At 68.6% G+C, this 48,641-nt stretch carries 51 protein-coding genes and 7 pseudogenes; 30 read left to right on the forward strand and 28 right to left on the reverse strand.

Annotation, left to right across the window (positions count from 1 at the left end; genetic code table 11):
- Positions 1-119: 119 nt before the first annotated feature.
- Positions 120-1,112: pseudogene (locus QMK24_RS30170) on the reverse strand (IS256 family transposase); the annotation flags it as partial.
- A 73-nt stretch (positions 1,113-1,185) separates the two neighbouring features.
- Complete coding sequence (locus QMK24_RS30175) at positions 1,186-2,094, reverse strand: aldo/keto reductase (RefSeq protein WP_283470001.1); 909 nt, start codon at positions 2,092-2,094, stop codon at positions 1,186-1,188.
- A 69-nt stretch (positions 2,095-2,163) separates the two neighbouring features.
- Between QMK24_RS30175 and QMK24_RS30180 the strand changes: the two genes are divergently transcribed.
- Positions 2,164-3,153 carry an ArsR/SmtB family transcription factor gene (locus QMK24_RS30180; RefSeq protein WP_283470047.1) on the forward strand — a complete coding sequence of 330 codons (990 nt, stop codon included), beginning with the start codon at positions 2,164-2,166 and terminating at the stop codon, positions 3,151-3,153.
- A 439-nt stretch (positions 3,154-3,592) separates the two neighbouring features.
- On the opposite strand, the gene QMK24_RS30185 is transcribed toward QMK24_RS30180, so the two are convergent.
- Positions 3,593-4,027 carry a nucleoside deaminase gene (locus tag QMK24_RS30185; protein ID WP_283470002.1) on the reverse strand — a complete coding sequence of 145 codons (435 nt, stop codon included), beginning with the start codon at positions 4,025-4,027 and terminating at the stop codon, positions 3,593-3,595.
- Positions 4,024-4,842, reverse strand: a complete 819-nt coding sequence (locus QMK24_RS30190) for an LLM class flavin-dependent oxidoreductase (protein ID WP_283470003.1) — start codon at positions 4,840-4,842, stop codon at positions 4,024-4,026. The genes QMK24_RS30185 and QMK24_RS30190 overlap by 4 nt, the downstream gene beginning before the upstream one ends.
- A 93-nt stretch (positions 4,843-4,935) precedes the next feature.
- Here QMK24_RS30190 and QMK24_RS30195 point away from each other — a divergent pair, with 93 nt between their 5' ends.
- The 5 genes and pseudogenes from QMK24_RS30195 to QMK24_RS30215 all read left to right on the forward strand — a co-directional run bounded on the left by QMK24_RS30195 (position 4,936) and on the right by QMK24_RS30215 (position 9,120).
- Positions 4,936-5,382: an Lrp/AsnC family transcriptional regulator gene (locus QMK24_RS30195; protein ID WP_283470004.1), complete on the forward strand. Its 447-nt coding sequence runs from the start codon at positions 4,936-4,938 to the stop codon at positions 5,380-5,382.
- Between the two features lie 354 nt (positions 5,383-5,736).
- A pseudogene (locus tag QMK24_RS30200) lies at positions 5,737-5,924 on the forward strand (VOC family protein); the annotation flags it as partial.
- Positions 5,925-6,061: 137 nt separating this feature from the next.
- On the forward strand, positions 6,062-6,418 hold the full coding sequence (locus QMK24_RS30205) for a VOC family protein (protein WP_283470005.1): 357 nt from the start codon (positions 6,062-6,064) through the stop codon (positions 6,416-6,418).
- 5 nt (positions 6,419-6,423) lie between these two features.
- Positions 6,424-6,576 (forward strand): annotated as a pseudogene (locus QMK24_RS30210) (pyridoxamine 5'-phosphate oxidase family protein); the annotation flags it as partial.
- A gap of 159 nt (positions 6,577-6,735) precedes the next feature.
- Positions 6,736-9,120 carry an ATP-binding cassette domain-containing protein gene (locus QMK24_RS30215; protein ID WP_283470006.1) on the forward strand — a complete coding sequence of 795 codons (2,385 nt, stop codon included), beginning with the start codon at positions 6,736-6,738 and terminating at the stop codon, positions 9,118-9,120.
- A 145-nt stretch (positions 9,121-9,265) separates the two neighbouring features.
- Here QMK24_RS30215 and QMK24_RS30220 read toward each other — a convergent pair whose 3' ends face one another.
- On the reverse strand, positions 9,266-9,580 hold the full coding sequence (locus QMK24_RS30220) for a transposase (RefSeq protein ID WP_283470048.1): 315 nt from the start codon (positions 9,578-9,580) through the stop codon (positions 9,266-9,268).
- Between the two features lie 204 nt (positions 9,581-9,784).
- Positions 9,785-9,904: pseudogene (locus QMK24_RS30225) on the reverse strand (CBS domain-containing protein); the annotation flags it as partial.
- Between the two features lie 277 nt (positions 9,905-10,181).
- On the opposite strand from QMK24_RS30225, the gene QMK24_RS30230 reads away from it, so the two are divergent.
- Positions 10,182-10,829: a hypothetical protein gene (locus tag QMK24_RS30230; protein WP_283470007.1), complete on the forward strand. Its 648-nt coding sequence runs from the start codon at positions 10,182-10,184 to the stop codon at positions 10,827-10,829.
- 227 nt (positions 10,830-11,056) lie between these two features.
- On the opposite strand, the gene QMK24_RS30235 is transcribed toward QMK24_RS30230, so the two are convergent.
- Positions 11,057-12,169, reverse strand: coding sequence for a PucR family transcriptional regulator (locus QMK24_RS30235; RefSeq protein ID WP_283470008.1), 1,113 nt, complete (start codon positions 12,167-12,169; stop codon positions 11,057-11,059).
- 578 nt (positions 12,170-12,747) lie between these two features.
- On the opposite strand from QMK24_RS30235, the gene QMK24_RS30240 reads away from it, so the two are divergent.
- From QMK24_RS30240 to QMK24_RS30260, 5 genes are all read left to right on the forward strand, one after another.
- A complete protein-coding gene (locus tag QMK24_RS30240) occupies positions 12,748-14,004 on the forward strand; it encodes a YncE family protein (RefSeq protein ID WP_502962674.1) in 1,257 nt (418 codons plus the stop codon).
- A gap of 703 nt (positions 14,005-14,707) precedes the next feature.
- Entirely contained in the window at positions 14,708-15,289 is a 582-nt protein-coding gene (locus tag QMK24_RS30245; RefSeq protein WP_283470009.1) for a hypothetical protein, read from the forward strand.
- A 205-nt stretch (positions 15,290-15,494) separates the two neighbouring features.
- Positions 15,495-15,692, forward strand: a complete 198-nt coding sequence (locus tag QMK24_RS41565; protein WP_349307937.1) for a response regulator transcription factor — start codon at positions 15,495-15,497, stop codon at positions 15,690-15,692.
- A gap of 72 nt (positions 15,693-15,764) precedes the next feature.
- Entirely contained in the window at positions 15,765-16,877 is a 1,113-nt protein-coding gene (locus QMK24_RS30255; protein WP_283470010.1) for an FAD-dependent oxidoreductase, read from the forward strand.
- Between the two features lie 203 nt (positions 16,878-17,080).
- Positions 17,081-18,367, forward strand: a complete 1,287-nt coding sequence (locus QMK24_RS30260) for a serine hydrolase domain-containing protein (protein WP_283470011.1) — start codon at positions 17,081-17,083, stop codon at positions 18,365-18,367.
- A gap of 201 nt (positions 18,368-18,568) precedes the next feature.
- On the opposite strand, the gene QMK24_RS30265 is transcribed toward QMK24_RS30260, so the two are convergent.
- The gene (locus QMK24_RS30265; RefSeq protein ID WP_283470012.1) at positions 18,569-18,979 is read right to left on the reverse strand and encodes a Fur family transcriptional regulator; all 411 of its coding nucleotides are present in this window, start codon (positions 18,977-18,979) and stop codon (positions 18,569-18,571) included.
- Between the two features lie 216 nt (positions 18,980-19,195).
- Between QMK24_RS30265 and QMK24_RS30270 the strand changes: the two are divergent.
- From QMK24_RS30270 to QMK24_RS30280, 3 genes and pseudogenes are all read left to right on the forward strand, one after another.
- Positions 19,196-19,540: pseudogene (locus QMK24_RS30270) on the forward strand (Fur family transcriptional regulator).
- Between the two features lie 33 nt (positions 19,541-19,573).
- Positions 19,574-21,805, forward strand: coding sequence for a catalase/peroxidase HPI (katG, locus tag QMK24_RS30275; RefSeq protein ID WP_283470013.1), 2,232 nt, complete (start codon positions 19,574-19,576; stop codon positions 21,803-21,805).
- A 656-nt stretch (positions 21,806-22,461) separates the two neighbouring features.
- Positions 22,462-22,716, forward strand: coding sequence for a DUF6296 family protein (locus QMK24_RS30280; protein ID WP_283470014.1), 255 nt, complete (start codon positions 22,462-22,464; stop codon positions 22,714-22,716).
- Positions 22,717-22,795: 79 nt separating this feature from the next.
- Here the strand turns inward: QMK24_RS30280 and QMK24_RS30285 are convergent, their stop codons facing one another.
- Positions 22,796-23,788 (reverse strand): GlxA family transcriptional regulator, encoded by a 993-nt coding sequence (locus tag QMK24_RS30285; protein ID WP_283470015.1) that lies wholly within the window; start codon positions 23,786-23,788, stop codon positions 22,796-22,798.
- Between the two features lie 152 nt (positions 23,789-23,940).
- Here QMK24_RS30285 and QMK24_RS30290 point away from each other — a divergent pair, with 152 nt between their 5' ends.
- On the forward strand, positions 23,941-24,573 hold the full coding sequence (locus tag QMK24_RS30290) for a cysteine hydrolase family protein (protein ID WP_283470016.1): 633 nt from the start codon (positions 23,941-23,943) through the stop codon (positions 24,571-24,573).
- Between the two features lie 25 nt (positions 24,574-24,598).
- On the opposite strand, the gene QMK24_RS30295 is transcribed toward QMK24_RS30290, so the two are convergent.
- From QMK24_RS30295 to QMK24_RS30305, 3 genes and pseudogenes are all read right to left on the reverse strand, one after another.
- Positions 24,599-26,191, reverse strand: coding sequence for an LCP family protein (locus QMK24_RS30295; RefSeq protein WP_283470017.1), 1,593 nt, complete (start codon positions 26,189-26,191; stop codon positions 24,599-24,601).
- 75 nt (positions 26,192-26,266) lie between these two features.
- Entirely contained in the window at positions 26,267-27,352 is a 1,086-nt protein-coding gene (locus tag QMK24_RS30300; protein WP_283470019.1) for a GDSL-type esterase/lipase family protein, read from the reverse strand.
- Positions 27,349-27,687, reverse strand: a pseudogene (locus QMK24_RS30305) (glycoside hydrolase family 95-like protein); the annotation flags it as partial. The gene QMK24_RS30300 and the pseudogene QMK24_RS30305, both read right to left, overlap by 4 nt.
- Before the next feature lie 493 nt (positions 27,688-28,180).
- Here QMK24_RS30305 and QMK24_RS30310 point away from each other — a divergent pair.
- Positions 28,181-28,825, forward strand: coding sequence for a GntR family transcriptional regulator (locus QMK24_RS30310; protein ID WP_283470020.1), 645 nt, complete (start codon positions 28,181-28,183; stop codon positions 28,823-28,825).
- Positions 28,826-29,095: 270 nt separating this feature from the next.
- On the opposite strand, the gene QMK24_RS30315 is transcribed toward QMK24_RS30310, so the two are convergent.
- The 3 genes from QMK24_RS30315 to QMK24_RS30325 are packed head-to-tail and all read right to left on the reverse strand — an operon-like array spanning position 29,096 to position 29,957.
- Complete coding sequence (locus tag QMK24_RS30315) at positions 29,096-29,320, reverse strand: hypothetical protein (RefSeq protein ID WP_283470021.1); 225 nt, start codon at positions 29,318-29,320, stop codon at positions 29,096-29,098.
- Positions 29,320-29,496, reverse strand: coding sequence for a hypothetical protein (locus tag QMK24_RS30320; RefSeq protein WP_283470022.1), 177 nt, complete (start codon positions 29,494-29,496; stop codon positions 29,320-29,322). The genes QMK24_RS30315 and QMK24_RS30320 overlap by 1 nt, the downstream gene beginning before the upstream one ends.
- Positions 29,493-29,957: a recombinase family protein gene (locus QMK24_RS30325; RefSeq protein WP_283470023.1), complete on the reverse strand. Its 465-nt coding sequence runs from the start codon at positions 29,955-29,957 to the stop codon at positions 29,493-29,495. Before QMK24_RS30325 ends, QMK24_RS30320 begins: the two co-directional genes overlap by 4 nt.
- Positions 29,958-30,049: 92 nt before the next feature.
- Here QMK24_RS30325 and QMK24_RS30330 point away from each other — a divergent pair, with 92 nt between their 5' ends.
- From QMK24_RS30330 to QMK24_RS30340, 3 genes are all read left to right on the forward strand, one after another.
- Positions 30,050-31,294, forward strand: coding sequence for an NsdA family TPR-like regulatory protein (locus QMK24_RS30330; RefSeq protein WP_283470024.1), 1,245 nt, complete (start codon positions 30,050-30,052; stop codon positions 31,292-31,294).
- A gap of 1 nt (position 31,295) precedes the next feature.
- Positions 31,296-31,595, forward strand: a complete 300-nt coding sequence (locus QMK24_RS30335; RefSeq protein WP_283470025.1) for a 4a-hydroxytetrahydrobiopterin dehydratase — start codon at positions 31,296-31,298, stop codon at positions 31,593-31,595.
- A 67-nt stretch (positions 31,596-31,662) separates the two neighbouring features.
- A complete protein-coding gene (locus QMK24_RS30340) occupies positions 31,663-31,839 on the forward strand; it encodes a hypothetical protein (protein ID WP_283470026.1) in 177 nt (58 codons plus the stop codon).
- A gap of 14 nt (positions 31,840-31,853) precedes the next feature.
- Here QMK24_RS30340 and QMK24_RS30345 read toward each other — a convergent pair whose 3' ends face one another.
- Genes QMK24_RS30345 through QMK24_RS30355 form a run of 3 tightly spaced genes read right to left on the reverse strand, consistent with a single transcriptional unit; the run spans position 31,854 to position 32,601 of the window.
- Positions 31,854-32,156, reverse strand: a complete 303-nt coding sequence (locus QMK24_RS30345) for a hypothetical protein (protein WP_283470027.1) — start codon at positions 32,154-32,156, stop codon at positions 31,854-31,856.
- The gene (locus tag QMK24_RS30350; protein ID WP_283470028.1) at positions 32,153-32,335 is read right to left on the reverse strand and encodes a hypothetical protein; all 183 of its coding nucleotides are present in this window, start codon (positions 32,333-32,335) and stop codon (positions 32,153-32,155) included. Before QMK24_RS30350 ends, QMK24_RS30345 begins: the two co-directional genes overlap by 4 nt.
- A complete protein-coding gene (locus tag QMK24_RS30355) occupies positions 32,332-32,601 on the reverse strand; it encodes a ribbon-helix-helix domain-containing protein (protein WP_283470029.1) in 270 nt (89 codons plus the stop codon). The genes QMK24_RS30350 and QMK24_RS30355 overlap by 4 nt, the downstream gene beginning before the upstream one ends.
- Positions 32,602-33,079: 478 nt before the next feature.
- On the opposite strand from QMK24_RS30355, the gene QMK24_RS30360 reads away from it, so the two are divergent.
- The 5 genes from QMK24_RS30360 (at position 33,080) to QMK24_RS30380 (ending at position 35,099) form a co-directional block, all read left to right on the forward strand.
- Entirely contained in the window at positions 33,080-33,388 is a 309-nt protein-coding gene (locus QMK24_RS30360; RefSeq protein WP_283470030.1) for a hypothetical protein, read from the forward strand.
- Between the two features lie 158 nt (positions 33,389-33,546).
- Positions 33,547-33,882 (forward strand): DUF6011 domain-containing protein, encoded by a 336-nt coding sequence (locus QMK24_RS30365; RefSeq protein ID WP_283470031.1) that lies wholly within the window; start codon positions 33,547-33,549, stop codon positions 33,880-33,882.
- 37 nt (positions 33,883-33,919) lie between these two features.
- A complete protein-coding gene (locus tag QMK24_RS30370) occupies positions 33,920-34,201 on the forward strand; it encodes a hypothetical protein (RefSeq protein ID WP_283470032.1) in 282 nt (93 codons plus the stop codon).
- A gap of 140 nt (positions 34,202-34,341) precedes the next feature.
- Positions 34,342-34,707 (forward strand): DUF6221 family protein, encoded by a 366-nt coding sequence (locus QMK24_RS30375; RefSeq protein ID WP_283470033.1) that lies wholly within the window; start codon positions 34,342-34,344, stop codon positions 34,705-34,707.
- Positions 34,708-34,796: 89 nt separating this feature from the next.
- Positions 34,797-35,099 (forward strand): hypothetical protein, encoded by a 303-nt coding sequence (locus QMK24_RS30380; protein WP_283470034.1) that lies wholly within the window; start codon positions 34,797-34,799, stop codon positions 35,097-35,099.
- Positions 35,100-35,375: 276 nt separating this feature from the next.
- On the opposite strand, the gene QMK24_RS41980 is transcribed toward QMK24_RS30380, so the two are convergent.
- The 3 genes from QMK24_RS41980 to QMK24_RS41985 form a co-directional block, all read right to left on the reverse strand.
- Positions 35,376-35,888, reverse strand: a complete 513-nt coding sequence (locus QMK24_RS41980) for an HNH endonuclease (RefSeq protein ID WP_502962675.1) — start codon at positions 35,886-35,888, stop codon at positions 35,376-35,378.
- Between the two features lie 151 nt (positions 35,889-36,039).
- Entirely contained in the window at positions 36,040-37,158 is a 1,119-nt protein-coding gene (locus QMK24_RS30390; RefSeq protein ID WP_283470036.1) for a glycoside hydrolase family protein, read from the reverse strand.
- 37 nt (positions 37,159-37,195) lie between these two features.
- Positions 37,196-37,417, reverse strand: coding sequence for a phospholipase D-like domain-containing protein (locus QMK24_RS41985; RefSeq protein WP_502989167.1), 222 nt, complete (start codon positions 37,415-37,417; stop codon positions 37,196-37,198).
- Between the two features lie 75 nt (positions 37,418-37,492).
- Here QMK24_RS41985 and QMK24_RS30400 point away from each other — a divergent pair.
- A pseudogene (locus tag QMK24_RS30400) lies at positions 37,493-37,860 on the forward strand (DUF5829 family protein); the annotation flags it as partial.
- 136 nt (positions 37,861-37,996) lie between these two features.
- On the opposite strand, the gene QMK24_RS30405 reads toward QMK24_RS30400, so the two are convergent.
- A complete protein-coding gene (locus tag QMK24_RS30405) occupies positions 37,997-38,548 on the reverse strand; it encodes a transposase (protein WP_349362005.1) in 552 nt (183 codons plus the stop codon).
- Entirely contained in the window at positions 38,521-39,078 is a 558-nt protein-coding gene (locus tag QMK24_RS30410; protein WP_283470038.1) for a helix-turn-helix domain-containing protein, read from the reverse strand. Before QMK24_RS30410 ends, QMK24_RS30405 begins: the two co-directional genes overlap by 28 nt.
- Positions 39,079-39,240: 162 nt before the next feature.
- Between QMK24_RS30410 and QMK24_RS30415 the strand changes: the two genes are divergently transcribed.
- Positions 39,241-39,687 (forward strand): hypothetical protein, encoded by a 447-nt coding sequence (locus tag QMK24_RS30415; protein WP_283470039.1) that lies wholly within the window; start codon positions 39,241-39,243, stop codon positions 39,685-39,687.
- 27 nt (positions 39,688-39,714) lie between these two features.
- On the opposite strand, the gene QMK24_RS30420 is transcribed toward QMK24_RS30415, so the two are convergent.
- Positions 39,715-39,840 carry a hypothetical protein gene (locus tag QMK24_RS30420; RefSeq protein ID WP_283470040.1) on the reverse strand — a complete coding sequence of 42 codons (126 nt, stop codon included), beginning with the start codon at positions 39,838-39,840 and terminating at the stop codon, positions 39,715-39,717.
- The gene (locus tag QMK24_RS30425; RefSeq protein ID WP_283470041.1) at positions 39,837-40,412 is read right to left on the reverse strand and encodes a hypothetical protein; all 576 of its coding nucleotides are present in this window, start codon (positions 40,410-40,412) and stop codon (positions 39,837-39,839) included. The genes QMK24_RS30420 and QMK24_RS30425 overlap by 4 nt, the downstream gene beginning before the upstream one ends.
- Positions 40,413-40,718: 306 nt before the next feature.
- On the opposite strand from QMK24_RS30425, the gene QMK24_RS30430 reads away from it, so the two are divergent.
- Positions 40,719-42,029: a serine/threonine-protein kinase gene (locus tag QMK24_RS30430; RefSeq protein ID WP_283470042.1), complete on the forward strand. Its 1,311-nt coding sequence runs from the start codon at positions 40,719-40,721 to the stop codon at positions 42,027-42,029.
- A gap of 98 nt (positions 42,030-42,127) precedes the next feature.
- Here QMK24_RS30430 and QMK24_RS30435 read toward each other — a convergent pair whose 3' ends face one another.
- Positions 42,128-43,378, reverse strand: a complete 1,251-nt coding sequence (locus QMK24_RS30435; RefSeq protein ID WP_283470043.1) for a cytochrome P450 family protein — start codon at positions 43,376-43,378, stop codon at positions 42,128-42,130.
- 309 nt (positions 43,379-43,687) lie between these two features.
- Positions 43,688-44,719, reverse strand: coding sequence for an NmrA family NAD(P)-binding protein (locus QMK24_RS30440; RefSeq protein ID WP_349307938.1), 1,032 nt, complete (start codon positions 44,717-44,719; stop codon positions 43,688-43,690).
- Between QMK24_RS30440 and QMK24_RS30445 the strand changes: the two genes are divergently transcribed.
- Positions 44,618-45,274 (forward strand): TetR/AcrR family transcriptional regulator, encoded by a 657-nt coding sequence (locus QMK24_RS30445; protein ID WP_283470051.1) that lies wholly within the window; start codon positions 44,618-44,620, stop codon positions 45,272-45,274. The two genes, QMK24_RS30440 and QMK24_RS30445, sit on opposite strands and share 102 nt — an antisense overlap.
- 406 nt (positions 45,275-45,680) lie before the next feature.
- Here QMK24_RS30445 and QMK24_RS30450 read toward each other — a convergent pair whose 3' ends face one another.
- Positions 45,681-47,900: an SEL1-like repeat protein gene (locus tag QMK24_RS30450; protein ID WP_283470045.1), complete on the reverse strand. Its 2,220-nt coding sequence runs from the start codon at positions 47,898-47,900 to the stop codon at positions 45,681-45,683.
- Positions 47,901-48,114: 214 nt separating this feature from the next.
- Here QMK24_RS30450 and QMK24_RS30455 point away from each other — a divergent pair, with 214 nt between their 5' ends.
- Positions 48,115-48,309 carry a hypothetical protein gene (locus QMK24_RS30455; RefSeq protein WP_283470046.1) on the forward strand — a complete coding sequence of 65 codons (195 nt, stop codon included), beginning with the start codon at positions 48,115-48,117 and terminating at the stop codon, positions 48,307-48,309.
- The last annotated feature ends 332 nt before the right edge of the window (positions 48,310-48,641 follow it).

Genomic DNA, 48,641 nt, shown 5'->3' on the forward strand with positions numbered 1-48,641 from the left:
CTGGTGCATCACCTGGAACCCCCAGACCGAGGACTACTGGCACAACCGCGTCGCCACGTCCTCCCACCTCAAGCGCACAAACCCCAACTACGAAACAGGACAGGCAGTATGAACCCGACTTCCCACAGCCGCACGACCGCCGGGTACTTCTTGCCCCAGGTTTCACTGAACTCCATGAAGCGTTCCAGGGCTGCGTCCTCGGTGGGTGCGGTGTAGACGGGCTTGAGCGCCTTCGCGATCTTGTCCCAGTCCTGGCGCGCCGCATATCGGAAGCTGTTGCGCAGCAGGTGAACCACACAGGTTTGGACGATTGTTGCAGGCCAGACCGTGTTCACCGCGTCGGGCAGTCCGGTCAGGCCGTCGCAGACCAGCATCAGCACGTCGTCCGCGCCGCGGTTCTTGATCTCGGTGAGGACCTGCAGCCAGTACTTCGCGCCCTCGCCGCCGTCGCCGACCCACAGGCCGAGGATGTCGCGGTGGCCCTCGGCGGTTACCGCCAGGGCCATATAGACGGGCCGGTTGGCGACCTGCCCGTCCCTGACCTTCACGTTCACGCAGTCGATGAAGACGACCGGGTAGACGCGGTCCAGCGGCCGGTTCTGCCATTCGGCCATGCCGGCCATCACACTGTCGGTGATCGTGGAGATCGTGCTCTTGGAGACCTCGGTGCCGTAGACCTCGGCCAGGTGCGCGGAGATCTCCCCGTGCGTGAGGCCCTTCGCGGACAGCGACAGGACCATCTCGTCCACCCCGCCCAGCCTCCGCTGGCGCTTCTTGACCAGCTGCGGCTCGAACGTGCCTGCCCGATCTCGCGGGACCGCGATCTGAACGGGCCCGGCCTCGGTGGTCACCGTCTTGGACCGGTGGCCGTTGCGGTAGTTCTCCCGCCCGCCCTCGGCCCGCTCGCCGGGCTCGTGCCCCAGATGGCCGGTGAGCTCGCCCTCCAGCGCCGACTCCAGCACCCGCCGGGTCAGCTCGGCCAGCAGCCCGCCCTCCCCGGTCAGCTTCACCCCGTCGGCCTGGGCCCGGGCCACCAGCTCGGCAACCAGACCGTCATCCACAGCATCCACGGCGGCCTCCCCGGCCTCGATGTCACTCATCACGTCAGCCATCAACTGTCGCTTCCAGCTCGGGAGTTACACCGTTAACCGTACAGACCCCGACCAAGTAGTCGGATGCTTTCGCTCATGCTCCGCTCTGGTGGAGGGAGTCCAGGATGGCCAGTTCGTCCTCGGAGAGGCGCAGCGCGCCAGCGGCCACGTTGGCGGCCAGGTGATCCGGGTTGCCGGTACCGGGGATGGCCAGCACGTGCGCCCCGCGGTGCAGTGTCCACGCGATCTGGACCTGCGCCGCGCTCGCCCTGTGCGCGCGCGCGACGGCAAGCACCTCGTCACTGTCGGCGCCGCTCGCGCCCGCTTCGCGCCCGGAGCCGGCGATCGAATAGAACGGCACGAACGCAACACCCCGCTCACCGCAGGTACGCAGGAGCTCCTGCTGCTCGGGCCGGGTACCGAGGCCGTACATGTTCTGGACGCAGACCACCGGCGCGATGGCCTGAGCCTCGGAAAGGTGTTTGGGGCACACGTTGGCGAGGCCCAGGTGGCGGATGAGTCCCGCGTCGCGCAGGTCGGCCAGGGCGCCGAAGCGTTCGGCGATCGAATCGGTGCCGACGATGCGCAGGTTCACCACGTCGAGATGATCACGGCCGAGTTGGCGCAGGTTCTCCTCCACCTGGCCGCGCAGCTGCTGGGGAGTGGCATGGGGCAGCCACTCGCCCGACGGATCCCGGCCCGGCCCGACCTTGGTGGTGATGACGAGATCATCCGGGTAGGGGGCCAGTGCCTGGTTGATCAGCTCGTTGGCGGAGCGCAGCGCCGAGAAATAGTACGCGGCGGTGTCGATGTGGTTCACCCCGAGCTCAACCGCGCGGCGCAGCACACTGATCGCCCGGCCGCGATCGCTCGGGACGGCATCGGCCGCGAACGCCTCGCCGTTCTGTGTCAGGCGCATCGCGCCGAACCCGATCCGGTTGACCACCAAGTCGCCAAGTGTCCAGGTGCCTGATGCTGCTGCGGTGATCGTCTTCGAGGTCATGGCGGAATGATCTCCACCCGGTAGGCTGGGCGCCATTGATTAAGGCACGCCTGAATCCTTGAGGTGGTCATTCTGGCGGAGCTGGTGTTTTCGGCGGCCGATCTGGCGCAGATGCGGTTTGCCGTCTCGCCGATGTGGGAGGTCGCGCCCAGCTTCCGGCTGTTGACATCCGGTTCTGCGCATCCGGTGCACCGGTCGTGGGTCGAGCAGGTGCGGCCACGGATGGCGGCCGCAGGGCTGGACCGGGGCTGGCTGGCCGAGCTGATCCCACCCTCGGGTTACGTCCCCGACTTCCTCAACCCGGCGCCCTCCGGGCCGGGGCCCACGCTGGCGGTGGAGCTGGCCGGGATTCTGTCCGCTCCCGTGGACCGGGTACGCCGGGATCTCGACCACCTGAGGCGCCATCAGGGGCGTCTCGGCCGCCGGCTGCGGTCCCTGTACGCCGAGCCGCAGGCCCGCCTGGTCCAGGTCGCGGAGGAGATCGAGGCGTACTGGGAGCTGGCGCTCGCCCCCTACTGGGCGCGGATCCGGGCGGTGCTCGACGCCGATGTCTTCTACCGGGCCCGGCAGGTCGCGGAGCATGGCGCGGGCCACCTCTTCAACGATCTGCACACCTCGGTGAGCTGGGACGACAACGCGCTGCAACTGGTCCGCCGAAAGCAACCCCTGTCCAGGATGACGGCGGGCGCAGGGCTGCTGCTTGTTCCCTCGGCTTTCACCGGACCGGGCTTGCGCACCCGGGTGACGCCGCCGGACCCGCCGCAGCTCGCCTATCCAGCGCGCGGCGTCGGCTCCCTGTGGGAAGCCCGGCCCACCACCAGGACCGACGCCATCGCCGGCGTACTCGGCCGCTCGCGGACCCTGCTGCTGACCGAACTGGAGACTCCGGCCTCCACCACCGAACTGGCTCACCGCACCGGCATCTCCGCACCCGGGGTCTCCCAGCATCTGACCGCGCTGCGCGCCGCAGGCCTGGTCAGCGCCCACCGAGCCGGCCGCTCCGTGCTCTACGCCCGCACCTCCGTTGCCGACTCCGTCCTCGCCGCCGTCTCCCCATAGGATTCAGCCGGTTGCGGCCGCTTGAGCTCGGGATGTGGCTGTAGAGGGTGCCGACGGAGACGCCAAGGATCTTGGCGATGGTGGTCACGCTGTTGGTCCGGGTTGGGCAGCATCTCGCGGGCGGCGCCGACGTGGTCCTCGTTGACGACGGTGGGGCGCCCGCCCGTACGGCCGCGGGCTCTGGCGGCGGCCAGGCCCTCGTGGGTGCGGCGCCGAAGCCGTCCTCAAACTCAGGGCCCTGATCAGCAACGGCGACTTCGTCACCTACTTCGCCCGGCACCTCAAGCAGGAACACCAGCGCACCCACCAGGCCAGCTACCAGGACAAGCACAGCCTCCCAGCCTGAATCCAAGCTGACTCACTCCGGCCAGATTGCCCGGGGGAGCCGGCCCTGGCGGCGGCGTGGTCGCGTGTGCGGTGTGGGCGCGCGCTGACGGAGTTATGGCCGGTAGTAGTCGTCGATGGGGGCGCGCGCCTCGTCGAACAGGGCCGGGCCGTCCTGCGCTACCGTCGGCCAGGCGCCTGACTTCGGGTTGAGTTCGATGAGTTGCTCGGTGGAGAGCGCATAGACGACACGGCCGAGTCCGGAGCGGACGATGCCGCCGGCGCACATGGCGCATGGCTGGCAGCTGGTGTACATGGTGGTGCGTGCGGCCGTGTGGTGATCGAGTTCGCGGGCCGCCCAACGGGCCAGTTTCAGTTCCGGGTGGGCGCTGATGTCATTGTCGCGCCGCACCGTGTTGTGGGCTTCGGCGAGGATCGCGCCGTCCGGGCCGGCCAGCAGGGAGCCGTACGGCGCATCGCCCAGGGTGGTGGCGCGGGCCGCGATGCCGATCGCGCGCCGCAGGAGATCCTCGTCGGCAGTGGTGATCACGATGGTGCCTTCCAGTGTGTGGCCACGGTGGTGAGCGCCTGCCAGGCCGCTTGGGGCCGGCGGATGTCCTCCGGATCTCCGTGGTAGGTGTCGAGTAGGACGGTGTCGGCGCCGAGCCGGTGAAGCTGGTCGAGATCGTCGAGGATCTGCTCGATGGTGCCGGTGCCGGCGAGCCGCTCGGGGTCGTTGATCGGTGTGGTGGTCAGTCGCAGGGCGATGCGCGGCGCGAACGCCGGCAGCGAGTGGTTCGTCAGGGCCGAGCGCAGCCACGGAAGGGTGACCCGCAGTGGGTGCCAGGCGTCACCGAACCTGATGGCGCGTCGGATCGCCGCCTCGCTGTTGCCGCCGACCCAGATGGGTACCGAGGTGGCGTGGTCGCCGGCCTCCGCGCGCCAGGCTTTCCGCAGGGTGACCAGGTGCTCGTCGGTGAGCCTGCCGCGCGCGGTGAACGGCACGCCGAGCGCGTCGAACTCCTGGCGTGCCCAGCCGACGCCCACCCCGAGCACGAGCCGGCCGCCGCTGAGCTGGTTGAGGTTGGCGGCCATGCGTGCCACCAGCAGCGGATGCCGGTAGGGCAGGACGAGCACCGTCGTACCCAGCCGCAGCCTGGTGGTGATGCCGGCCAGCCAGGACAGTGTGGTGAACGGCTCGTAGAACGGCGCCGGGTACCGCTCGGCCACGTCCGGGGTGACGGCCACGTGATCCGACACCATGAGGAGATCGAAGCCGAGCCCCTCCACGATCCGCGCCCACTCGCGCAGCACGCCAGGATCGGTTCCAGGCCCGAAGTTCGGTACGTTGACGCCAAGATGCATGATCGTAGGCTATCCCGGCGATCAAGGAATGTGGAAGCATCTTCTCCCGGCCATCTACGTATCTTCTCGTTAATTTGCCGGTAGGATCGCGATATGGCAGTGAATCTTGACGACGTCGACTGGGCGATCATCGACCAGTTTCAACAGGAGGCGCGCATCTCCCTCAGCGAGTTGGGGCGGCGCGTCAGCCTCAGCTCGTCGGCGACCACGGAACGGGTGCGGCAACTGGAGGCGATGGGCGTCATCACCGGCTACCACGCCGTGGTCGACCTGGCCAAGGTCGGCTACCCCGTGCTGGCCATCGTCCGGTTGAAGTACCCAGGCAACCACCACCAACCGTTGCGCCGGCTGCTCGCCGAGCGACGGGAGATCCTGGAGTGCCTGCGCACCACCGGCGACGACTGTTACACCCTGAAGATGGCCGCGACCTCCATGGAGCATCTGGAGACACTCATGGACGAGCTGGCCGGCTTCGGCAGCACGACCACCAGCGTCGTCTACAGCCAGACGCTGCCTTATCGCGGACCCAGCCGACCCTGACCAACAGCTGACCAGCCGCCGCATTCCCGCACGTCGGTGGTGGAGCGCAGTCGCGCTCTGGGTGCACCTTCCTCATCAGGCCCCCCAGGTCGCTTCCGCCGCTACGTTCCGGGCTTTCGGTGCACGGTGAGGGATCCCCCACCGGGTGGGTGCGTCGAGCGAGGTCAGGGAGGCGGCATTGCCGCCCAGAGCTGCCTCACAGCGGATCACTTCGTCGGTTCGGAAGCGATCCGCGATCAGGTTCGAGCACCGAGCCGAGGGCCTGGCTCGGCCGCCCTGCGGCGTGGAGGGCCGGCCGAAAGTGAGCAGTTTTGGAGAAGCGCCGGTCACCGAGCCGCACATAGCATGACCGTCATGGACATCACGATTCACCAGACCTTCCTCCCGCACGACGACCCGGACGCCTCCCTGGCCTTCTAGCGCGACACCACCGGCTTCGAGGTCCGCAACGAGGTCGCATACGACGGGATGCGCTGGATCATGGTGGCCCCGCCGACCAGCCCGGCACGTCGATCGTCCTGGAGCCGCCGGCCGCCGACCCCGTGGGGTGCAGATCCGCCGGCCGCCGACCTCGTGGGGTGCAGACTTTTGGTGCCGACTGCCGATTTTGCGCCTCGCCGTTCGTGTTGACACGACCGTACACACCGGGTCGATGTGACCCACGCCTCCAGGAGTGACCATGACCGGCTCTTCCACCCAGGGAATCAAGACCGTACTGCATCCCGTGTCCGACCTGGCGACGGCCAAGGCGGTGTACGCCGCCCTGCTCGGCGTACCGCCGCAGACCGACGAGTCCTACTACGTCGGCTTCGAGGCCGCGGGCCAGCACATCGGCCTGGTACCAGGCGGTGGACCGCAGGGCATGACCTCACCGGTGACCTACTGGCACGTGCCGGACCTCGAGGCGAAGCTGGCCGAGGTGACCGCCGCCGGTGCCACTGTGAAGGAGCCCGCGCACGACGTCGGTGGCGGCCGCCTGGTGGCCACCGTCACCGACCCCGATGGCAATGTCCTCGGGCTGCTTCAGGACCGATGACTGCCGACCCCGCTCCCGCGCGCACCGGCTTCGATCCGCGTGCGCCGACCACGCCGTACCGCTGGTTCCGTATCTCGCCGCGCCGTATCCAGGCTTGGCGCGAGGTGAACGAGATGCCCGACCGCGAGCTGATGCGCGACGGCCGCTGGTTGGTCTGACGCCTCGGCCGGGCGCGCCGCGTGGCCAGGGCCCAGAGGCTCCACGGGCCGACGCGAAGGAGAACCGGACGTACTGCTCGAAGCTGGTCGGATCGAGTCAGGCGACGCCGACGGAGACCGCGAAGGCGGCCCCGCCCAACAGATGGAGACACGAAGAGCATGACCACGAGGACGAAGACGCAGTCTCCTGTGCTGCACGTTGCCGACAGCCACGATCTGATCCGCGTGCACGGCGCGCGCGTGAACAACCTCAAGGACGTCAGCGTCGAGCTCCCGAAGCGCCGGCTGACGGTGTTCACCGGCGTCTCCGGCTCGGGCAAGAGCTCTCTGGTGTTCGGCACGATCGCCGCGGATTCGCAGCGGATGATCAACGAGACCTACAGCGCCTTCGTGCAGGGCTTCATGCCGACGCTGGCGCGGCCCGAAGTCGACGTACTCGACGGGCTGACGACCGCGATCATCGTCGGCCAGGAGCGGATGGGTGGCGACGCCCGCTCCACGGTCGGCACCGCCACCGACGCCAACGCGATGCTGCGCATCCTCTTCAGCCGACTCGGGAAGCCGCACATCGGCTCGCCCAAAGCGTTCTCCTTCAACGTCGCCTCGATCAGTGGAGCGGGTGCGGTCACCCTGGAGCGCGCCGGACGGACCGTGAAGGAGCGTCGCGCCTTCAGCATCACCGGCGGCATGTGTCCGCGCTGCGAGGGCCGGGGCTCGGTCACCGACTTCGACCTGTCTGCGCTGTACGACGACAGCAAGTCGCTCAACGAGGGTGCGCTCACGATCCCCGGCTACAGCAGCGACGGCTGGTTCGGCCGCATCTTCAGCGGCTGCGGCTTCTTCGACCCGGACAAGCCGATCCGCAAGTTCACCAAGAAGGAGCTCCACGACCTCCTCCACAAGGAGCCGACCAAGATCAAGGTCGACAACATCAACCTGACGTACGAGGGCCTGATCCCGAAGATCCAGAAGTCGATGCTGTCCAAGGACGTCGACTCACTGCAGCCGCACGTGCGCGCCTTCGTGGAGCGGGCGGTGACGTTCACCGCCTGCCCCGAGTGCGGTGGCACCCGGCTCAGCGAGGCGGCTCGGTCGTCGAAGATCAAGAAGATCAACATCGCCGACGCCTGCGCGATGCAGATCAGCGACCTCGCCGGGTGGGTGCGCGGTCTGGACGAACCATCTGTTGCGCCGCTGCTTGCGTCGTTGGGGGAGACCCTCGACTCGTTCGTCGAGATCGGGCTCGGCTACCTCAGCCTCGACCGCCCGTCGGGCACGCTCTCGGGCGGCGAGGCGCAGCGGACCAAGATGATCCGCCACCTCGGCTCCTCGCTCACCGACGTCACCTACGTCTTCGACGAGCCGACGATCGGGCTGCACCCCCACGACATCCAGCGGATGAACGAGCTGCTGCTGCGGCTGCGCGACAAGGGCAACACCGTGCTGGTCGTGGAGCACAAGCCGGAGGCGATCGCGATCGCCGACCACGTTGTCGACCTCGGCCCGCGCGCCGGCACCGAGGGCGGCGAGGTGATGTTCGAGGGCACCGTCGAGGGGCTGCGGGCCAGTGGCACGATCACCGGGCGGCACCTGGACGACCGCGCCTCCCTGAAGCCATCGGTGCGGACGCCGTCGGGGGCGCTGAAGGTGCGCGGCGCCGGCACCAACAATCTGCAGGACGTCGACGTCGACATCCCGCTCGGCGTGCTGGTCGCCATCACCGGGGTGGCGGGCTCGGGCAAGAGCTCACTGATCCACGGCTCGGTGTCCGGGCAGGACGGGGTGGTGTCGGTTGGCCAGGCCGCGATCCGCGGCTCGCGACGGAGCAACCCGGCGACGTACACCGGACTGCTCGACCCGATCCGCAAGGCGTTCGCGAAGGCCAACGGCGTGAAGCCGGCGCTGTTCAGCGCCAACTCGGAGGGCGCCTGCCCCAACTGCAACGGCGCCGGCGTCATCTACACCGACCTGGCGATGATGGCCGGCGTCGCCACCACCTGCGAGGAGTGCGAGGGGAAGCGGTTCGAGGCATCGGTGCTGGACCACCACCTCGGCGGCCGCGACATCAGCGAGGTGCTCGCGATGTCGGTGACCGCGGCCGAGGAGTTCTTCGGCGCCGGCGACGCGCGCACGCCGACCGCGCACAAGGTCCTGCAGCGGCTGGCCGACGTCGGGCTCGGCTACCTCAGCCTCGGCCAGCCGCTCACCACGCTGTCCGGCGGCGAGCGGCAGCGGCTCAAGCTGGCCACACACATGGGCGAGAAGGGCGGCGTCTACGTCCTCGACGAGCCGACCGCCGGTCTCCACCTCGCCGACGTCGAGCAGCTACTCGGCCTGCTCGACCGGCTCGTCGACTCCGGCAAGTCGGTCATCGTCATCGAGCATCACCAGGCGGTCATGGCGCACGCCGACTGGATCATCGACCTCGGCCCCGGCGCCGGCCACGACGGCGGCCGGATCGTCTTCGAGGGCACACCCGCCGACCTCGTCGCCGCCCGCCCCACCCTCACCGGCGAGCACCTCGCGGCCTACGTCGGCACCTGACCGAGGCCCTCGCGGACAGCGTGAGACGAGTTCTCTCATCTGCTTCGACTCGTCCCACTCGGCTGGCAGGGACGGGAGTTGACGAGGCGGGAGTAGCCGGGCAGGGAACGGCCCGTATCGCGGCTGAACGAGCGTTGACGGCTCTTCAAAGTTGAGCGGAGCGGACTTGTCCGCGGGCTCGGCGGGTGGTGACGCAGCGTGTGCGCAGGCGCTGGTTGGCGGGGTTGCGGAACCCGTGGGCGGCTCGGACGACGAGCTTGATGACGCGGTTGATGCCCTCGCTCTCGGCGTTGCTGTGGCCGGTGGCGATGAACGCTTCGATCTCGGGCCACCAGCGGTCCACGGCGGCGGCGAGTTGCCGGACTTCGAGGATGTCGGAGTCCGCACACCAGGTCAGGAACTTCCAGCGCAGGTGGCCGGCGCGGTCTCGGTCTGCACTGGTGCGGGCGGTCGCGAGCAGGTCCCGCCGCCGCTTTCGCGATCCAGGCGGTCAGGAGCGTCATCCCGATCGGGCACGCGTCGATGAGTGCGTTCCACATGGGGTGAACTGCCTGTCGGTGAGGTCTTCGCGGTTGCGCAGGAGTCGGCGTCTGGCCAGCCAGGCCAGCACGGCGGATGGGGGCCGGGCTTCAGCAGCTTGAATGAAGCACGGCCGTATATCTGCCTCTGGGTCGGGCAGGACTCGGGCGATGTCGGCCAGAGCGACGATGCCGATCAGGCGGTGGCCGTCGATGACCGGCAGCCGGCGGACCTTGTGCGCGGCCATGGTCCGCAGGATGTGGTCTCAGCTCGGCGGTAGCGTGGGGCCATGGCGCAGAGGAGGTACAGCGCGGCGGATCTCCAGGTGGTGGGCATCGACGAGCAGCTGCGCGAGGGGCCTGGGATGTACCGGTGGGTGCGTAGAGCTGCGCGCCCTGGGACGGCTGCCGCGCGGCGGCCCTCGCCTCGCGGTCGGGCGGGGCGACAGGGACCGGCCAGGGCAACCCTAGGGTTGCCCCTACCGGAACGTCGGGGGTCATCCCGATGGTGCTGGCAACTCGTGACCTTGCAACATAAGCGACATGACGAAGGAACAGCCGATCAAGCAGCGCACCAACCGGCGTCGCGGCCTGCGGGCCGCAGCAGCCTGCGCGGTCATCACGATCAGCACCCTGACCGCCGTTCTTCCCGCAGAGGCGGCCGCGGCACCCGCGCCGGCCGCCTACCCGGCCCAGCTGAGCCTGGCCGCCCCGACTGGCAGGTACCAGGTCGGCGAGGTGGCGAAGGCGGGGCAGAGCTTCAAGATCGGGGAGCCGGCGCAGATACCGTTCAGCTCCGGCAGCACCCAGGGCACGATCGCTCTCACCGTCACTTCGATCGAACAGGGCCAGGCCGCCGACCTGAACTCATTCCATCTCGGCGACCAGGTGAAGGGAAAGGTGCCCTACTACATCCACTACTCGGTCAGGAACAGCGGTTCCACCGATCTGTCCTTCGCCTCGGTGGGACACCTCAAGGGGCTGCTCGCGGATGGCAGCGAAGCCCAGGACCTCCTGACCATCGGTCAGTTCGAAAGGTGTCCGAACGCCATCCTGCCCAGGGGCTTCACCAACGGCCATACGCAATCCGGCTGCGCGGTCGCCTTGGCACCGTCGGCCTCGGCTGAGGTCACCTCGGCCGAGTACTGGGCCGCTCCCTTCACCCTGGGCAAGGGCATCACCTGGAAGTAGGAACATCTCCTGGAGAGGCAGCCACCCGCTCTCAGCTCTGCCCGCCCGGCGAGCGCAGGACGAAGAGGTCCCCGGATCCTCCGCCTGAAGGCTTGGGGCTGTGCGGCGAGCGGGTACTCGATGGTGTCTCCTGCCGCGTGGGCGGGTACCCGCTGAACCCCTGGCACCGGGGCGAGTCGTACTCGGACAACCGGCCACAGCCCACGGGGGCAAATGGTGATTGCAGGTCAGCGCCGCTCGAGCCAGGTCCGCAGCGCCCACCACCAGTGCAGCGTGTCCATGACGGCAGTCCGGCTCTCCACGGTGACGACCTCCAGCGAGCTTCCGACCATCTCCTCGAAGCGGGTGAGCCGGTAGCGGATGGTGTTCGGGTGGACGTGCAGGGCTGTCGCAGTACGGTCGAACCGCTGCCCGTGATCGAGATAGGCGAGCACGGTGGCCGCGAGTTGCCGGTGGAAGTTCTCCGACGGGTCGAGTGCGCCGAGGAGGGTCCGGCTCAGCAAGTCCGCCATGGCGGGCTGGGCGGCGAGTGCGCTCTGCCCGGCAAGGTCGGTGACGTGGTGCAGACCGCGCAACCCCAACTCATCCGCGGTGCCAAGAGCGTTCAAACTCAGTGCGTACAGGGGGCGGATCCGGTGCAATGGGGCCTGGGGCGCGACCACCACCAGCGCCTGGGCGTCGAGAAGTCCGGACGTGGGGAGCCGGGTGGCGATCCCGGTCAGCTTGCCGTCGACCAGGCCGAATATGCCGGGGGTGGTGGCGAGCTGCCGCTCCAGTGCTCGGGCTCGCAGTGGGTCGGTTACGTCCGACAGCACACAGTGGTACTGCCCCTTCGCTAGCAGCCCGGTCTCGGCCAGTTCGTCGGCTGACAGAGTGCAGGCGTCGCTGAGCAGCAGCCGGCGCAGCAATTGCGTGCGGGCGTCGCGGGCCGTGCGTGCCAGTTCCAACTCGGCGTCGTGATAGCCGGTGATGACGTGTCGTTCCAGTGCACCGGTGTAGCGGTCCGACTCCAGCAGGACCTCCAGCATGACCTCTGCCGGCACGCCCGCCGCGCGGGCACGCTCCATGGCGATCTGCACCGCGCGGATCCGGCCCGCCTGGACGCCGCGCAGCAGGGCGGTGAGCGGCACGCCCTGCGCGGCCCGGTCGGCACCCAGCAGGGCGGCCGCCTCGAAGTCCGGTTCGCTCGGTTCTCCCGGCCGTACGAATGCTGCCAGCCCGGCAGCGAGCATCACCTCGACGTGCCGCCGGTTCTCCGCGGGCGGAAGCTTGGCCACCTCCACGGAGTCGGCACGCGCCGCCGCGACGACCTCCTCGACCACGGCAGGGTCGAGAGCCATGGCCTGGAATACCGCGGTGAGGGCCCCGCGACCCGGTTCAGCCACCACGCTCTACAGCCTCCGCCCGGTATCCAGGGACGCTTGGGGACCATCCACAACCAAGTGTCATGTCATTGGCGACCGGTGCCTATCGGTGGTGAGAGCCCCGTTGGTTTCCTTTGGACTACCGGAAAGTAACACCAGTGTGCCGCGACGGGGAGGCCGTCCCTCTCGCAGCGCCGGCCCCCCACCTGGAACCCCCGTCTCGTCAAAGGTGTGCATCCGTGAAGAGCTCCAGGCATAGCGCCCCCCTGGCGACGGTGGCTGTCGTCATCATGACAGTCACGGCGCCCGGATCCGCCACAGCCCGCAGTGAACTTCCGGTCGCTCACCACTCGTTCGACGCCTTCACGGCATCGATGGCCGACTCGTCGGAGCGCGTGCACCCCCTGATCGGGCTGTCCCCGGACAACCACGAACGACCATGTACGGCGTCTCCCAGGTTGCGAGCTACCTGCCATGACGGTTGAGCGTCCCACCATGCCGGTGCCGCCCGGCCAGTGCGGCGGCAGCCCCCACCAATGCCACCCGGAGTTTCCATGACCGTATTCAAGCGCCCGAGGACCTCTCTCGTGCTGCTCGCCGCAACCCTGGCCCTCGCCGGCATGTGCACCGCCCCGGCCGGCGCCGGCACCAGTCCCTCGGATCCCCTCAAGGAGGTGCTGTTCGTCGGCAACAACTGGGACGGCACCGCCGATGTGGTCCGCTCCACCGGCACATTCGCGAAGATCGGGCACCTCAATGTGATCCCCGACAAGAACCTGCGGCTCGCCGAGATCTACCTGAACCCGGTGCGGCTCGCCGTCTACCTCGCCATCCAGCAGGGCCCCGGTGAGGGCCACGATCAGTACGTCGACGACATGTACACAACGCCGGACGGAAAGGCCGTGGTGGTCTCCCGCCCCAGCTTCGGAGACGTGGTCTCGCTCGACCTTGCCACAGGGAGGGTCAACTGGCGCTACGAGGTGGCCGGCTACCGCGCCGATCACATGGCGCTCTCCCCCGACGGCCGGCGCGTCGTGGTCTCCGCTTCCCTGGCGAACTCGGCCTACGTGATCGACATTCAGACGGGTCGGCAGCTCGGCTCGTTCCAGACCGGCGACAAGCCGCACGAAAATGTCTTCACGGATGACGGAAAGTACCTCTGGAACATGTCGATCGGCGAGGTCCAGACCGGCCTCGACGACCCGTTGTGGGACTGGACCAAGGGCGACCGGCACATCACCGTCGTCGACGGCGCCACGTACAAGCCGATCCGGACCATCGACATGCGGGCCCGCCTCAACGCGTTCGGCCGCTCGGACCTCTCCAATTCCGTCCGGCCGGTGGCGTTCTCCCCGGACTGGTCGAAGCTGTACTTCCAGGTGTCGTTCTTCAACGGCTTCGTCGAATACTCCGTCGCCACAGACAAGATCACCCGGGTCAAGACGCTGCCGGAGAACCCGGCCACCAATCCGGACCGAACCACCTGGCCCAACGACTCCCGTGACCACGGCCTGTCGATGAGTCCCGACGGATCCAAGCTGTGCGTCGCCGGCACCGTGGACGACTACGCGACGGTCATCGACCGGACCACGCTGCAGGAGGGCCCGATCATCCCGGCGTCGAAACCGTACTGGGCCACGGTCAGCGGCGACGGGAAGTACTGCATCATCTCCGAGAGCGGAGCGAACCAGATAACCGCGATCGACTTCGCCACCGGCCAGAAGGTCCTCTCCGTCCCCGTCGGCTACCATCCCCAGCGCGTCCGCCTCGGCCACGTCGCCACCGACTGGACCGGCCCGGCCGCCGGCTGACAGTGCACGTCCCGCGGCGCCGAGGCCGTAGCTCACGGCTGTGCAGTTTCTCGACCATCATGCTGGCCGCCTCGGCGTCAATGCGGGGAGGGAGGGAGGTGCAGGCGCACTGCACCCCACCGCATCCTGCCGTCTCCGGCCAGGACAGTGCGGAGGAAGTGCCAGGAGCGGCCCGTAGTCCTTCATCGGACGCGGGCCGCTGTTGTGCGTTCGGAGACGGATTCCTCAACTCACCGATTTGCCTTGCACACTTGTGCTCGCCTGCGCCGCTCCGCCCGCCGCATCGCCACCGGTATCCGCGGTGCCCAGACAGCCGGTTGGGACGTCTCACTGTTCATGACATCGTCCGCCCTTCGATGGGAGGACCCGCCGGGCTCGGGAAGCTGCGCAGGCTGACCAGCCACCCGGTGCGGTACCCGTTTCGACGGCGCGGCAGTCGTTGAAGGGGATGACGGATCCGCGATGTTCACCGCCCCGTAAGCCAATGCGGCTGTCTTGGTTTCGTTCGACTCAGGTCGGTCCAGTCGCATCGGCACCCCACGCTGACTGACCCAACCGCCTATCTCGATGACCGTGAGTCTCCTGGGTGACAGGATGAGCCCCGTTGTGGATGATGATCTCAAGTTCCTGGATCAGCCTTCATACGACGACTATCGAAGTGAGGGGTCAAGCAATGCCACGCGCCCGAGCCTCTATACACGCGATGACAACGAGCCTGGCTGCAGCAGGCGTTCTGCTCATGAGTGCCTGTGGTCAGCAGACCGCAGGCACCACTACCTCGCCATCCACACCCGCTCGGACCGTCTCCTCACCCAGCGGCACGCCTCTCGCCAGCCAGCCGTCGAGTGACAGCTCCGGGCCGGCCAACCAGCAGAGATTGGATGTGGCGGCGAACGAGATCGATCGACTGAGTGCCTCATACGCCGACACCTACACCGGGCTCGTGGTCGACAGCCCAGGGGACCGTGTCATCGTCTACCGCACGAAAGACCCGTCCTTTGATGCCGCGATCACTCGCCTCCATAGCGGTGTGCGAACAGAACTACGCGACGCGCCACAGTCCAAGAAGGCGATGCAGGTCACCCGAAGCGCCCTCGAAACGCTGATGGGACACACCAAGGGCTACAAGATCTGGTCAGTTGGCGCCGGAAGTGAAAACAGCTATGCCAAGGGCGTAGTGGAGGTTGGCGTCACCGGCAATCTTGAACAGGCGAAACACGAACTGGGCGCCAAATTCGGCGATCACGTCGACGTCCGGGCCGAAGAGCCACCCTCAGCGGGATGACACGCCCATCCCCCGCGCACGCACCCCGCACGGCACCCGTGACGGCCCCCTACGTCATGGCAGCAGCATCCGGGGCCGTCGATCACCCGCCGCCTGGTGGAACGTCGCGTCCAGCGCCCCCGGGCCCGCTCCAGACTCCATAGCCCCCGCCGCCCACCGCGACCTGGCCGCACTGACGCCACGCGAACGCGAGGTGCTGACGCTCATGGGCCGGGGCCCGTCCGATACCGAACTGGCGCAGGAACTGACGCTCAGCGAGGCGACGGTCAAGACCCATGTGGCACGGATCTTCGCCAAACCGACCCTGCGCGACCGGGCCCAGGCCGTCGTCCTCGCCTACGGGACCCGACTCGACTCACCCGGCGAATCCGCGCCATCCGCCGGACCGGCCGGTAGCCCGTGACCCCACGCGGGGCTCCGGTGTCGTCAACGACCGACCCGTCGAAGACCGGGTCAGAGCGTTCTTCTCAACGCAGTGAGTCCCATCAGGAGAAGCCTGAACCAGGCATCTGGTGTGGAAGTATGTGCGATCAAGGCGGGGCTGCCGGAAGTGACGCGTTACGCCGCGATGGACGGCGGACATGGTGGGCTCGCTGAACTTTCCTGTATCGAGATCGAGACATTGGGGGGTGCTGCGGTGATGTCCAGACGCGTCAACGTCGTGGGAGCAGGGATCGTCGGTCTGAGCATCGCGCACGATCTGGCCCTGCGCGGCAATGCCGTCACAGTGATCGCTGATCGAAGCGCAGGAGAGAGCGTGTCGGGCGTCGCGGCCGCGGTGTGGTTTCCGTACCGGAGCGGTGCGTCACCGTCGCTCATGGCCTGGCTGCTTGGAGCCCGGAAGCGTTTCGAGCAGCTTGCTACCGATTGTGCCGCTGGTGTCGATCTCCGAGAGGGCATCGTGGTCGAGCGACACATGGGGGCGGATCGCTCGTGGACCGAAGTTGTCCCGCACCACCAAGAAGCGACTGCGGACGAACTGCCCTCCGAGGCAGTGGCGGGTGTGCGGGCTACCGTGCCCGTCATATCTATGCCGCACTACCTTCCTTGGCTGGAGAAGCGCTGCGCGAGCCTCGGGGTGAGGTTCGTCGATCGCACGGTCGCCTCCGTCGATGACGTCGCTGGCGATGCCGACCTCGTTGTCGTCGCCGCGGGGATGGGCTCCGGGGTCCTGCTCAATGACGACTCGATGTTTCCCGTCCAGGGGCAGATCGTCCGTCTTGCCAACCCAGGAATCACCGAGTGGATCACCGACGTCGACAACCCCGCAGGCCTCACATATATCGTTCCCCGTCGTGAAGACATCGTCTGTGGCGGGGTGGCGCAGGTGGGTTCATGGGTCACCGAACCCGTGGCCGAGGTGGAGCAGGCGATCCTGCGCCGCGTGGTTTCCCTGATGCCCGCGCTCGCCGGGCTGCCCATCCTCTCGCGCGCCACTGGTCTCCGCCCGGCTCGCGACACCATTCGCCTGGAACACGTCGATGGCTACCCTGTCCCCGTGATCGCCTGCTACGGCCATGGGGGTGCAGGTGTCACTCTGTCGTGGGGGTGCGCCGAAGCCGTTGCCGATCTCGCCGATCAGACCTGAACGCACGCGGCTTGTGCGAGCTGGTCCGATGTGGTGGCCGGCGGTGCGGCACGACGGGCCGGCTTGCGACGGCGCGGCGGACATGAGAGCGCGTGCTCGCTCGCCCCGGCCGCCCGGAAGGGACCGTAGCGGAAGTAGACCGGAGCATCAGGCGTCGCAGGCGTCACCGGCCGCGTCTTTTTCCCCAGATGAACAGGAGCGTCATGGTGCAAGGCAAGTTCGTTCACCGCGCGGCGATGGGCGCGGTGGTGCTGGCTCTCGTCGTCACCCCGGTCCCGGCCTTCGCGGCTCAGTCCGCGACCCGAGCCGTGGAGGGGATCGCTACTCGGCAGGCGCCCAGCGACGGGCTGCAGAAGCCGGATCTCGATGCCCTGCATCAGATCTTCGCGCAGGTGATGGCCGGAGGCGCGCCAGGGGTGATGACCCGTATCGACAGCGGGAACACCGTCTACCGGGAGACCGCCGGGGTGGCCGACCGCTCCACCGGGCAGGCCATGGACACCGATGCGCGCTTCCGTGTCGGCAGCATTACCAAGTCCTTCTCGACGGTGGTGCTGTTGCAGCTCGTCGGTGAGGGAAAGGTTTCCCTGGACGCGCCGGTCAACCAGTACCTGCCCGGTCTGCTGCCCGACTCGACGATCACGGTGCGGCACCTGCTGACCCACCGCAGTGGCCTGTGGGACTACACGAACGACATGTTCGCCAGCACCGTCCCCGGGTTCGAGGCGGTCCGGAACAAGGTGTTCACGTACCAGGAGCTGGTGAAGCTCTCGCTCGCCCACCCGATGACCGCCAAGCCGGGCGCCGCCTACCAGTACTCCAACACCAACTTCGTGGTCGTCGGCGCACTGATCGAGAAGATAACCGGTCACCCCGTGGGCACCGAGTACCAGCGGCGCATCATCGGTCCTCTGCACCTGAACGACACCGTCTACGTACACCCCCGCGCCACCATCCCGGGTCGTCACATCAAGGGCTACCTGACCCCCGACCAGGCGGGCGCTCCGCTGGTCGACTCCACTGACCAGACGGTCTCGTGGGCCCAGTCCGCCGGTGCGATGGTCTCGAACTCCCATGACCTCAACCGCTTCTTCTCCTCCCTGCTGAGCGGCCGTCTGCTCAGCGCGAGCATGCTCACCGAGATGCTCAAGATGACCCCCAGCGACACCACCGGAACCCGCTTCTACGGACTCGGCCTGCGCCAGCGCAACCTGTCCTGCGGCATCTCGGTCTACGGCCACACCGGCACCGTCCAGGGCTTCTACTCGTACGCCTTCACCACCCGCGACGGCCGCCGCAGCGTCAGCTCGATGGCCAACACCTCCAACAACGGCAATGTGAACACCATCCTCGGCAACACCCTCGAAGCAGCCTTCTGCGGCAAGACCCCCACCCCGAAGGCCCCAGCCCCGTCCTCGAAGCAGTCTGCGGTGACCACGCCGTCAGCCCCGTTCTACGAGGACATCGCCCCGAACATCGCCCGCCACTGAGCACTTCCCGGCGCGGTGGCCGTGCGACCCGGCCAGGGTCGCGGCCACCGCGCCGGGGGGCCGCACGACTGCTCAGCGACATCGGCGCCCGGGCGCGGGGATTGGTCGAGCGTCCCGCGAACGCAGGGATGCGCCGAGACGGGAGTGCTGCGCGCTTCGAGACGACGCACCCGTCACCAGGCGGCTGTGCCCCTCCTGCGCCTAGGCGCAGGAGGGGCACAGCCCGCGGTAGGTGACCTCGACTTCGGCCACCGTGAAGCCGAAGCGCTCCTCCGCCGGGAGGTCGGCCAGTGGATTGCCGGTCGGGTGGACATCGCGGATGGTGCCGCAGTTGGAGCACACCAGGTGCTGGTGCGGGTGGTGTGCGTTGGGGTCGTAGCGCTTGGCGCGGCCGTCGGTGGAGACCTCTATGACCTCACCGAGGGTAACCATCTCGCCCAGGGTGTTGTAGACGGTCGCCCGGGAGATCTCGGGCAGCCGCTGTGCCGCGCGGGCGTGCACCTCGTCGGCCGTGAGATGCACGTGGTCGCCATCGAGGACCTCCGCAACGACACGCCGCTGGGAGGTCATCCGCCAGCCACGCCCGCGCAGTCGTTCCAGCAGGTCACTCATATCGGTTCACCTATTCAGGTTCGGTGGGATACCCGAAGTTTACCCATGGAAGTCCGGGTTCCGATTCGATAGGGGTTTGGCGCGCTTCTTGACTTGGAATCTGTCCATTGTAGGATCGGTTCCGGCGATAGCCAAGGGACAGGAAGACTCCAGTACGGCAGGAGACAGAAACGTGACAGGACCACCGCCGAGGTGCTGCGCGGTGCCGGCCTGGGGGTGACGGCTACCCGCGTCGCGCTGTTCGAGACCGTCCGGGACGGTGACCACCTCGGCGTCGAGGCGATCCCCCGGGGCACGCGATCGCGTGGGCCGCATCTCCCTCAAGTCGGGTGTCAGGCCCTCCACGCGCTCACCGCCGCGGGACTCGTATGCCGCATCGAACCGGCCGGCAGCCCGGCCCGGTTCGAGGGACGCGTCGCGTCGCTGATGTCGACTGCGCGATCGGCGAGGCTACCTGTCTGACTGTGTATGACGTACGACGACCACGGCTTCTCGATCGACGAGGCCGAGGTCATCTACTGGGGCCTTTGCCCCGACTGTTCCACCGACCGCAGTTCCTGAGCCACGTGATCCGCCTGGTCCGGAAGGATTTCCATGTCTGAGAACCATGATGCAATCGTCGTAGACGCGAAGACGGAGGGCGGAGGTGGCTGCCCGGTCGCGCACGGGCGCGCCCCGCACCCGACGCAGGGCGGCGGAAACCGCCAGTGGTGGCCGGAGCGGCTCAACCTGAAGATCCTCGCCAAGAACCCCGCCGTGGCCAACCCCCTCGGCGAGGAGTTCGACTACGCCGAGGCGTTCAAGACCCTCGACCTCCCGGCCGTGAAGCGGGACATCGCGGAGGTGCTGACGACCTCGCAGGACTGGTGGCCGGCCGACTTCGGCAACTACGGCCCACTCATGATCCGGATGGCGTGGCACAGCGCGGGCACCTACCGGATCAGCGACGGCCGCGGCGGCGCCGGGGCCGGGCAGCAGCGCTTCGCCCCCCTCAACAGCTGGCCGGACAACGTAAGCCTCGACAAGGCCCGCCGCCTGCTGTGGCCGGTCAAGAAGAAGTACGGCCAGGCGCTCTCGTGGGCCGACCTCATGATCCTCACCGGCAACGTCGCTCTGGAATCGATGGGCTTCGAGACCTTCGGCTTCGGCGGCGGTCGTGCGGACGTGTGGGAGCCCGACGAGGACGTCTACTGGGGTCCCGAAACCACCTGGCTCGACGACGAGCGCTACACCGGCGACCGGGAGCTGGAGAACCCCCTCGGCGCGGTCCAGATGGGCCTCATCTACGTCAACCCGGAGGGCCCCAACGGCAACCCTGACCCGCTGGCCGCGGCCCGCGACATCCGTGAGACGTTCCGCCGGATGGCGATGAACGACGAGGAGACGGTCGCCCTGATCGCGGGCGGCCACACCTTCGGCAAGACCCACGGCGCGGGCCCGGCGGAGAGCGTCGGCGACGACCCCGAGGCTGCCCCGCTGGAGCAGCAGGGCCTCGGCTGGAAGAACTCCTTCGGCACCGGCAAGGGCGGGGACGCGATCACCAGCGGCCTCGAGGGCATCTGGACGAACACCCCGGTGACCTGGGACAACAGCTTCTTCGAGATCCTGTTCGGCAACGAGTGGGAGCTGTTCCAGAGCCCCGCCGGTGCGAACCAGTGGAGGCCCAAGGACGGCGCCGGGGCGGGCACCGTCCCCGACGCCCACGACCCGTCGAAGAGCCACGCCCCGACGATGCTGACGACCGACCTCTCGCTCCGCATCGACCCGGCGTACGAGCAGATCTCGCGACGCTTCCTCGAGAACCCCGAGGAGCTCGCGGACGCCTTCGCACGCGCGTGGTTCAAGCTGACCCACCGCGACATGGGACCGGTCGTGCGCTACCTCGGCCCGGAGGTCCCGGCCGAGACGCTGCTGTGGCAGGACCCCCTCCCCGCAGTGACGCACGAGCTCATCGACGCCGAGGACATCGCCCTCCTCAAGGGCCAGATCCTCGCCTCGGACCTGTCGGTGTCCCAGATCGTGTCCACCGCGTGGGCGTCGGCCTCGTCCTTCCGTGGCAGCGACAAGCGCGGCGGTGCCAACGGTGCGCGCATCCGCCTCCAGCCGCAGAGCGGGTGGGAGGTCAACGAGCCCGATCAGCTGGCGACGGTGCTGCGCGCTCTGAAGGGGATCCAGGGGGCCTTCAACGCCGCCCGGACAGGCGGCAAGCAGGTCTCGCTCGCCGACCTGATCGTGCTCGCCGGTGGTGCGGGCGTCGAGCAGGCCGCCAAGGACGCCGGCTTCGATGTCAAGGTCTCCTTCACGCCGGGCCGCGTGGACGCGTCGCAGGAGCAGACCGACGTGGAGTCGTTCGCGGCGCTCGAGCCGACCGCCGACGGGTTCCGCAACTACCTCGGGAAGGGCAACCGGCTGCCGGCCGAGTACCTGCTGATCGACCGGGCGAACCTGCTGACCCTGAGCGCCCCCGAGTTGACGGTCCTCGTCGGTGGCCTCCGCGTCCTGGGTGCGAACTACCAGCAGTCGTCGATCGGCGTCTTCACCACGTCCCCCGGGTCTTTGACCAACGACTTCTTCGTCAACCTGCTCGACCTGGGCACGACGTGGAAGGCTACGTCCGAGGACGCGAACACGTTCGAGGGTCGCGACGCCACTACGGGCGAGGTCAAGTGGACGGGCAGCCGTGCCGACCTCGTCTTCGGGTCGAACTCCGAACTGCGCGCGGTCGCGGAGGTCTATGCGGGCGATGACGCGAAGGAGAAGTTCGTGAATGACTTCGTCGCGGCGTGGGACAAGGTGATGAACCTCGACCGGTTCGACCTCGTCTGATCATGACGTCCTCAGTCCGAAGGGCTCTCTCGGTGCGATAGGCCGTCGGTCGGGCCGGCCGAAGGTTCATGTGCGAGCGGACGCATCGCCCGTCGCGGCACAGACTCCACCCGACGGAGTGCTGTCGGTCCAGACGCGGGTGCGCATGCCTCAAGACCTCGGATACCCGATCGACGACGCATAGCAGGAGATCGAAAGGATCCAGGCCCGCGGCCGCACCCGGGGCGAGGAGCGCTTCGGTCGGCGATCTCCAGCTCAGGCCACTGCCGCGGCGACGACACGGTGACGCCGAGCTATCGCCTCTGCGCCACGGCCTCGGTGCGAGCCGTCGGAGCCCGTACCGCGGCAGTGTCGGATCACGCCGCGCGCCCTGAGACGGTGGCGCCTGTGTGGAACGGATCCCGCCGTGGTGCATCGATCGGCTGCGGTCGCGTGCCGCCTGCGGCAGTCGTAGCGTCGAAGTATGTCTTCGCACCGCGCACGGACCGGGCTGAGGCGCACCGTGGCCTCCGCTCGACGCCCGCGGTGTTCGTGGCGATGTCCGTCTGAGCCCGGATCGGCACAGCCGCGGCCCGCCCGGTGCGGCTGTGCGACCACTGACGGGCCTTGTCGCCTCCGAGATGCCTACTGGATACGTTCACCGTTGGGAGTACCCCATGTCCGAGCGTCCGGGTTTCGAGCTCACCTTCACCAACCCTCTCCCGGTGGACGGCGCCCCCGCCCAGCAGGTCGTCGAGGTCTTCGCGACGACGGCGATCGGGTCGGGCGGCTATCCGATCTATGTCGACGCAAGCAAGATCATCCGTGCCGAGATCAGCGACTCGGGCCAGGTACGCATGATCGCGAGCGGAGGCGGCCAACGCCCACAGTCGCCCTCAGCGGTCCATCGCCTGCCACCGACCGACAGCTGACAACCACCGGGGCGCAGCCGGTGACCGGCTGGGGGCTGCCGATGCAGTTGCTCTCAGCCTCGATCTCCTGTTCACCGGCCTATGAGGCGGAATGCCGGAATCTATTTCGGTACTCCGTCGGTGTCGTGTTGAGTTTCCTGCGGAATGCACGGATGAGGGTGTCGGTCGTGTGGAAGCCGCAGGTGGACGCGACGCGTGCGAGGGAATCATCCGTGGATTCCAGTTGGTTGCGCGCCACTTCGACGCGAGCTGATTCGATGTAGGCCGCCGGGGTCATGCTGAGTTCGTTCTTGAAGATTCGGGTGAGCTGTCGTTCGCTGACGTGGGCGTGGCCGGCGAGGTCGGCGACAGTGAGGTGTCCGGCGATGTTCCCCGTGATGTAGTGGCGGAGATCGTCGATGCGTCGCGATGTCGAGACGGGCTCGATCGGGACACTGAACTGGCTTTGCCCACTCGGGCGTTTCAGGTACATCACGAGCTGCCGGGCGACGCGAAGGGCGACGGCCTCGCCGAAGTCATCGGCGACGAGGGCGAGTGACAGGTCGAGGCAGGCACTGATGCCCGCGCCGGTCCACACATCGTGATCGCGGATGAAGATCGGGTCGGCGTCGACCTCGATCGACGGATGGTCGGTGGCGAGTTGCTGGGCGGTCGACCAGTGGGTGGTGGCGCGCTTGCCGTCCAGCAGCCCGGCGGCGGCGAGGATATGTGCTCCCACACAGACGGATGTGACGCGGCGTGTCCTGCCCGCGAGTGTCTTCACCCAGTTGACCACGGTGGGGTCGGCAAGGGCGTGGACGCGGTGTTGGTCGTCGACTTCCACCGAGCCGGGGACGATGAGGGTGTCGATACTCCTCGTGGACACTTCCTGGAAGGTGGCATCGGGCAGGACGCGAACTCCGGCGGAAGTGGTGACGGGGCCCATGGTTTCGGCGGCCAGAACGACGTGGTAACCCGTCCCGTCGTCCACCTCTCGTTGCAGCAGGGAGAACACCTCCGGGGGGCCGGTGACGTCCAGCAGGTCGACGCCGTCGAAGAGGACGACGACGATGAACCGTTTGATGCTGCTCAAGGGGTCTCCGTCCGGTCGGCAGCAGTGCCGCGACGATGTCCGTATCTGCAAGTTGCATGACATTGCCGCCACGCGTGGCACATCATAACGTTGGACACAGTCATCACGCGGTGGCCCAAACCTTTCGACACCCATCACAAGAGGATGCCTCCATGCCTACGACAACCCTGCGTGAACTCAACAGCTTCGATCAGACTCCGGCATCACTGGCCGGTGCGACGCTGATCCTGATCGACTACCAGAACACCTACACCCGTGGCGTGATGGAGCTGGCGGGATGGGAGGCAGCCCTCGACTCGGCCGTCGCACTGCTGGCCAGTGCCAGGACCGCCGGCGCGAAGGTCATCCACGTCATCAACGACGGCGGCGAGGGAACCCCGTACGACATCCGAACCGAGATCGGCCAGATCCACCCCAGTGTGGCGCCCATCGAGGGCGAACCGGTCGTCGTCAAGACCGTTCCCAACGCGTTCGTCGACACCGACCTGGGCGAACACATCGACGCCGCCGGCAACAAGGACGTCATCATCGCCGGGTTCATGACCCACATGTGCGTGGCCTTCACCGCGTCCGGCGCGTTCCTGCGCGGCAACCGGCCCACCGTCGTCGCCGACGCCTGCGCGACCAGGCCTCTTCGGACAGCGGTTTCCGACGTGTCCGCCGAACAGCTCCACCACAGCGCGCTCGCGACGATCGACGACCTCTACGGGGTCGTTGTCCCGTCCGGCTGTTGGTTGGGCAACGGCGGAGACATGGAACGGCCATTGCGGGACTCTTCCAGGTAGGTGAACCAGGAGAACCTTCGGGCCGTCAGCCGCCGGAGCCGAAGACCGTGTTGGCGCAGGTGTCCTGGTCCGCGGAGCGGGCGTCGGCCACAACGGTGGAGGGGAGCGCGGTGGGTGCTCCGGCCGGCTTCGCCGCGTCCTGGCCGGGTGTGTAGTTCTTGCCGAGGACGAGCCGGATACCGGCGGCGGAGACCGGCGCTAGGGTGGCGCCGGGGAATTGGGCGGTGACCTTCTGCGCGTCGGCGCGCCGGCCGGCCCCGTACTCGACGACCGTCGTGTCGTACGGCTGGGCGGTTGCGGCGACCGTGCCGCTGACGCTGAAGCCGGCCCTTTGGAGGGCGCTCGCCGCCTTGCCCGCGAGACCTGTGGTCGCGGTGCCGTCGAGCACGACGAGCCGGATGCCCGCACCGTCCATCCCGGCCGTCGGTGGCGGAACGGCCGGGGCGGACGACGGCGACCCCGCCGCAGGAGCAGCGGTCTGCGACCCGGTGGCGTTCTGCCCGTCGATGGTCCGGTCGGCCTTGAGGGTGGCCCACAGGGTGTCGACCTCGGGGTGGACCAACTCGACGCGCTCACCGCTGAAGCGCCAGGGGGTGGTCAGGAATTTGAGCTCGTGCAGGTCGATGTTCTTCAGCGACGAGCCGAATTCCAGCAGTTTCGCGACCGAGTCGAGACCCGGATCGACGACCAGCGACCTGGTCGCCGCGTCCGCGAGCGGCAGCAACGTGGTGGGTTTGATGCCCTGCCCCTTGATCTTGGACACCAGCGAGCCGAGGAAGGCCTGTTGGCGCATCATCCGGCCGATGTCGGAACCGTCCCCGATACCGTGCCGCAGCCGCACGTAGTCCAGGGCCTGCTGTCCCTGGACGTTCTGTTTGCCCTTGCTGAGGACCAGATTTCCCCTGGCGCCCAGGTTCGGGTTGATGTCGCGGTCGTAGATGTCGTTCGGCAGGCAGACCTCTACCCCGTGGACGGCCTTCGTCATCGCCGCGAAGCCCTCGAAGGTCGCCACGATGGTGTGATCCACCCGCAGGCCGGTGAGCTTCTCGACCGTGTTCTGCGTGCAGGCTGGATTGCCCGCGTCGGTCTCCCCCACCGAGAACGCCTCGTTGAACATGGTGTGGGACCGCTCGCCGGTCCATGTCCCGTCCGACAGACGGCAGGCGGGGATGGTGACCAGGGTGTCGCGGGGAATGGAGATGCCGATCGCGTGCCTGTGGTTCGCGTAGACGTGCAGCAGGATCGTGGTATCCGAGCGGGCGGTGCCGCTCTCTCCGCCACCGAGGCTGCTGTTGGCACCGCCGCGCGAGTCGGAGCCGATGAGCAGGACGTTGACCGGGGTGTTCCCGGTGGCGTCGGGTACGGCGGCGGGCGGACGCTCCCGGCTGATCGCCTCGGCGGGGAAACTCTTGATGTTGCCGGTGAGCCGGTAGTAGATCGCGCCGCCCGAGACGACCAGCAGCACCAGCGTGCCGGCTGCCGTCCAGGCGACGATTCTCTTGATTCGACGGCCGGTTCCGCGCGCTGTCGGGGCGGGCGGGCCGTCGGCCGTGGCCTCGGGTATCTCCTCCGGGGCCACCCCATCATGTTCGTACGTCTCGTCCCGCGCGCCTGGCATCTGCGTACCTCTCCCCTGATGTGCGGCTCCTGAGTCGCACACCGGAGATCGTCGCAGACGGATATGAGGATAGTGTTAGATTCTTCGAACAGTTCCGAACAGTGACGAAAGCCTGACGACGGCCCGACGACGGGGCCCGGTCGGACCCGCCGTCAGGCCGTCGGAGAAGGCCGTCGGATCAGGACCGCCCCGGGCGCCGACGACGCAGGCGCCCGCCGCGTGCGCCCGGTCGATGATCTGCCGGTATCCGGCGACCAGATCGGCGACCGTGACACCGCTGTGCGCCTTGATGTCGTTGATGCCCTCGAAGAGGAACACCGTGCGGATCCCGGGCTGCGAGAGCACATCGCGCTGCAGCCGCCCCAGGGCGCTCTGCCCGGCGCCGTCCGCCAGCACCTTGCTGCCGGAGATCCCCTCGTTGGCGACTCCCTTGATGCCGGTACCGGCCGCGCCCTGGAGCCGCCGGGAGAGGTAGTCGGGCCACCGGCGGTTGGTATCCGTACTCGACTGCCAGCCGTCGGTGATCGAGTCGCCGAGCGTGACCACGGCGCCGGTCTGCGCCCCGGTCTCCACACTGACCGCGTCGAGGTAGAACCACGATCCGATCCGCTCGGTCCAACTGCCCGCGCCCTCCTCACCGGCGTGGTCGCCGCCGGCCGCGTAGGACGTCTGCATGGCCATGCCGTGGCCAGTCGCCGGCCCCTCGGCCGCCACCACGTGCAGGCTGATGACGAGATTGCTCTGGGCCCCCAGCGATCCGGCCAGCGCATCGCTGTACACGGTGGCACCCGGCGCCAGCGTGACTGCCGGCCCGCCGCTGAAAGTGAGTCGGTGGCTGCTGCCGGGGACGAGCTGCGCACCGTCCTTCTGCTGTCCGGCGTAGATGCTGTCGAACGTCACCGGGGGGTCGTCGAACGCGTTGGACAGCCGGATGCGCGGGTTGCCGCCGCCGACGCTGGTACGGACGACAGGCCGGTAGCTGTGATCGGCGACCGCCGTACCCATCCGGTCTGCGCTCGCCCCCCACGTCACCACCTGATGGGAGGACGTGCGCGCTGCCGATGCCGACGCCGCGGAGGCCGGTGCGCACAGCGCGACGACCAGAGCGCAGACGAGTCCTGCCGCACGGCCACGGTGCGGGAACCACGGACGGCGGCTCATCGGCCGACGTCCCGCAGGGTGACGGAGCCGCCCGGTTTGAGGCTGAGATCGCGGGCCACTCCCCCGTAGGACACCGTGGTGCTGCGTCCGCCGACACTGCGCAGCCGCGCCTCGGTGACCTTTCCGTCCTGCCAGCGCAGGTCGACGACGAAGCCACCGCGTACCCCGACGCCAGTGACCGATCCGGAGCGCGCCCAGGCTTCGGGGAGCGCGGGCAGCAGCTCGATGTGGCCGGGGCGGGAGTAGACCAGCATCTCGATCATGGCGGCCGAGGTGCCGAAGTTGGACTCGATCTGGAAGATGCCGCGGCCCTTCGACACCTCGTAGATGTCGAAGGCTGAAATCTAAGGGCCAGGTCATCGATCCTTCCTGGGGAATAGTGCCTGCTCACAGCCTGTAGGCCTAGCTGTTATTGGCGAGATTTAGCGGATACTAGCGCCTACCCCCCTTGAACGTCTCCCGCCCATCTCCCACCTCTCCCCGGGCCCGCCGGGGGCATGACGAAACCGGCCCCGGATCGATACCACTTGGGGATGGGAGGCGATCCGGGGCCGGCAACGTGTTCAACGAGAGCCCTGGCCAGCGATTACGATCAATGTGGTCACTCAAATGAGTGAGTTTGATCGAGCGTTGACACAATTTGTGGCCATCCGCCCACCGCTAGAAGGGGTACACGGCAGGCGGATGGCCTCACGACGACGGACAGACTCTGAATCCGGCGCCGAGTTCATGGAGGGCCACACCTCATGGCGGCCCTGGATATATCAAGAGGCTGAGCCTCTTCCTACGCTGGCGATCCCATCAGGATGATCATCGCCAGGGGTCTAAATGCCCGCCGCCGCCATGGCGCGCCACCGTCGCATCGCCGCCGACCTCAGGCGACGCATCGCGGCCGGCGACTGGAGACCCGGCGAGCAGATCCCCTCCCGGGCCGACCTCGGCGTCGAGTACCGGGTGCACGAGCAGACGATCCGGTTGGCGATCGTGCTGCTCCGTCAGGAGGGAGTTCTCGACAGTGAGCAGCGCCAACGCCCGTGGGTGGCGCACCCTCCTGCTGTGCGTACTCTCACCAACCCGGACGCCCCGTGGCCCTACGGTTCCGAGACGACGGACACCACGCCCGTCCGGGCCACCGCGGATCTGGCTGCGGGCCTCGATGTTCCCCTGGGTGTCCGGTTGCAGACGGAGTCCTTGGAGTGCTGGGATCCGCAGGGCCGGTCCTCGCTGCTGATCACTAGCTGGTGGCGCGGCACGACCCGGAAGGCCCACGCCGGGTTCACCGTTGAGGTCGACACGGTGGCCCTGAATCGGGGCCAGGCTGAGGCGTTGCGGCTGCCGATCGACACGATTGCCCTGCTGCTGGTGCGGACTCGCCTGGATGCCCAGGGCGGGCCTGTAGAGACGGCTGATCTGATCCTCCCTCGGGACAGATGGCGGCTGAGGTGGGGGAATGCCCACGACCGTAGCGGCTGACATGACTGTTCGAAAGGCATATGCACGAACCAGGGGAAGCGCTTCCATCCCCCTCATTTGCCCGCCTCACACCTGATGAGCCCCCCGAGTCCGCTCACGATTGGGTGAACTGAATCACCCGGGTTGTGAAGGACCGCCGCCCTCGGGGGGCGTACAGGCGACGGCCCCGTTCATGGGTGGAGCAGCCCCCATACGCCGCCGCCACCGATCAGGACGGCGAGGAACGCCAGAAAACCGATCACGGGCGGGGCGGCCAGGCAGCAGGAGCGGTCAGGCATGGCGTGACCATGGCGCGAACGGCTCCCGGTCGGTGTAGCGGGGGTTGCCGTCGGTGTCGGTCAGATGGTCCGCGAAGGCGACGATCCGGTACGCGACCTTGCACGCGTCGCAGGCGTAGACGGGGCGTCCGGGTCCGGAGGCGACCTCGACGACGCCGACCATGATCCGGTCGTCCTCCGACACCTCGACCTTGCACCAGGGGCACCAGGCGGGCATCACGAAGCGTCCTTGTGGCAGTCGCACCCGCACCGGTCCCGGATCACCGGCGGCTCACCCTTGGGCGCGTTGTACGCGTACACGTCCCGGTTCCCGTTGCACTGCCTGTGCAGCGTCTTGTCGCCCTTCGCCGCCTGGCACATGCCCGTCAGCGCGACCAGAGCCGACGCGGTCACGATGCGGCCCCGGGTACCACGGCGAACGGAAACTCGGTCAGCGCCCCCGCGCGCGTGTCGCCGGGGCGGTCGTGGCTGCCGGTCGTCGTCTCCGTCCAGCCGCCCGCCATGTGGACCCGGTAGCGGAAGTGGCCGCACCGTCCGGGATCGCGGCTGATCCGGTCGAGGCCGTTGACGAGGCACAGCACGGTGCGGTCGACGGAGGCGCCGGCCAGTGCGTCGAGCATCGCGTCGAACTGTGGGCGGTGGTCGTCGGCCAGGGCGTGGTCGCCGGTGTCGATCCACGCGCCCGCCACCTCGTACCGCAGCTCTGCGGCGTACTCGCGGCATCCCTCTATGCGGACCGCCATCATGCCGGTCGACGGCGTGGCGTGCCGGTCGTAGATGAACGCGAGCGGCGGCATGGGCTGGCCCGCGTCAGCCGTTCGTGTCGGGTCATTACCTGCCGTTGATCTCGCCATAGTTGGATGATGGGCGTCTTACGACTGCGCCAACTAGGTCGTCAAGCGGCCACTCGCGGCCACTCAGCGGCCATGCTCGGGGGTACGAGCCCATGCCAGAGAACAATGACCGTCTGAGAGCGGCCCGCCTACGGCGCGGATGGCGCTCGCAGGAGGCCGCGGCCCGCGGTGTCACCGCCGCAGGCAAGGAAGCCCTGAATGACCTGTCGTTCGAGGTGGCGCCGCGCACCTGGCGCCGCTGGGAGTCCGCGAAGCCCGGTTGGCCGCGCGAGGACTACGCCACTGCGCTGCACGCCGCGTTCGGTGTCGGTCCGGAGCGCCTCGGCTTCGTGGCGCCCGACGGACTGGACCTCGACGAGGACGATGGGGTCGACGTGAGCCGCCGCACCCTCGTCGCGGTCACGGCCGCCGCACTGACCGCCGGCCCGGTCGCGCCCCGGCACGTCGACCCCGCGCTGATCGGTTACTTCCAGCAGCAGTTGGAGGGGCACTACCGGGCGGACATGCTCCTCGGGCCGCACGATCTGATCGGCACGGTCTCCGAGCAGTACAAGCTGATCGACAACCTCGTGCGAACCTCGGCCGGCGAGACCCGCCGGGGCCTGCTCCGGGTCGGTGCCGCCTACGCCGCGCTCGTCGGCTGGCTCTACCAGGACGCGGGAGACCTCGGCGCCGCGGCGTTCTGGCGGGGCGTCACGCAGGAGATAGCGCTCCGCTCGAGGGACGTCCACCTCATCGGGTACTCCCTGGTCAACCACGCGCAGGTCCGCACCGACCTCGGTGACGGGCTCGGCGTCGTCGACCTGTGCGAAGCCGCCCTCGAGGACGCGTCCGGCCTGGCCCCGAAGGTGCGCGTGATGGCGTTGCAGCAGCAGGCGCACGGGGCGTCGCTGCTCCAGGACCGTACCGCGGTCGACCGGCTCATCGATGAGGCCGGCGGGCTGATCGGCCGGGTCGACGATGACCTGCCGTGGGGCAACGCGTGCCGCAGGACGCCCGGCTATCTGGAGGTGCAGCGGGCCACCTGCTACGGGCGGCTCGGGCTCGGCGAAGAGGCCGGCGCGTTGTGGACGCAGGTCCTGGCCGGGGTGCCCACGACGGCGCGCCGTGACCGCGGCGTGTATCTGGCCCGGCATGCGTCGGCGGCTGCTGCTGCACGGCAGCCGGATGAGGCGGTGGAGATCGCGCGGGAGGCGGCGACGATCGCGGTCGAGACCGGGTCGGCGCGGATGCGCCGGGAGTTGGGGACTCTGGAGCGGGCGATGCGGCCGTGGCAGGATGCCCCGATCGGCCGGGATCTTTCCGAGGTGCTGGCGCCAGTGGTCGAGAGGGGCTGACATGGGTGTGCTGTCGGATGAGGAGATCACGGCGAAGCTGGAAGCGTTGCCGGGGTGGGAGCGGTCCGGGGATGAGATCACCCGCACGTTCCGCACTGGCCGGTACCACGGTGGGGTGGCGCTGATCGTGCACGTCGCCGACATCTCGCGGCTGATCGGCCATCACGCGGATATCGATCTGCGGTGGGAGACGGTACGGTTCGGGATCACGACGCACGACGCGGGCAACCGGCTGACCTCGTCGGACTTCAGCCTGGCGGCGCGGATCGACGACATTGCGGCGCGGCACGACGCGACCTGAGGCCCGTCATATGCCGTTCACCACCGGCTTCTTCCCGCTGTCACACCCGGCGCTTAGACTTGTGATCATGCCCCCCACCCCTCCGCCCGGCCCTGCTGTGCCGTCTGCCGCTGAGGCGAACGCCGCGATCAGGCGGTTCGCTGCGGGCCGGGTCGCGTGGGGGCCTCGGGAGTTGGCGGAGTTGGCCCGGCTGCGGGCGGTGTACCTGACGGCGGTCCGGGCCGGGCTCGCCGAAGCGGCATAGGCCCGGCCCGCGCCTTACGCCCGCCGTCCGTCGTATTCCGCCCACGGCACCTGCACTGCATCCGGTGCGAGCACCAGACCGGCCCGCTCGCAGAATTCCTCCAGCTCGATCGTCCCGTCCCAGTTGCTCTCGCCGAACCGGGCCAGGGTGCCGAGCGGGTGGTCGGGCCATGTCGTTTCGTCGGGGCTGTCGTAGGCGTCGACGGTGCCGATGCCGAACCGGTAGCGGAGGTACAGGTACTGGCCGGTGCTGGTCCAGGCGTCCCATTGGGAGGGGACGCTGCGGCAGGTCTCGACGGTGCGGACGATGGTGGTCACGTGCTGCTCCCCGGGTTGGTGACCATGTCGTCCTCGGTCCACTCGCCGAGGATCTGGTCCTCGTGGACGTCAGCGGGTTCGTGGCCGGGCAGCAGGACGCACACGGCGTCGCAGGCTTCGTCGTCCGGCCAGAACACGGTGGTTGCCCCGCACGTGGGTTGGTCGGGCGGGGCGCTCACGTCCCGCTCCCCGGGTCGGGCTGCTTCATCGTGGTCGAGACCACGTCCCACGCCTCTTCGCGCTCAACGGGGACAGCGAAGGGACCGGGGGCGGGGGCTCCTGCCGTCTGCCCGCGCTGCTTCTTCTTCACGCGGTCATGCATGAGCTCGATGAGGACGTCGGACCTGGTGCGTCCGTCCTCGACTGTCGCGTCGAACTCGGCGAGTAGCTGCGGCGGGGGGCGGAACGAGATGGGTTTCGTCTGTCCGGTGGCGGGGCGGGCCATGGGTCTCCTCGGGGTCTGTATTACAGAAACTAGTATCCACCTGCCCAAGGGGGTTGACAAGCCTGTCGGACGGGAGCATTCTTGTATTACAGAAACGGACCGCAGGCAGGGGAGACGGAAATGATGACGATCGCAACGGAGCCGGGCACCGCCACCTTCGACGGCCAGCCCCTCACGTTCACGCCTGCCGGCTGGAGCACCTGGACCGCCAGCGGCATCATCGTCAGAATCCTCCCGGCCGGCCTCTGGGGCGCCAGCCGCGCCGGCGACTACCCCCGCGATTACGACTCTCCCCAGCAGGCCCTCGACGCCCTCGCCGTCGCCGAGGCCAAGGTCGCCCGCGCGGCGAAGATCCGCGCGGGACTCACCAGCGGGCAGCGATTCGCCCGCGACATGCGCGCCTACCTTCACATCGGCGTCACCACCCGCCGCTACCGCAAGGGCATCGACCTGCCACGCAGAGATCCTGCGACTCGGCATGGAGCTCGTCATCAGCGGCCAGGAGTACGGCTACCGCGAACAGCTCATCGACGCAGCCCGCCCCGCGTTCGGCGCCCTCCGCTCCTATGACCAGCACATCGCGACCGGCCGCCTCGGCGGAATCGTTTGCCAGTACGTCAACGCCCTGACCCCCTGGCAGCTCCTCGACCTGCTCGGCGAGATGGCCGACGCGGGGATCGCTCACACGGGCGGCGGAGAGCGCTGGCTCCAGGGGATGGCCAAGACCCTCAAGGTCGCCGCCACCAACCCGATCACCGGGCGACAGACCATCAAGCGGACCGCTTGAGCCACTCTCCCGCCCGGCCGGCCTTCAAGGTCGGTCGGGCGCTGGCATGTGCGGTGTATTACAGAAACCTACGTTGATCTGGCGACAAGGCTTGACGGGAAGACTCGGCGGGTGCATTCTTGTAATACAGAAACCGGCACGGACCAGCGGGGGACACGATGAACACCAAGGCCGCAACCCACACCAACTGCCTCCGCTGCGGCCGCAAGCTCACCGCCACTGCCAGCACCGCCCGAGGCTACGGCCGCACCTGCCAGACCAAGATCCGCGCCGCCGCCAAAGCCCAGATCATCGCCCAGTACAAGCCCCACCAGATCGCCAAAGCCGAAGAACTCATCGAGCAAGGCGCCCTCATCCCCCTCCGCCCCGGCATCTACCTCGCCCCCTCCTCCGACGGCACCCACCGCGCCGCGTGCTCCTGCCCGGCCGGCGTCAAGGGCCGGTACGCCTGCAAGCACTCGATCGCCGCCCACATCCTCAGCCTCGCCGCCTGACCGCCCGCCCGCGCACCACCCGAGCAAGGAGCCCCCCATGACCGTCACCATCCAGGCCCCCGGCCACCACGTCTACAGCACCGCAAACGGCCCGGAGGACACCGGAATCGTCACGGGAACGGAGCGGATCGACGGCGTGCTCTGCGTCCGCGTCCGCTTCGATGACGGGCACGAGGGCTGGTTCCACCCGGATGTCCTCGTCTCCGTCCCCGTCGCCCACGTCCCCGAGTGCGAGCACTGCGGCGCACCGGCTGATGTCTCCGGCTGCCGGATCCCGAAGCATGAATCGGACTGCCCGACCCACGACCCGTACTTCTGAGCGTCGAGCGCACCGCCTGACCCTCCCCGCCTCAGCCCTCGGGCCGTGCCGCCGGACACCCGGCCGCACGGCCCTCCGCTTTACTCTGAACCACAGCCACGCGAGGAACCGGAGCCAACCCGATGACCACCGCAGACACCATGCTCACCTACCTCCGCGCAGCCATGGACGCAGCGCAGCACGACGCCGAAGCAGCGAGCGGCAACGAATGGCTGTCCGCCCCCGACGGATCGGGCAGCGCATGGGTGATGAACGAGGACATGCACCTCCTCGAAACCGAGGAACCCACCGCCGAACACATCGCCCGCCACGATCCCGCCGCAGTCCTCCGCCGGATTGCCTCAGACCGGAAGCTGCTCGATGAGCACGCACAGTACTCGTTGCCCGACGGCTCCGAGATCGACGAGTGCCGGGTCTGCGGCGGGTCGAACGAAGCGTGGCCGTGCCCAACCCTTCGCCTCATCGCCGAGGGTTACGGCTGGCGAGCGGACGAGCCGCAGGGCTGACGCCCGCCCCGCGTCACAACCCGATCACGACCCCCACACCCCACCTCCGCAAGCGGGACACTCCCCCCACCAGATCAAGGGGGGAAACCATGCACACCCGCCACACCGCCGCCGCGCTCATACTCGCCGCCACCCTGCTCCTCGCCGGCTGCTCCAACGACCCAAAACCCGACCCGGCCGGCACCACAACACCGCCAGCTGCAGCCACAACCGCCGCTCCACCCGCAGGCTCAGCCGCAGCGGCCTGCCGCGCCGCGATCAAAGCCCAGTACGAACCCGGCACCGTCAACCTGACGGGCGCCCCCACCCGACCCCCTGCCTGCCAGGGCCTCACTTCAGATCAGGTCACGGAGATCGCGCAGGCCGTCATCGAGGAACAACTCGCCGGCTAACCCGCGCCGTGCACGACGACCGCTCGCCGCCTGTTCCGGCGCGTGACAGGCAGCCCCAGCAGGTGCGTGGGGCCGCGCCCGGCATTCGGGCCCGACCCCACTCCGCGCCGACAAGGCGTGCGCGTCCGCCGACAACCACCATGGCAGGCGGGTACGACAAAGCCGCCCCCGCCCGGCCCGAAGGCCAGACGGGGGCGAACTTACGCGGGCTCCGAGAGACCTTGGCCGTCAAGCGGCGTCGGCGTGCGCGTCTTGCCGTAGGGACAGTGTGGCAGGTCAGGCGGGTTCGCGTTCCGTAGGGAAGTTGCTCCAGTGCCTCCCGTTCGCGAGCCGGACGATCGTCGTGTGATGCACGCCGAACCTGCGGGCTATTGTTCGGGACGACTGGCCGGCGCAGTGGAGCCGTCGCGCCTCGTGAATCTCCTCATCGCTGAGGCGTCGTACACGCTCGCCGAGGGCAGATGGATCCCCGAACCGTTGCCGACCCTTGGCGATCATGTCGGCCGAGTTGTCGGCATGCGTCCCCAGGAAGAGATGCCCGGGATTGCAGCACGGCGGGTTGTCGCAGCGATGGCAGACGATCAGATCACCGGGTATCGGGCCGTGCGTGAGGACCCAGGCGAATCGTGATGCCTTCTGCGGAGAGGCGCCCGACAGCACCTTGAACTGGCCGTATCCATGGGAGTTGCGGCTCCGGTTCCATGTCCAGCAGTCTTCGGGGGCACCCCTGTTGACCTTCGTCCAGAAGCGTTCAGCAACGGACCTGCGGCGGCGAGCAGATGACGGCATTCGGCTTACTCGTCTCTAATGAGAGGCGGCAGAATTCGTCAGCCCTGAGATCCTTAGCGCACCAAGGCCGCACCCCGATTATACGGTCAGCGGACACAGCGAACCGCCCCGCCACCTGCACGAGGCAGGCAGCGGGAGCGAGGTCGGACGGTCAGCAGGCGAGGGTGAGCGGCGGCCGCCACACCTGCCCGTCACCCGCGGTCCCGGACGGGGTGCCCATGGTCAGCGGCACGAACAACAGGCCCGCCGCGGTCTGGTTGCGGGTCCCGGTCCACAGGTCGATGCCCTGGTATGCCTGCCCGTCGATCACGGACACCGTGCGGGGTTGGCCGCCGCAAGACCCGGCGGAGATGTCGCGGCGGGCGGCAACCGGCAGGCCAGCGGCGGCCAGGTTCGTTGGGGCCGTCCAGGGGCCGAGCAGGTTCGGCGAGGTGGCGTATCCGGTCGCAACCCCGGCGCAGTAGCCGCACATCGGGTCAGAGTATGTACTCACCCACAGCCCCGTAGCCGGATCCTGGAATGCCCCCGGCCCCTCTATCCCGTTCGGCTGGCCGAGGTTCGCGAGGTTCGTCTGACCAGCGCCAGTCCCGTTCGACCACCACTTGTCGAGCAACTCGATGTTCAGACCGGAGGCACCGGGCAGTGAGCACTCGATGGCCTCACCAGCAGCGGGACTCCCGATGATAGCGAAGTCCCCGTTACCAATACACCTGGTCAGTGATGGTTTGTGCGTCGACCCGTAGGGCGGGCCCGCCTGCGTGCCGCACGGACCGGTCGAGCTGTTGCAGCCCATCACGTAGTAGGCGTTGGAGTGGTCGATGTTGTAGTCGGCGGGGGCGTTGAAGGCGAGCAGCCACACCCCGTCGGGGCGCTGCACGAGGCGTGCGTTGAAGCAGCCGGCGCCGTAATGGCCACAGAGTTGCTGCCACGTCCAGGCGTTGCGGGTCCACCCGGACTGCGCGTTGATCGTCGACTTCGGGTCGAAGAGGAGCTTGGGCGTCGACCACGGTCCGGCCAGCGACGGAGCGGTGGACACGCCGAACCCGCAGAACGGGGTGCCGTCCGTCTGCCACGTGAAGCCGCAGCCGTACATCGTGCCCGTCAGGACGAACGTCGCGCCGTCCTTCGTCAGCATGCCGTCGTGTAGATCGACTCCGGTGACCTGGAACGCCACCGGCGCCACAACGGCCTGCGACGCGGGCGCTCCACCACCGAGCAGCATCGCGGCGGAGAGGACCAGGGCGGCGAGCAGGGCGCGTATGCGGGTCACGGCGCCTCCAAATCAGGGGTCGTGAAGGGTTGGCGGGTTACGCAGTCTCGATGATCGGGGCGGAGAGCGGGGCCTTCTTCGCCGCGGCGGCCAGCATGTGGTGATGAATGGCGTCGACGCGGGTGCGTGCCTCGGCCGCCACCATGGGGTCCCGGATCACGACGAGCGCGTTGTCCTGCAACCCCTCACCGGAGGCTGACCAGTTGGTGCTGCCGGTGATGACGTCGAGTCCGTCGACCACGACCTCTTTGAGGTGCATTATTTGTCCGCGCTCCGAGCGGCCGACCGCGATCGACGAAGCCGGGTACGCCTCGTGCGCCAGGATCTCCCGCGCCCCGGTGACGTCGGGCGAGAGCGTTATCTGTCCGACGACTACCGCAGCCACCTGATGCGTGACGTGACCTCCATCCGTCTCGCGGTCACCCCCCGCGCCCGGGCCCCCACCGCGCCGTTGCTGCACGCCGGCGGGTTCGACGTTCGGCCCACGGCCCACGGCGGGCGGCGGGCGGCGGCATCGTTGCGCAGGGAGGCGGCACCACGATCCGACTCGACGCCGTTGCACGCGACAAGGTGGGCCTGCGGCAGGTCCAGATGTCGCTCAACCGGCCCGTCAAGTACCGGCAGGAGGAACGAATCGGCCGGTCGACTCTCATCGTCGGCCCGGGCACCCGCGCTGTATGGACTTTCGACGACACAAAATGACGTACTCCCCGTCCAAAGGACGGGGATTCCTGCCACGTCGCCTGACCATCTCGGTGGCTTCCTGCTTCAATGCGCCGTGCCGGAACTCTCGCCCTGGTCCTACCTGCGCTCCGTGAGGCGTTTAGTGCTGAATTCCTCAAATGCAGTAGACGTAACGTCTGCGGAGGTGTCGGGTGGGTGGTGTGGGTCGGCCCCAGATCCAGGGTCTGGCGCGGGCGTTGAGTTGGATTGTCGCGAGTTCGGTGGCGTGCGTGATTTCGTTGGGTCCGGCGAAACTTTGGCCGGCGAGTGCGGCTTTGCGGAAGATGCGCCACCAGCCTTCTTGGAGGTTGAGCCAGCAAGCGCTAACGGGTATGAAGACGTGGTGGATACGGGGGTGGTCCTCGAGCCAGGTTCGGGTCGAGAGGCTGTTGTGCGAGGACAGGTTGTCGGTCACCACATAGATGTCGCCTGCAGGGTTGGCTTCCTCGAGGCGTTGGAGGAACTGCTGGTAGAAGGCACTATTGCGAGACGGAGCGGTCATGGTGACCTGCTGCCCGTCCCGGACACGAGGGCCGCCGTAGACCCAGGTTTTCTCCGGGCCGCGGCCGTAGTCGAGTTCTGCTTTGATGCGATGTCCGTCCGGCGACCAGCCCGGCGCCGGCGGGAAGGTGCGCGGGATTACCGGTCCGAGCTCGTCGACGCAGATGACCGTCGCGTCGGCGGGCGGGCAGGTGTAGAGGCCGACGACCCGCGTCCTTTTCCCTCAAAATCCCGGTCCTTCGAACGGATCCAGGAACGGGTGCGGCGCCATCGGACGCCTTCGGCCACCAGGATTCTGCGGACTTGGGACCGGCCCACTTCGATGCCGCCGCGGCGGGCCGCCTCAGCCAGGGCGTCGAGTGTCCACTGCGGTGCCCCTGACTCGTCCTGCGCCGCCAGTTCGCCGTCCTCGTGCCTGGTCAGACGCCCCGGTGGCGCCTGTCTGACAAGCGCGATGATTCGGGACCTCTCGACCTCGGTAATCCGGCGCGGCCGGCCCGCGACCGGCCGGTCCTCCAGCCCCTCCACCCCCAGCTCAGTGAAACGGTGCAGCCACCACCGCACCGTTTTCGCATGACACCCCAGCTCCGCGGCGATCGCCGCCACCCGCAGACCGTCCCAGCTCAGAACAATGATCTGTGCTCTGAGTACCAGGTCAGCCGGTGCCTTCCGCGCTCTCGTCAGCCGGTCGATCATCAGCGCCTCATCCGGACCCGAAGCAGGCCGAGCCCGCAGTAACCCCGGCATAATCCACCCCCAGCGCACTCCCCAACAAACCCTTTATACCCATAAGTTGAGGAATTCAGCATTAGCCCGTCCGGCGGCCAGGAGGTTGCGTGCGGCGGTGACGTCGCGGTGGTGGACGGTCCCGCACTGGCCAGGCGCGGCGCCCAGCCGATGCCCGTGCTCGTCGTGGCACATCTCGCCGGCGCGGCCGCCCTGGCCTGGATCGTCAGGTCCTACCTGATGTGGGGCACGGAAGGACACCGACTTCTGGCGGCGTATCCGGCGCCGTATGTCGCGGCGTACACCGTCATGTTCGTGCGCCAGCGGAACGCGGGCCGGGTTGGAAACAACTGGGCGCGCGAGGAATGGCGCATGCATCTGGTCGGCTTGTGCCTGGCCCCCGCGCTCTCCGTCACCGCGGCGCTGCCCCTTGAGCGGTACCTGGGGCTGAATTCACCCCGCGGGACCAACTCCCCACTCCCGCTCCGCAGAGTGGACCATTGGCATACCACCAGTTTGGTCTTGGCCTTCAGCACTTTGGGGGCCTCCCGTCCGTCGCCGCGGATGCCGGCCCGGTGAGGCACAGCGCGCGGAGGAGCGGTGGCGTCAGAAGCGAATGTCCGGGGCCTGGAGGACGATGCGCAGGAGCTCGTCGGCGCGATCGGCGTCGATCTCGTTGCGGAGCCAGACATTCTGCTTGGCGTCGGCGGCCGGATCCTCGCTGACGGTCACCCAGAGCAGCAGACCCACAGCACCGCGGGGGCGTGGCCGGCCAGTTGGACGCCGAGGCCGACCGGTACGGCGACGCCGATCCGCGGCGGCGGGGTGCCGTCGAAGTCGGGGGAAGCGAAGTCCGAGGGATCGTGCCCAGCGAGGACCAGTGGCCTGTCGGTGACCTGCAGCCAGTGCACCTGTATGCCCTCTGCGATCCGGTCGAGTGTGATCGACAGCCAGCCCCGCACCGTCGCCTCCGGGTCGGGGAACCAGCTCAGCGGGCCGTCGGGGTCCGTGGCTCGGCGCAGGTTGTCCTGAGGGGGCCCGAAGTTCTCGTTCTCAACGGGGCCCTCGAGCTCGTTGCCGTCCCGGTCCACCCGCCACCAGCGGCGGATCGACTCCGGCGGCGCCCAGGTTTCCGAGGAGGACTCCCCGGCGACCTCGTAGATCCAGCGACTCCCGTCGTCGTCGCCCGGCAGTGGCAGGTCCTGCGGCCCGACCGGTCGCAGCGTCCCCGGGGGCCGTGCGTCCTGCGGCGTGTCCAGCGGCCGTGCGTCCGCAGGCCGTCGCTTACGCCCGAAGATTCCCATTCCCGTCCTCCCCCTCGACCGGTGCGATTGTGCGACATCCTTACCCGGGCGGGGAGCGGGCAGGCGGGAACCCAAGGGTTTCCTTGACGTCCCCCCCGCCCTCATGGGCGGGATTTCCCCCTTGTTCTTGTTGGGGGTTCTGCGTCACCAGTAGATCCAACCTCGACGGCCAGCTCGTAAGTGATCAGACGATGGCGGAACCGTCCACCTGGGATCAGACTGATGTCGCACATACCCGCCGTCCGCATGTGTCCCCCGGGTGCGGGTAGGCGACGGGTCACCGCAGGACGCAGTCAGGGAGATCGCATGACGGCCTACCCCAGCCGAACTCAGCACCCCGGCCCCCGTGCAGGCGAGATCGTCGGCGGCCGCTACCGCCTGGACGAACTGTTGGGTGCAGGCGGCACCGCGGATGTCTTCCAAGGAACCGACCTGCAGCTGCCACGCGAGGTCGCGATCAAGGTATTCAGACCCGGCGCCACCGCGGTGACCGCGGACGGATTCTGCAAGGAAGCGGTGCTCCTGGGCCGGCTCACCCACCCTGCTCTCGTCCCGGTCTACGACATGGGACGGCATGAAGGCGGCGCCTACGTGGTGATGCATCTGATCAAGGGCGCCACCTTACGCGAGCGCTTAACCGACGGCCCTCTCAGTGGGGAGCAGGTGGCACGCCTCGGCGTCCAGCTGGCTTCCGCGCTGGCCCATGTGCACGCGGCGGGCATCATCCACCGCGACGTGAAACCCTCCAATATCCTGCTCGGTCCCGATGACGCCCCCTATCTGGCGGACTTCGGGCTCTCCCGTCTCATCGATGAACCCAGTCGCGCCGAGCCGGGAACGGTTGTAGGCACCGCCCCCTACCTGTCCCCCGAACAGGTTCTCGGTAAAGGCTCCGGACCCGCCAGTGACATCTACGGCCTGGGTCTGGTCCTGCTCGAAGCCCTCAAAGGCGAGAGGGAGTATCAGGGAGCGCCCCCGGAAGTCGGCACCGCCCGTCTGATCCGCCCCCCGGAAATCTCCCGGTGCGTGCCCGAACCGCTGGCGTCCGTCATCGAAGCGATGACCCATACCGAACCCAGCGCGCGGCCCGAGGCCACTCAATGCGTCCAACTGCTCCAGGACGCATACGCCCCATGCATCCTGAGCGCGGCGGGCGAAGCGGTCGCGCTGGCTGCGAGAGACACTGCATTCCATCGCGCACACACCGGCTCTGACCATCCCGCCACTCCTCCACGCCGGGGAGGTCTTTCGCCCCGGCGACGGCGCGTTCTGGTCGCGGCGTTGGCCGCCGGAGCCCTCTTAGGTGCTGCCGGAGCGACCCTGTCGACCTTTGGCGATCAGCCCGCCACCCCCGATGCGGCCGTCGATCACCCCACACCCAGCAGCAGTGCTCCCGCCCTGCCGTCTCCGTCGCGCGCCGCCACGCCCGTTCCGCCTTCCGCCGCCGCGTCCGCCACTGCGCTCGCGCTCGCGCACGCGTCGCGCCAGTCATCGGCTTCGCCGTCCCAGGGGCCGATAGACACCTCGGGTGAATCGGGTGAAGCCGATAACGGTCCCGGCAAAGGGAAGAGCCAGGACAAATCCCACGGCAAGAAGACCGGCCAACCCGCCGAGTAGCAGGCACCGCGGCCAGGCCCAGCTTCCACGGCCGGTGATGCGCCCTCCTCCTGGGTGGAGTAGGTGCCGGCGCCGGGATCTGCGGCTGCGGGCGCAGGTCAGTAGCGCACCGGGAGGGTGAGCAGTCCCCGGGCGCGCATCGAGGGCCGCCAACGCAGGGCTTCGGGAGGGACGTCGAGGGTGAGGTGGGGGAAGCGGTCGAGGAGCGCGGCGAGGGCGATCTCGGTCTCCAGACGGGCCAGGGGTGCTCCGAGGCAGTAGTGGATGCCGTGCCCGAGAGCGAGGTGGCCGGTGGCGTCGCGGGTGATGTTGAGGTGATCGGGGTCGGCGAATTGGTGGGGGTCGCGGTTGGCTGCGGCCAGGGACAACAGGACCGTCTCGCCGGCCGGGATCGTGACGCCGCCGATGGTGACGTCCTGCAGGGGAAACCGGCGGATCGCCAGCGCTGCGGGCCCGTCGTGCCGGGCCAGTTCCGAGACCGCGCTGCTCAGCCGACTTCGGTCCGCGCGCAGCGCTTCGAGTTGGTCGGGCGCGGTGAGCAGGGCCAGGGTGGCATTGCCGATGAGGTGGATGGTGTTTTCGTATCCGGCGAACAGGATGAGGAAGGCCAGCGACATCAACTCGTCCTCGCTGAGCCGGTCCTTACCGACACCCTCACCATCACCCTCGCCGCCACCCACCTTGGAGTGGTTCTCGTCGCGTGCGGCAATCATCGCGGAGAGCAGATCGTCGGCCGGATAGTTGCGCTTGTCGGCGATCAAGTGGGTGAAGTACCCCAGCATGATCCCGACCGCTTCCCTGGCGCGGGAGGGCTGGGCGGGGTCCGGGGTGATCAGGGAGTCGGTCCAGGACCGGAAGTCCCTGCGGTCGGCGGGGGCCACGCCGAGCAGGTCGCAGATGACGGTAACCGGCAGCGGGGCTGCGTACGACGCGATCAGATCTGCACGACCGAGCGGGGCGATGGCGTCCAGGAGGCCGTCGGCGATCCGCCGGATCGGGGCGCGCAACTCCTCGATCCGGCGGGGCGTAAACGCCTGGGAGACCAGCCGGCGGATACGGGTATGGTCCGGCGGGTCCATGTTCAGCAGGTTCGCGTCCAACGCGGGCGGCAGAGCGAGTCCTTGGTAGCCGCCGGGCCGCGCGTTGCGCTTGTCCAGAGCGAGCCGCGGATCCGCCAGGGCCCGGCGCACATCGGCGTAGCGGGTGACCAGCCAGGCCGGCAGTCCATCCGTTCCGGTGATCCGGTGAACGGGCCCGGCCTCGCGCAGCCGCGCGTACACGGTGTGCGGATCGTCGATCAGCTCGGCGGGGTCAAAGGGCTGTGAGTGGCCGGACGTTGTGGTGGGCATGACCCCACCATAAATACACCCACCTCACCAACTCACCACCGACCACCGACGCCCACACGAGAGCGCAAGCCATTGAGGGGCGCGCGGGTGCCCGGCCTCCTTCAAGCGAATGTGCTGGGCACTCACCATGTTCTGGATACGCGGACACGTTCGCCCTCTCCGTGACCTGCCTGCGCACCGTACGGCGGCGTTGGCGTCGATACGCACGCAGGTTCCGGCCGGGCGGGAAGGCGGCGACCCGAGCGTCCTGCTCGGCGGCGGCCCGGTGGTCGCTCAGCGTCCCGTAGACCTTCCTCGCTGCAGTGGGACTCAGGCCAGGACGGCCGGTCTGAGCACTTCTTCACACCACTGGCGAAAGCTGGTGGGGGTGGTGGATTGCGGGGTGTCCGACTCGGCGTCGTAGACACCCTTGTTCTGGGCCTCGGCCATGTCGGCCAGGCCCTGCGCCCACGCCTCGGACATTCCGTACTGCATCATCGCCGTCTTGTAGTCCGGGCCGGGGACCTGCTGGAACCGGACCGGCCGCTCCAGCACTTCGGACATGACCTTCGCCATGTCGTTGGGGGACAGATCATCGGGGCCGACCACCGGGACGCCGCTCTGCCCGCTCCAGGAGTCGTCGAGCAGCAGCTCGGCAGCGACCGTGGCGATGTCGCGAGTGGCGACGGTCGAGAGATTGCGATCTGCGGAGTTCGCCAGGAGGATCATCCCCTTGCTCTTGATCGCCTCTACCTGGTTGAGCATGTTCTCCATGAAGAACGGCATACGCAGCGCCCGGTGGCTCACACCAGTGCTCTCGATCAGATCGTCCATCACGTACGCGGGCGACAGCAGCCCGGCGTTCTTGCCGAACTCGCGACCCAGGCTCGAGACGCCGATCACGCGCTTGACCCCTTGGCTCCTGATCGCCTCGCATGCCGGTCGGCCGAAGTCCAGGTAGTAGTCCTCGGCGTTCTGGGCGTGAGGGTTCGGAGGCACCAACCAGAGCACGCTGGCAGCACCTGTGAACGCCTCGGTGACGACACTGATGTCGTTGTGCGCCCCCTGCACGACCTCGATGCGCTCGCGCACACGCATGGAGAGACGAGAGGGATCACGCGCAATCACGCCGATCGTCTCCGCGCTGTCGAGGATGTCGTCGAGGACCTGGTGGCCGATCACTCCGCCACCGCGGACAGCAACCATGACCGCATCATCGCCGCCGCAACCCGGCTCCTCGCCGGAGGCGGCCGCGAGGCTGTGACGATCAGGTCTGTGAGCAACGCGGCCGGCGTCCAGGCCCCCACCATCTACCGGCTCTTCGGTGACCAGCAGCGCCTGCTCGACGCGGTGGCGGCCCACGGCTTCACGACGTACCTGAGCGGCAAGACCAACGTGAAACCCAGCGCCGACCCGATTGAGGACCTGCGCTCCGACTGGGACCTGCACGTCAACTTCGGCCTGGCCAACCCGGGCCTGTATTCGCTCATGTACGGGCGACCCCCGACCCGGCGCCTCCCCACCCGCGGCCGTCGCCGCCATCGCGATCCTCGCCGAGCACATCCACCGGATTGCCGAGACGGGCCGCCTGCGGGTCGGCGAGGAGCGCGCAGCACACCTGGTCCACGCCGTCGCTGGACCCGGCATTGCCCGGGCCAGATGCTGCTTCGGGTGAACGTGACGTCGATGGCGCGAGCGTCCGCTCCTGGGGAGACTGCTGCAACGCACATCTTGAACTCGCCGGGTTCGCCCACCCGGTGTACGAAGCGGGACAGTTGCTCGACGTCACCCGCGGCTATGCGGCCGCCCGGCAGGAGTAGCGAGCCGTCGAAGACCGCGGCGAACGCGGGGACTGATCCTTCGGGATCCGCAGACCCAGGCTGCACGAAGAAACGTACCTTGATGAGTCCCGACTGAGGCCGGACGGCGTTTCGCCCCGTGTATGTCTCGGCTTCGACGGGGTGTCCTGCCCTCGAACCAGCCGCGCCGCTAGTGGTCGCCAAGGCGCGCGGCCCGGACTGCGGCGGGCCGCCCGCGGGCGGCCCGGAGATGCTCGCCCAAGTCCGCGCACTGGCTCGGGCGAAGCCCTCCGTGGTCGCCTTACGTAGCATCAAGGCCCGTCGGGCGGGAAGACGACTGCGGAGAGGGCGCTCTCGCGGACTCTGTGCCCCCACAACGCACAGCCCGCCACCGCCGGCCCCCGGTGAGACACGTGGTGTTCTCTCCACTTGCCTCAAAAGCATCCGCGGGTGGTGAGGCACGTTGACCTTGGTGCCGGCGCATCAGGCTGGTGGGATTCAGCCCAACTGCGGCGGAGAACACGCTACTCGAACCCCGCGCGGTCGGCGTCCGGGCCGTCACCTGCTCGCTCCCACAGCTTGGCCAGTTCACGGAAGGCGTTCGAATCTCCAGCATCGGTGGCCAACTGGGCCAGGCGCTTGGCGCTGTGCCGGTCTCCGGCTCGCTCCCGCAGCCAGGCAAGCGCGGTGTAGCAGCGCGGGTATCCCGCGTCGGCGGCCAGCCGGGCCACCTCCTCTGCGCCTTGGCGATCTCCTGCCAGCTCCCTCAGCCTGACCAGGGAGTTGTAGGCGCGTAGTTGTCCGGCGTCAGCAGCCAGCCTGAAAAGACGCTCGGCGCCCTGGCGGTCCCCGGCTCGCTCCCGCGCCAGCCCCAGCCTGCGAAGGGCGTCCTTGTCTCCCGCGCTGACGGCCAGCCGCGCCAGGCGCTCGGCACCGTCCCGGTCCCCGGCCCGTTCCCGCATCTCGGTCAGATTCCGCAGGGCGTCCGGGTTTCCGGCATTGGCGGCGAGCCGGGCCAGTCGCTCGCCACCTTGCCGGTCCCCCGTCCGCTCCCGCATCCAGGCCAGCGCGGCGTAGCAGCGCGGGTTTCCCGTGTCGGCGGCCAGCTGGGCCAAGCGCTCGGCGCCCTGCTGGTCTCCGGCCCGTTCCCGCATCTCGGCCAGCGCGTCGTAGGCGCCCGAGTGGCCCGCGTCGGTGGCCAGCCGCGCCAGGCGCTCGGCATCGTGGTGGAAGCCGAGCGCTTCGGCCTCTTGACTCAGCCGGGCAAGATGACCCGCGTCCGTGGCGTGGTCGGCTGCGGCGGTCCAGAACGTTGGTGGAGGGGCGGCGTGTTCCCGGATGGCACGGCCGTGGGCGTCGAGGTAATCGGCCAGGCGCGAGACACCCGGCTGCGCACCCATACCGCCGGGTCGGGGGACAGGTTCCAAGGCCGCGGCAACGCGCTGGACCTGGGCCCGGGCGTCGGCGAGGGCGGAGGTGAACCAGTGGGGGCCGGCTGCGGTGCGCTGCTCGTCGGTGAGATAGCCGGGGGCCGCGTCGCGCAGGAAACCGTCGGGCACAGGTGCGTCCCAACCGAGCCGGCAGGCGTCCATAGCGGCGGTGACCAAGGCACGTGTATAGCAGGCCGGGGGCTCGTAGGCGGATTCGTAGCGGTCCACCAGGTGCAGCCCGGCGGCAAGGGTCTGGGCGATCCTTCCATCCCGGGACGAGCGCCTGGCGGCCGCCAGCGCGGGGTCGCCACCGCGGGTGTCCAGCTCCCGCAGGTCGTCCACCCCGAAGACGGGCGGGACGCGCACGACGGCGGTGGCATCCGTCAGGAGCGCACGGGCATGGTGGTGCGGGTCCGCACTGTTGTCCGCGCCCTCACACGGTGGCGCGGTCAATTCGGTGAAGGCGGCATCCCACAAGGTGGCCACGACGAGCGCCGGGCCGGGCTGGGCCAGACGTGACAGCAGCCCGGCGGCGAAGGCTTCGCCCGCGTGCCCGGCCAGGAGTTGGTGGGCGTCGTCGAGCCACAGCACCGTGCGCGCGATGAGCGCGCGAGCGGCGAGTACCTCCAGCGCACTTGTTGCGGTACGGGGGAAGACCAGGTCCCAGTCGGCCAGGCCGCCGATTCGACGGACGGCTTCGTAAGCGGCGCGGGTCTTGCCCGTGCACGATCCTCCGCGCACCACTACCAAGGCCGCCTCCCCGCCCGCGATGGCGGTCTGCAGCACCTGGCGCAGTTGCTGGTCGTGGGGGCGCTCAATGTAGGAGGGAAGAACGAACCCGGGGGCATCCGAGGTGGTGCCGGAGATGGACGGATGGACACGCAACTGGGACGCCGTCCAGCGGTCCAGACGCTGGGGCGGGTCGGACAGAGCACCCAGGCGGGCCCGGATCTCGGCATGCGCCAGGGCAGCGGATGCCTGATGGCCCTGCCGCGCTTGCTCAGCCTCCCGCACGCGAGCACGGTTGACAGCACCGTGCCGCTCCCGCCACCGTCCGGGGTCCAGCAGCACCGCCTCACGGCCGGCGATGCCGCCGCGAGCGGCTGCCTGCCCGATGTCGGCGATCACCTTGACCAAGACGTCCACGTCCGCCGGGAACGCCTTGCCGCTCAGCCAGTTGTCGATGGTGTTGTGCGAGCGCTGTGCGCGCCCGGCAAGGTCACGCAGGGAGGGACGCACCCCCACGGGCAACCGTCGGCGCAGCAATTCCACCCGTTGGAGATCGTCGAAGAACCGCTCCTCCAACGCAGCCACGCTCTCGTCCTCCGCCATGGCGTTACCGGCCCGTCCCCTCGCCAGCCGTCCAACACGTCCACCCCGAACGCATCACGAAGCTTCCAGCCTAGGCCCGCCACCAGCCGCCCGGTACGCCGCCCGTCCAACCCTGCGCGGGGAGGTCGATGGACAAAGCGCTGGACAGGTGCCATGGGGCCGTCCCTCCCCCACCGCACCTCCACCGGAGCCAGCGATGACCACTTCCCGCCTCCTGCTCGACCTGCTGGCCATGCAGGCATTCACTCTGCTACTGACCGGCACGATCACCGCGGTAACGGTCATCGTGACCGCCCATCAGGCCCTGCGGGACACCCAGCCCCAGCAGCGCGCCGCCATTCTCCGCTCCATCGCCGAGATCACTCGCGCACTGCACAGGCGAGGGAAGTGAGGAATACCCACCCACGCGGACGGTGTCCAACACACGATGGGAGATCGGGTGCGGGGTGCGCTTCGGCCCACTCCGGTAAGGAGAACGCGGCCGACACGGCATTGCCTACGCCTACGCCTACGAGTCAACGGCTGGTGCCACCATCCGGTCGGCCCGGCGACCGGCGGAACGGGGGATGTGGCACAGCCATCATGACAGCTCAGGGCAATGCCGGTGAGTTAGTGCAACGCTGCTGGTCAGACGCCTGAGCGCATGGGTTTCGATGGTTTCTTCCATGGTGACGTTGGGTAGCCCGTTGCGGTCTGGTGAGGGTTTGGACGACGGGCGGACAC

Source organism: Streptomyces sp. PH10-H1 (assembly GCF_030063355.1).
GTDB lineage: Bacteria > Actinomycetota > Actinomycetes > Streptomycetales > Streptomycetaceae > Actinacidiphila.

Coding starts and splice junctions, on each gene's coding strand:
- QMK24_RS41980 (WP_502962675.1), bottom strand. CDS start 35,888: ATGCCGTCATCTGCTCGCCGCCGCAGGTCCGTTGCTGAACGCTTCTGG.
- QMK24_RS30360 (WP_283470030.1), top strand. CDS start 33,080: ATGGAGCTCGTCATCAGCGGCCAGGAGTACGGCTACCGCGAACAGCTC.
- QMK24_RS30235 (WP_283470008.1), bottom strand. CDS start 12,169: ATGGCTCTCGACCCTGCCGTGGTCGAGGAGGTCGTCGCGGCGGCGCGT.
- QMK24_RS30330 (WP_283470024.1), top strand. CDS start 30,050: ATGCCAGAGAACAATGACCGTCTGAGAGCGGCCCGCCTACGGCGCGGA.
- QMK24_RS30290 (WP_283470016.1), top strand. CDS start 23,941: ATGCCTACGACAACCCTGCGTGAACTCAACAGCTTCGATCAGACTCCG.
- QMK24_RS30230 (WP_283470007.1), top strand. CDS start 10,182: ATGACGAAGGAACAGCCGATCAAGCAGCGCACCAACCGGCGTCGCGGC.
- QMK24_RS30295 (WP_283470017.1), bottom strand. CDS start 26,191: ATGCCAGGCGCGCGGGACGAGACGTACGAACATGATGGGGTGGCCCCG.
- QMK24_RS30310 (WP_283470020.1), top strand. CDS start 28,181: ATGCCCGCCGCCGCCATGGCGCGCCACCGTCGCATCGCCGCCGACCTC.
- QMK24_RS30325 (WP_283470023.1), bottom strand. CDS start 29,957: ATGGCGAGATCAACGGCAGGTAATGACCCGACACGAACGGCTGACGCG.
- QMK24_RS30215 (WP_283470006.1), top strand. CDS start 6,736: ATGACCACGAGGACGAAGACGCAGTCTCCTGTGCTGCACGTTGCCGAC.
- QMK24_RS30190 (WP_283470003.1), bottom strand. CDS start 4,842: ATGCATCTTGGCGTCAACGTACCGAACTTCGGGCCTGGAACCGATCCT.
- QMK24_RS30430 (WP_283470042.1), top strand. CDS start 40,719: ATGACGGCCTACCCCAGCCGAACTCAGCACCCCGGCCCCCGTGCAGGC.
- QMK24_RS30240 (WP_502962674.1), top strand. CDS start 12,748: ATGACCGTATTCAAGCGCCCGAGGACCTCTCTCGTGCTGCTCGCCGCA.
- QMK24_RS41985 (WP_502989167.1), bottom strand. CDS start 37,417: ATGCACCTCAAAGAGGTCGTGGTCGACGGACTCGACGTCATCACCGGC.
- QMK24_RS30175 (WP_283470001.1), bottom strand. CDS start 2,094: ATGACCTCGAAGACGATCACCGCAGCAGCATCAGGCACCTGGACACTT.
- QMK24_RS30380 (WP_283470034.1), top strand. CDS start 34,797: ATGCACACCCGCCACACCGCCGCCGCGCTCATACTCGCCGCCACCCTG.
- QMK24_RS41565 (WP_349307937.1), top strand. CDS start 15,495: ATGGGCCGGGGCCCGTCCGATACCGAACTGGCGCAGGAACTGACGCTC.
- QMK24_RS30280 (WP_283470014.1), top strand. CDS start 22,462: ATGTCCGAGCGTCCGGGTTTCGAGCTCACCTTCACCAACCCTCTCCCG.
- QMK24_RS30335 (WP_283470025.1), top strand. CDS start 31,296: ATGGGTGTGCTGTCGGATGAGGAGATCACGGCGAAGCTGGAAGCGTTG.
- QMK24_RS30315 (WP_283470021.1), bottom strand. CDS start 29,320: ATGCCCGCCTGGTGCCCCTGGTGCAAGGTCGAGGTGTCGGAGGACGAC.
- QMK24_RS30410 (WP_283470038.1), bottom strand. CDS start 39,078: ATGATCGACCGGCTGACGAGAGCGCGGAAGGCACCGGCTGACCTGGTA.
- QMK24_RS30340 (WP_283470026.1), top strand. CDS start 31,663: ATGCCCCCCACCCCTCCGCCCGGCCCTGCTGTGCCGTCTGCCGCTGAG.
- QMK24_RS30355 (WP_283470029.1), bottom strand. CDS start 32,601: ATGGCCCGCCCCGCCACCGGACAGACGAAACCCATCTCGTTCCGCCCC.
- QMK24_RS30375 (WP_283470033.1), top strand. CDS start 34,342: ATGCTCACCTACCTCCGCGCAGCCATGGACGCAGCGCAGCACGACGCC.
- QMK24_RS30300 (WP_283470019.1), bottom strand. CDS start 27,352: ATGAGCCGCCGTCCGTGGTTCCCGCACCGTGGCCGTGCGGCAGGACTC.
- QMK24_RS30435 (WP_283470043.1), bottom strand. CDS start 43,378: ATGCCCACCACAACGTCCGGCCACTCACAGCCCTTTGACCCCGCCGAG.
- katG (WP_283470013.1), top strand. CDS start 19,574: ATGTCTGAGAACCATGATGCAATCGTCGTAGACGCGAAGACGGAGGGC.
- QMK24_RS30365 (WP_283470031.1), top strand. CDS start 33,547: ATGAACACCAAGGCCGCAACCCACACCAACTGCCTCCGCTGCGGCCGC.
- QMK24_RS30205 (WP_283470005.1), top strand. CDS start 6,062: ATGACCGGCTCTTCCACCCAGGGAATCAAGACCGTACTGCATCCCGTG.
- QMK24_RS30265 (WP_283470012.1), bottom strand. CDS start 18,979: ATGAGTGACCTGCTGGAACGACTGCGCGGGCGTGGCTGGCGGATGACC.
- QMK24_RS30195 (WP_283470004.1), top strand. CDS start 4,936: ATGGCAGTGAATCTTGACGACGTCGACTGGGCGATCATCGACCAGTTT.
- QMK24_RS30370 (WP_283470032.1), top strand. CDS start 33,920: ATGACCGTCACCATCCAGGCCCCCGGCCACCACGTCTACAGCACCGCA.
- QMK24_RS30455 (WP_283470046.1), top strand. CDS start 48,115: ATGACCACTTCCCGCCTCCTGCTCGACCTGCTGGCCATGCAGGCATTC.
- QMK24_RS30425 (WP_283470041.1), bottom strand. CDS start 40,412: ATGGGAATCTTCGGGCGTAAGCGACGGCCTGCGGACGCACGGCCGCTG.
- QMK24_RS30245 (WP_283470009.1), top strand. CDS start 14,708: ATGACAACGAGCCTGGCTGCAGCAGGCGTTCTGCTCATGAGTGCCTGT.
- QMK24_RS30260 (WP_283470011.1), top strand. CDS start 17,081: ATGGTGCAAGGCAAGTTCGTTCACCGCGCGGCGATGGGCGCGGTGGTG.